Here is a 54878-nt window from a genome sequence, read left to right as displayed (position 1 = left end):
CGGTCGCGACGAAGGTGTTGAGCATGGCGAGCCCGGCGGTGCCGTTCGCCTCGAGGTTGGAGCCGGCGTTGAAGCCGAACCAGCCGACCCAGAGGAGCGCGGCGCCGATCAGCGTCATGGTCAGCGAGTGCGGCGCCATCAGTTCCTTGCCGAAGCCGACGCGCTTGCCGATCAGGATGCAGCCGACGAGGCCGGCGATGCCCGCATTGATATGGACGACGGTGCCGCCGGCGAAGTCGAGCGCGCCCCACTTGAAGAGCATGCCGGCATCGGCGTTGACGGCGTCGAGCGCCGCCTGAGCGGCTGCCTTGCCGTCCGCACCGGCCTCGGCGAGGGCCTTGGCGGCATTGCCGACCGCGTCAGGCCCGCCCCAGTACCAGACCATGTGGGCCATCGGGAAATAGATGAAGGTGACCCAGAGCACGGTGAAGAGCAGCAGGGCCGAGAACTTCATGCGCTCCGCGAAGGCGCCGACGATCAGCGCCGGCGTGATGCAGGCGAAGGTCATCTGGAAGCAGACATAGACGAATTCGGGGATGTAGACGCCGTTCGAGAAGGTGCCGGCCACGGTGGTGGCGTCGACGCCCCTGAGGAAAGCCTTGGAGAAGCCGCCGACGAAGTCGTTCAGGCCGCCGCCATTGGTGAAGGCGAGCGAGTAGCCATAGGTGACCCAGAGGATGCAGACGACGCTGACGATGGCGAAGACCTGCGTCAGGACCGAGAGCATGTTCTTCGAGCGGACGAGGCCGCCATAGAACAGGGCGAGGCCGGGAACGGTCATGAGCAGGACGAGGATCGTCGAGCTCATCATGAAGGCGACGTCGCCCTTGTTGGGGACGGGTGGGGTGGCGGGAGCCTGGGCCAGCGCAACGCTGGCCGTCAGCGCCGCCAGTGAGAGGCCAGCCAATCCGGCCCGCAGGGAAGTCCTGAAATTCATCGTCGAAAACTCCTGGAGGTCGGGGCTCAGAGGGCGTCGGTGTCGGTCTCGCCGGTGCGGATGCGCACGGCCTTCTCGATCGACGAGACGAAGATCTTGCCGTCGCCGATCTGGCCGGTGCGGGCGGCGGCGGTTATCGTCTCGATCACCCGGTCGACGAGCTCGTCGGAGACCGCGACCTCGATCTTGATCTTCGGCAGGAAGCTCACGGCGTACTCGGCGCCGCGGTAGATTTCCGTATGACCCTTCTGGCGGCCGTAGCCCTTCACCTCGGTCACGGTCAGGCCGTGCACGCCGACGGCGGTGAGTCCGTCGCGCACCTCCTCCAGCTTGAACGGCTTGATGATCGCCATCACGATTTTCATGTGCTGGGTTTCCCCGTCTGCGCCGCCCGGTCGTCAGCCCCGGCGATCTCGTTGCACTCTCGCGCCTGCGGGACCGCAGTTGCGTCGCAACATGCAATTCAAGGGACGTGCCAACCCGCTCCGGGCGGCGCGAAGGCGCATCCGGAGGTGGAATCGTGGTGGTCATAGGGAAATGGCAGGCGCCACTGCCTAAGATTTAGGCAAGAGACTGGATTCTGCGCAGCTGCCTGAAATCCGGTCAGCCGAGATCGGGCCGGGGCCGGACGAGCCCTTCCTGGGCGACCGAGGCGACGAGGCGGCCTTGCCGGTCGAAGACCAGACCGCGCGAGAAGCCGCGCGCGCCCGAAGTCGAGGGGCTGTCCTGCGAATAGAGCAGCCAGTCATCGGCCCGGAAAGGGCGATGGAACCACAACGCGTGATCTAGGCTCGCAGCCTGGATTTTCCGGTCGAAGACGGTCGCGCCATGGGCGATCAGGCTTGAATCGAGCAGCAGCAGGTCGGAAGCGTAAGCGAGCACGCTCTGGTGGAAGGCCGGCTCGTCCGGCAGCGGCTCGATCGCGCGGATCCAGACGTTGAATTTCGGCTCCAGGCTGCCGCCGCCGCGATAGCGTTCGAGCTCGACCGGGCGGATCTCGATCGGCCGCTTGCGCTGGTAGAAGGTCTGGAGCGGGTTGTGCTCGGGCGCGCTGAAGAGCTTCACCATCTCCTCGCGGTCCGGCAGCTCCTCCGGCATCGGCACCTTCGGCATCGGCATCTGGTGCTCGTAGCCGGCCTCCTCGACATGGAAGGAGGCCGACATGGCGAAGATCGCCTCGCCCTTCTGGATGGCCAGGACGCGTCGCGTGGTGAAGGAGCGGCCATCGCGCAGGCGATCGACCTCGTAGACGATCGGCACCTCGGGGTCGCCTGCCAGCAGGAAATAGGCGTGCAGCGAATGCGGCTGCCGGCCCTCGACCGTTTTGCAGGCGGCATAGAGCGATTGCGCGATCACCTGACCGCCGAAGACGCGCGGCCAGCTCGATTTGGGGCTGCGACCGCGGAACAGGTTGCGCTCGAGCTGCTCGAGGTCGAGAATCGCCGTCAGGGAGGCGCTGATCTGGGACATGGTCGGCGGTATCGCGGTCAGGTTGACGGAACGGCCGGCGGCCCGCACAGGGACAGCCGGTTTCGCCTGGCATCAGCACCGAGGCATCCCGTGGCGTCAAGTCGGCGCGGAGAGAAGGACGATATGGCTATCGAGCAGGGCAGCGGCGCCATGCGCATCGTCATCGCGGGCGGCGGCATTGCCGGGCTGGCGCTGGCGCTCGCGCTGAAGCAGGGGCTGGGCGCGGATTTCTCGGTGATCCTGGCCGATCCGGCACTGGCGGCCGCGCCGCGTGCCGACAACCGGGCCTATGCGGTCGCGGCGGGTGGCCGGGCGATGCTGAAGACGCTCGGCATCTGGGATGCGATTGCGCACACGGCCCAGCCGATGCTGGAGATGATCGTCTCGGACAGCCGGACCGAGGACGCCGTCCGCCCGGTCTTCCTGACCTTCGACGGTGAGGTCGAGCCCGGCGAGCCCTTCGCCCATATGGTCGAGAATGCGGCCCTGGTCGCAGCGCTGAAGGCGTCCTGCGAAGCTTCTGGCGTGGATTTGCGCAGCACGGGCGTGCGGCGTTTCACCGCCGATGATGCGGCGGTCGAGATCGTTTTCGCCGACGGCGCGCGCTGCGAGGCGGCGCTGCTGGTCGCGGCCGACGGTGCCCGCTCGAAACTGCGCGAGCAGGCCGGGATCGACTGGGTCGGCTGGGGCTATGGCCAGTCGGGCATCGTCGCGACGATCGGCCATGAGCGTCCGCATGGTGGCCGGGCGGTCGAGCATTTCCTGCCGTCGGGCCCCTTCGCCATCCTGCCGCTGGCCGATGGCGGGATGCTCGGGCACCGCTCCTCGATCGTCTGGACGGAGCGAACGGAGAATGTCGAGCCGCTGCTCTCGCTGGATACCCAGGACATGTTGGCGGAGATCGAGCGACGCTTCGGGCTCGAACTCGGCGAGATCGCGCTCGAAAGCAAGGTGAGCGCGCATCCGCTCGGCTTCGGCGTGGCTCGGCGCTTCGTCGGCGAGCGGCTGGCTTTGTTGGGCGATGCCGCGCATCTGATTCACCCCATCGCCGGACAGGGGCTCAATCTGGGCCTGAAGGACGTTGCGACGCTGGCCGAGGTGATCGTCGATGCGGCGCGGCTCGGGCTCGATCCCGGCTCGGCCGACGTCCTGGAGGATTACGAGAAGGCGCGGCGCTTCGACACGGTGGCGATGGGCGCGGTGACGGACGGGCTGAACCGCCTGTTCTCGAACGACGCGACGCCGCTCAGGCTGGCGCGCGATCTCGGGCTCGGCATCGTCGACCGGTTGCCGGGGCTGAAGCGCTTCTTCATCCGTGAGGCGGCAGGCGTGGCAGGCGCGCCGCCTCGGTTGCTGAGGGGTGAGGCGCTTTAAGGAGTTCCACGTCATGCTCGGGCTTGACCCGAGCATCTCTTGCAGGAAATGGCGCCTCTATCGGCATGAGATTCTTGGGTCGCCGCTGCGGGCCGCCCAAGAATGACACCCTGTCTCAATCCTCCAGCGGGCGCGCCTCTTCCGGCAGCATGATCGGAATGCCGTCGCGGATGGGATAGGCGAGCTTGGCGGCGCGGCTGATCAGCTCCTGCTTGGCGGCGTCGTATTCCAGCGTCGCCTTGGTCAGCGGGCAGACCAGGATTTCCAGAAGCTTGGGGTCGATGCGGGTGGTCGTGTCGGCTTCGCCGGTCATCGGTCTTTCCGTTTAACAAGTGCATCGGACCGAAAAGCGGATACCGCCTTCCGGTCCGATGTCATGACACTGAGCTTAGATCACTTCGCGCGTCGCGCGCTGGGCAATCTAGCGCTTGCGCGGCAGGTCGGCCAGCATGCCGGCCGCCACCATCAGCTTCGGCAAGGTCAGGCCGGAGCTTGCGATCGCATTGACCGTGCTGCGGGTGCGCTCCGCATCCTCGCCGCGCTCGGCGATCCAGCTCTCCAGCGTGCCCTGCCCCTTGGCGGAGGCCGCGACCTCCTGAGTCAGATTGGACTGGGCGTCGTCGAGGGTCTCGATCGCCCGTTCGCGGGCGAGGCGCTCGTAATCGTCCGTCGCCGGCACGGCGGCGGCCGCCGCCTTGAGGCTCGACAGGCCGAACAGCGCGTCGACGCCGAAATGGATGCGGGCGACCTCGCCGATCTTGCGCTTGCTGCGCTCGGCGATGTCGACGATGTCGGTCGCCTCGGCCAGCGCCGGCAGGCTGGCGATGCGCGTGGCCAGCGCCTCCGGCACACCTTCGGAGGTGAGCACGGCGATGCGCGCCAGCCGTGCCTGCGACGCGGCCTCGGGCAGCAGGGTGCCAAGCTCGCCGGCCAGCTCCTTCACGCCCTTGGCATAGCGCGCGATGGTCTGCTCGATCGTGCCGGGCTTGGCGACGCCGCGCCGCAGGAACCAGCCCATGCGGTTGGTGACGAGCTCCTGCGCGGCGCCATAGAGGCCGAGCTGGGTCTTGCCGGGGATCTTGGCGTCGAGCGCGTCGACCTCGCCGTTGAGGGCGATGAGATCGAAGGAATCGCGTGCGATCGCGTAAGCCGCGGCGATGGCAGGCGCGTCGGAGCGGGTCAGCGCCGCCAGAACCGGGACGAGAGCCGGCCCGCCGCGGTTGACGATCGCGTTGGCGAGCTGCGTCGCGACGATCTCGCGCCGCAGCTTGTGGCTGGCGATCGCGTCCGGATATGCCTCGCGCAGCGCCTTCGGGAAATAGCGGACGAGTTCGCTGGCGAGATAGGGATCGTCAGGCACCGAGGATTCGAGCAGCGCGTCGTGCAGCGAGAGCTTGGCATAGGCCAGGAGCACGGCGAGTTCCGGCCGGGTCAGGCCTTCGCTGCGCTTCTCGCGCTCGGCGAGCTGGGCGTCGCTCGGCAGGTACTCGACCGAGCGGTCGAGTTTTCCGTCCTGCTCCAGCGTCTGCATCAGGAAGCGCAGGCCCGGCGTCGCGGCCGAGCCTTGCGCTTCGGTCAGCGAGAGCGCCAGCGTCTGCAGGTAGTTGTTGCGCAGGACGAGATCGCCGACCTCGTCGGTCATCGCGGCGAGCAGTTCGTTGCGCTTGTCTTCCTTCAGGCGGCCGTCCTTCACCGGGCCGGCGAGCGCGATCTTGATGTTGACCTCGACGTCGGAGGTGTTGACGCCGGCCGAGTTGTCGATCGCGTCGGTGTTGAGCTTGACGCCCCTGCGCGCGGCCTCGATGCGGCCGCGCTGGGTGACGCCGAGATTGGCACCCTCGCCGATGACCCGCGCCCGGAGATCGTTGCCGGTGATGCGGATCGCGTCATTGGCGCGGTCGCCGACCTGCGCGTCGGTCTCGTCGGTGGCGCGGATATAGGTGCCGATGCCGCCGAACCAGAGCAGATCGACGCGGCTTTTGAGGATCGCCGTCATCAGCTCGGGAGGTGAGACCTCCTTCTTGTCGAGGTCCAGCAGCGCGCGCATCTCGGCCGACAGCGGGATGCTCTTGGCCTGGCGCGAGAACACGCCGCCGCCCTTCGAGATCAGGCTCTTGTCGTAATCGGCCCAGGAGGAGCGCGGCAGGGCGAAGAGGCGCTGGCGCTCGGCCAGCGACTTCGCCGTGTCCGGATCGGGATCGAGGAAGATGTCGCGATGGTCGAAGGCCGCGACGAGCTTGATCGCCGGCGAGAGCAGCATGCCGTTGCCGAAGACGTCGCCCGACATGTCGCCGACGCCGGCGACGGTGAAGGGCGTGGTCTGGATGTCGATATCGACTTCGCGGAAATGGCGCTTCACCGCTTCCCAGCCGCCGCGGGCCGTGATGCCCATGCCCTTGTGGTCGTAGCCCTGCGAGCCGCCCGAAGCGAAGGCGTCGCCGAGCCAATGATGCTTCTCCAGCGAGATCGCGTTGGCGGTGTCGGAGAAGGTCGCGGTGCCCTTGTCGGCAGCGACGACGAGATAGGGGTCGTCGCCGTCATGGCGCACCGTGTCCGGCGGCGGCACGATGGTTTCGCCGTTGAGGTTGTCGGTGAGCTCGAGCAGGTTGCGGATGAAGATGCGGTAGCTCTCGGTGCCCTCGGCGAGCCAGGCGGCGCGATCCGAGGCCGGCGGGAGCTGCTTCGGGAAGAAGCCGCCCTTGGCGCCGACCGGCACGATCACCGCGTTCTTGACCTGCTGCGCCTTGACGAGGCCGAGCACCTCGGTGCGGAAATCCTGCGGCCGGTCGGACCAGCGCAGGCCGCCGCGGGCGACCTTGCCGAAGCGCATATGCACGCCCTCGACGCGCGGCGAATAGACGAAGATCTCGTAGAGCGGGCGCGGCAGCGGCAACCCGTCGACCCGGGCGCAGTCGAACTTGAAGGTGATGGTCTGGCGCGGCTGTCCGTCCGGGCCGATCTGGAAGAAGTTTGTGCGCAAGGCGGCATCGACCAGGTTGACGAGGCGGCGCAGGATGCGGTCGTCGTCGAGGCTGGTGACGGCGTCGAGGGCCTGCTCGATCTCGGCATGTTTCTGGGCCATGCGCTGCTCGCGCTCGCCGGCTGGCACGCGCGGGTCGAACTTGGCCGTGAAATAGGCGAGGAGGCTCGACGCTATGTCGGGATGGCGGGTCAGCGCGTCGGCGATATAGCCCTGGGCATAGGGGGCGCCGGCCTGACGCAGATAGCGGCCGAAGGCACGCAGCAAGGCGGCCTCACGCCAGCCGAGGCCGGCGACCAGCACGAGCTGGTCGAACCGGTCGGATTCCGCGAAACCACGGAACTGCGCCATCAATGCCGCTTCGATGGTCGGATCGAGATGCTCGATATCGATCTCGCCGTCGTCGGCGCGCTCCAGCGTCATATCATGGAGCCAGATCCGGACCGCGTCGCCATTGCCTTGCGGCATGACGTTGTAGGTCCGCTCGTTGACGACGCGGAAGCCCATGTTCTCCAGCACCGGGACGCGGGCCGAGAGCGAGATCGGCGCGCCGCGCGAGAAGACCTTGAGGTTGGCGCGCTTGGCGTCGTCGCCCTCGCGCCGGTAGAGATTGACGGCGCGGCCGCGCTCCGGCGTGAGCTGTTGGAGCATCTCGATATCGACGAGTGCGTCGGCGGCCGAGAAGCGCTCGCGATAGGCAGCGCCGAAGGCCTCGGCATAACGTTCGGCCAGCGCGCGGGCGGCGGGGCCGGCCTTCTCCTGGTCGAGCACGTCCTTGAGACCGTCACCCCAGGTGCGGACGATGGCGCTGATGCCGGCTTCCAGCGTCGAGCGCTCGACGCGCGGGGTTTTGCCCTCGTCGCGGCCGATGATGTAGTGGGTGCGCGAGAGCGGCCCCTCGGGATAGGCGGGATAGGCGGCCGAGAGGCGCCCGCCAAAGATCCGCGCCAGGAAATCGCCGACGCGCAGGCGCACCGTGGTGTCGTAGCGGTCCTTCGGGATGAAGACGAGGATCGAGACGAAGCGGTCGAACTCGTCGACGCGGGCGAGCGCGCGGATGCGCGGCCGCTCGGTGAGCTGGAGGATGTCGAGCGCGAACTGCTCCAGCGTCGCGACATCGATCTGGAAGAGCTCGTCGCGCGGATAGGCGTCGAGCACGTTCATCAGCGCTCGGCCGGAATAGCTTGCCGGATCGAAGCCGATATTCTTGGCGACGCGCGCGACCTTGAGGCGCAGATACGGAATCGCGCGGGCCGAGCCGGTATAGGCGTTGGAGGTCAGCAGGCCGACGATGCGCAATTCGCCGTCGAGCCGGCCGTCCGGCGTGAACAGCTTGACGCCGACATAGTCGAGATGGACGCGCCGGTGGACGCGGCTCTTGACGTTGGCCTTGGTGATGATGAGCGCCTGGGGCTTGGCCAGGAAGGAGCGCAGCTCCGGCGTGACCGTGACCAGCTCGCGGCCCTTGCGCAGGACCTTGACCGTGGGATCGCGCAGGATGCCGAGGCCCGAGCCCTCGATCGGATCGGCCGCGACGTCACCGCCCGGGAAGCGATAGGCGCGGATGCCGAGCAGGGTGAAGTTGTCACCGGCGATCCATTCGAGGAATTGCAGCGCCTCGTTGATCTCGTCCTCCGGCAGCGGCGGCGGATTGGCGCGATAGGCCTGGATCACCTCGGTGATGCGGCCGCGCATCGCGGCCCAGTCGTCGACGGCGAGCGCGACATCGGCATAGACGTGGTCGAGCCCGGCGCGCAGCTTCTCGCGGGCTTCCGGCGTATCGATGCGCGGGACGTGGATATGGAGCAGGCTCTCGCGGCGCGTGCCCTCGGGGGCGCGGCCAGCGGCTTCGCCGGCGAGCGAGGTGAACTTGCCCTTGGCGTCGCGGGCGACGGCCAGGATCGGGTGGGCGACGAGGCGCGGCTCATGGCCCTGCTCCTGCAATTCGGCGAGCGTCGAATCGAGCAGGAACGGCTTGTTGTCGTTGACGACCTCGAGGACGGTGAGCTGGTTCTTGCGCTCGCCCTCGCCGTATTCCTCGTCGCGGAAGCGTAGGTTGATCGTGTCGGGCTTGCGCGGCTGGGCGAGCTGCTCGAAGGCGGCAGCGGCGGTGCGGGCGAGCATCTCGGCCGGAAGGGCCTCGAGATCCTCGGCGACGGAGCGACCAAAAAGCAGGCGGGGGAATTCGGCGGGCATCGAACTCTTCAGTCCGGTGGCTGCGGCCTCGATCGCTGCGATTGCGCCCGCAGTCGCGTTCGTCACCCGTTTGCCCATGTCCCAACCCCAGTTGTTTTGCCGCAGCGATGACATAGGCTGCGGAGCCTTTCAACTTGCCGTGCCTGAAAAAGCGGCAAACTGACGCTGCCCCCGACTCGATAGGACACACCATGGCAACAAAGCATGACAAACCCAAGGTGGGAGAAGAGCCGGCGCGTCAGGATTCGCCGCCGGCCGTGATGGCGCTGGACCTGAAACCGGGTTCGCTCTCGGCCGAAAACCAGGCCTATTTCGCGAAATGCCAGGAGAAGCTCGGCTTCGTGCCGAATGTGCTCTCCTCCTATGCCCATGACGACGCCAAGCTCACGGCCTTCGCCGCCTTCTACAACGACCTGATGCTGGCGCCGTCCGGCCTGTCGAAGCTGGAGCGGGAGATGATCGCGGTCGCGGTCTCCAGCGTGAACCGTTGCTATTACTGCCTCACCGCCCATGGCGCGGCCGTGCGTCAGCTTTCCGGCGATCCCGTACTGGGCGAGCTGATGGTGATGAATTACCGGGCGGCGGACTTGGCGGTGCGGCACCGCGCCATGCTGGATTTCTCGGTCAAGCTGACGGAGACGCCGCATCTGATCGGCGAGGACGACCGGGAAGCCCTGCGCAAGGCCGGATTCGGGGAGCGCGATATCTGGGATATCGGCGCCGTCGCCTCCTTCTACAACATGTCGAACCGGATGGCCTCGGCCGTCGATATGCGGCCTAATGCCGAATATCACGGGCAGGCGCGGTAGAATCAGCTGATGCCCGGCATCTCCGGATGCCGGCCGCTGCCTGAAGCGATGCCCCAAAAGAAAAACGGCCGGCGCAATGCCAGCCGCTAGTTGGCCTCGACTCGGTGGCCCGGCTCCGCCCGAACTCCGGGGGGCTGGGGGGCTGACAAACCGGCGATCAGCGAAACCGGGCCGTCGAGGCAACGAGGGGAGTTGAACGTCGCAACTTGGCGCTCGCTTGGCGCGTTCGCGGCGAAAATGGGGCATTCGCTGAGAACGCCGACCCAGAGTGCGAGAGCGGTCTCTTGCCAGCACAGGACCGCGGGCGCATCATCCGGGCATGATTTGGTGAGGCCCCGACCAGGGAGGCGCCATGAGCGAGAGCGAAACGCCACAATCGCAGACCGCGAGCGCGGTTGTGAACTTCCCCGCGCCCGCGCGACAGATTCCCGTGACCTTCGACCGGCGCGAACTCAGCGAGTTGCTCAATCTCTATGGCCGGATGGTCGCGGCCGGCGAATGGCGCGACTACGCCATCGATTTCCTGAAGGACAAGGCGCAGTTCTCGGTGTTCCGGCGCTCGTCGGAGATGCCGCTTTACCGGATCGTCAAGGACCCGGCGCTGGCGCGACGGCAGGGCGCCTATTCGGTCGTCGCGGCGACCGGGCTGATCCTGAAGCGCGGCTCGGAGCTCTCGCGCGTGCTCAAGGTGCTCGACAACAAGCTCAGCGTGGTGAGCTGAGGCGTCACGGACCGGACAGTTGTTCGAGCCCTCATCCTGAGGAGCGCCGAAGGCGCGTCTCGAAGGATGCTTCAGGAGGTTCTGGGGACAGCTGGACCATCCTTCTAGACGCCGCTGACGCAGCTCCTCAGCATGAGGCTGTTAAGGTCAGAATTCCGGCGGCGTGCGGCCGCCCTCGCCCAGCTCCTTCTGCATCAGCATCTGGTCGAGCCAGCGGCCGTGCTTGAAGCCGACCTTTTCGGCGACGCCGATCAGGCGGAAGCCGGCGCGCTCATGCAGGCGGCGCGAGCCGACCGAGGCGCCGGTGCCGTCGCCGATCACTGCGATCATCTGGCGGAAGCCGCGCTCGGTGCAGGCCTGCATCAGGGCGTCGAGCAGCAGGCTGCCGATTCCCAACCCCTGCGCCGTGGGCGCGAGATAGATCGAGTTCTCGACGGTGGCGCGATAGGCCGGGCGCGGCCGATAGGCGCCGGCATAGGCATAGCCGAGGATGGCGCCGCTCCTTTCGGCGACGAGATAGGGATAGCCGCCGGCCAGGATCGCCTCGAAGCGTCGTTGCATCTCGGCCTCGTTTGGCGGCTCCAGCTCCCAGGAGGCGGTGCCGTGCAGCACCGCATGGGCGTAGATCGCGGTGATGGCAGAGATGTCGGCGGGAAGGCCGGGGCGGATCGAAGGCGTCGTCATGCCCAAAGCATGAGCAATGCCCGTGCCAAAAGGAAAGGTCCGCCCAAAGAAAAAGCCCCGGCCGTGGGGCCGGGGCTTCAACTCTTCGATTTTGCATCGGCTTTGTCCGAAAACCGCGTTCCACTTTTCGGGCCGATGCTCTCGCTCCCCGTTCAGGAGCCCGTCGTTCTCACTCGCGGTTGCCGATCAGCGAGAGCAGGAACTGGAACATGTTGATGAAGTTCAGGTAGAGCGACAGCGCGCCGTTCACCGAGAGCTTCGCAGCTTCCTCCGGGCCGAGCTCGGAGTAGAGATACATCTCCTTCAGGCGCTGGGTATCCCAGGCGGTCAGGCCGGCAAAGATGCCGACGCCGACCAGCGAGATGACGAAGCCCAGAGCGCCCGAACCCAGGAAGATGTTCACGATCGAGGCCAGCATCAGGCCGATCAGGCCCATGACCAGGAACGAGCCCATGCCGGAGAGCGACTTCGAGGTGGTGTAGCCATAGAGGCTGAGGCCACCGAAGGCCGCCGCGGTGATGAAGAAGACCTGCACCACCGACGCGCCGGTGTAGCGGATCAGGATCGTCGAAAGCGAGACGCCCATCACCGCCGCGAAGGCGAAGAACATCGTCCGGGCGGACGAGGCCGACATCTTGTCGGCGCGGAACGAGAAAAAGAAGATGAAGGCCAGCGGCGCCAGCGCGACCACCCACATCAGCGGCGTGCCATAGAGCAGCTGGCCGAAGGAGGTCAGGTAGGTGTTGCCGATCTTGGCGGCGGCATTGGCCTGATCGGTCACGGCCATCTTGTTGACGCCGAGCGCGAACAGCGCCGAGATCGCAAGGCCGATCACCATGTTGTTGTAGACGCCGAGCATGAACGAGCGCAGGCCCTGATCCATCTCGACGGCGCTGGTCTGCTGTGCGCGGCCGGCACCCCAGACTGGAGCATTGCGGTCGAAGTTGCTCATTAAGAGAGTTTCCCCTGACGTAGTTTCGGACGACGGAGAGCGCGCAAGCGCCAGCCGTCCTCGCGCACGAAAAGTCGCGATGACGGGAATATGGGCGGCTTTGCCGGTTCTTACAAGAGCCCGCCATGGTTAAGGCCGGACCCGGTATAGAAGTTCGGCGCTGCACATAGGCAGAATTACAGGATCTTAATGTCTATCGAGAGTCGTTCTCAGATAGTCATCATAAATTCCTGAGATGAGAAGCCGGCGCTTTCGTCAGTATTTTTATCGTACCGACGAGCCCGAACAGGACGGTAACCCCGACGGCGGCAGTTGCAGCCAGTATAGCTCCTCTGGGATCACTGACGAACTCGATCCGCATCACTTGCGTGACGATGCCCCAGCCCGCCGCTGTACCCGCAAGAACGCCGAAGACGGCCGCGACGAAGCCGATGGCGGCGTATTCAAGGGCGTACGACGAAAGTATGAAGCGGCGGGTCGCGCCCAGCGTCTTCAGGATCATCGCGTCATAGAGCCGCGCCCGCTGGCCGGCCGCGAGCGCGCCGCCGAGCACGAGCAGGCTCGCCGCGATGGCGAGGCCGGAGGCGCCGCGGATCGCCATGGCGAGCTGGGCGACGATGGTGTTGACCGCTTCGAGCGCGTCCTTGACCCGCACCGCCGTCACCGCCGGGAAGTCGAGCGCGAGGCGTCGCATCAGCACGGCGTCGGTCGCGCCCTTGCCGTCCGGGCTCGCCGCGATGGTGGCGAGATTGGTGTGCGGCGCGCCGGCGAAGGTGTTGGGCGAGAACACCATGACGAAATTGATGCCGAAGGAGCGCCAGTCGACCGTGCGGAAATTGGCGACGCGGGCCGTGATATTGCGGCCGAGCACGTTGACGGTGAGCCTGTCGCCGATCTTCAGGCCGATCCCGGCGGCGTTCTGCGCGTCGAAGGAGACGAGCGGTTCGCCGCGATAATCGGCCGGCCACCATTCGCCGGCCGCGACGCGCGAGCCCTCGGGAAGTGCGGCCGCATAGGTGATGCCGCGATCGCCGTCGAGCACCCAGGCGGATTGCTCGCTCGCCTTGATGTCCTCGGCGCGGGTCTGGTTCACCGAGACGATGCGGCCGCGCATCATCGGCACGCGCTCAGTTCTGGCGCCCGGGCGCTCGGCCGCGAGGAAGGCGTCGAAGCGCTCGGAATCGCGGCTGGGCACGTCGAGGAAGAAGAAGCTCGGCGCCTTGTCGGGCAGGGCTCCGGTGAGCTGCCGGGTCAGGCTGACATCGATGAAGGACAGCGCCGAGAGCAGGGCGACGCCGAGGCCCAGCGAGAGCACGAGCGCCGGCGTCAGCGCGCCCGGCCGGTGGCTGTTGGCGAGCGCCATGCGCAGCGCCGGCCGGCGCGGGCGCGGGATGCGGCGGGCCAGGGCCATCAAGCCGAGCGAGACGGCGCGCAGCAGCAGGAAGACGCCGAACATCACGCCGATATAGATCAGCGCGATCCGGCGATCGTAGGCGAAGCCGATGGCGACGCCGGCAAGGCCGGCGAGCGCCAGCACGCAAAGCACGAGATAGATCGCACGAGGGCGGCGCGGATCGGGCTCGACCTTGTCGCGGAACAGGGCGGAGACGGGGATGTCATGGGCGCGCCCAAGCGGGATGATCGCGAAGACGAATGCCGTCAGCAGCCCGTAGAGCGCGGCGATGGCGAGTTCGCTCGGGGCCAGCGTCGGCTCGAACGGCACGGGCAGGATGCTCTGGACGATCGCGCCGAGACCGAAGGGGGCGGCTGCACCGAGCACGAGGCCGATGGCCGTGCCGATCGCGGCGACGAGCATGACCTCGGTCAGGTGGATCGCGACGACGCGCCCGCCGGTGGCGCCGACCGCCTTCATCGTCGCGAAATCGAGCTTCTTGGCCTCGACGAAGCGACGCACGGCATTAGCGACGCCGACGCCGCCGACCAGCAGGGCGGTGAGGCCGACGAGCGTCAGGAATTGGGTGAAGCGCTCGAGATTGCGCTGGAAGCTCGGCGCCGCATTGGCGCGGGAGCGGATTTCCCAGCCGGCGTCGCGCTGCTGTGCGCCGGCATCGGTGATCAGCTTCTCAAGATCGGCATCGCTCGTTGCGGTCTGCGGCAGCTGGAGGCGGTAGGTCCAGCGAATTAGGCTGCCGGGCTGGATCAGGCCGGTCGCCCTCAGCGCGTCCTGCGACATGAGGAGGCGCGGCCCGAAGCCGACGCCGGCCGCGATCTTGTCAGGCTCGGAGATCAGATTGGCGCGCAGCTGGATTTTGGCGCCGCCGACCGTGACGATGTCGCCGGGCTTGAGGTCGAGCCGGCCGAACAGGACGGAGTCAGCGACCGCACCATAGGCGCCATCGCGCTGGTCGAGCAGGCCGGGCAACGGGGCCTGCGGGTCGGTCTCGACCGTGCCGATGCTCGGATAGGCGGCATCGACCGCCTTGATCTCGACCAAGGCCGCGCCCTTCTCGCCGGCATTGGCCATGCCGCGCATGGTCGCGATGCTGGAGACGGTGCCGCGCGCGGTCAGGAAGGCGAGTTCCGCCGGCGCGGCCTCGCGATGGATCAGGCTGAAGGCGGCGTCGCCGCCGAGGATGCGGCGGCCTTCGCGGGCGAGGCCCTCGGTCAGGCCGCGCGAGGCTGAGGCGACGGCGGCGATGGTCATCACGCCGAGCGCGAGGCAGGCGATGAAGATGCCGAAGCCGCGCAGGCCCGCGCGCAGGTCGCGGATCGCGAGGCGCAGGACGAGCCCGATGCTCGGGGTTCGGTAGGCCGGGCTTTGGGACGGCTTGACGGGTGCGTGCATCGTCAGGCGACCGCCGTCTCGGGCTCGGCCTCGATCACGCCGGAGCGTAGCCGGACCGTGCGTTCGCAAAGCGCCGCGAGCGAAAGGTCGTGGGTGACGAGCACCAGCGTGGCGCCGCGCTCGCGCTTGAGGGCGAAGATCAGGTCGACGATCGAGCGGCCAGTCGATTCGTCGAGATTGCCGGTGGGCTCGTCGGCGACGAGGATGGCCGGGTCCGGCGCCACGGCACGCGCGATGGCGACGCGCTGCTGCTCGCCGCCCGAGAGCTGGGCCGGATAATGGTCCATGCGATGGCCCAGGCCGACATTGCGCAGTTCAGCCTCGGCGCGGGTGAAGGCGTCGGGGTGGCCGGCGAGTTCCAGCGGCAGGGCGACGTTCTCGCGCGCCGTCATGGTCGGGACGAGGTGGAAGGACTGGAAGACGATGCCGATATGCCGGCCGCGGAAGATCGCGAGCCCGTCCTCGTCGAGGGCGCCGAGATCCTGCCCGGCGACCTTGACGAGGCCTGAATCGGGGCGTTCCAGCCCGGCCATGGTCATCAGCAAGGTCGACTTGCCGGAGCCGGAGGGGCCGACGAGGCCGGTCGCCTCGCCGTCGGCCAGCGACACCGAGACGCCCTTGAGGATATGGACGCGGGCGGCGCCACGCCCCAAACTCAGGTGGACATCCTGCAACTCGATTGCCGAAGCGGCCTTCTCGCTCATCACACCATGATCCCGACTTATGTTTCCATCGCCAACCCCGCTCGCACCGAATCGCGCCCCGAGCGGGGCGGAACCACGGCGCGGCGCGGTCTGCGGCCATATGGGCGCGGCTTCACGCTTGTCCAATCGGCTGCGACGTTTTTCGTCGCTCTCACGCTGTTTCTCCTGGGTTCCCTCGTCATGGCCAATGCCCAGCCCTCCAACACCAATCCCGACGCTGCGAAGCCGCTGAAGCTCGTGGCCTTCGGCGATTCGTTGTCGGCGGGCTACAATCTGCCGAGCAGTGCCGCCTTCCCGGCCGTGCTGGAGCAGGCCTTGCGCCAGAAGGGCCTCGCTGTCGAAATCGTGAACGCCGGCGTCTCCGGCGACACGACGCAGGGTGGGCTCGAGCGGCTCGACTGGTCGGTGCCTGAGGGGACCGACGGCGTCATCCTCGAACTCGGCGCCAACGATGCTCTGCGCGGCGTCGACCCGTCCGTGACCCGGAAAAACCTCGAGGCGATCGTCGCCCGCCTGAACGAGCGGAAAATCCCGGTGCTGCTGGCGGGCATGTATGCGCCGCGCAATCTCGGCGAAGATTATGCGAAACGCTTCGATGCGATCTATCCCGAGCTTGCGAAGAAGCATGGGCTGGTGCTTTACCCGTTCTTCTTGGAAGGCATCGCGGGTGACCGCGCCCTGAACCAGGCGGATGGGCTCCATCCCACGGCCGAGGGCGTCGCCGTCATCGTCCGGACCATCCTGCCGACGGTCGAGCGCTTCATCGCCACCTTGCCGCCCAGGTCCTGATCCGCCTGCGGGTTCTCCGCTTGCGTATCCCCGATTCTTGCATTGCCGCCTGCCGGCCCCCGCTTCCGGAGTTGCTTCGCCATGGAATACCGCCGCCTCGGACGTACCGATCTCAAGGTCTCGGTGATCTGCCTGGGAACCATGACCTGGGGAGAGCAGAATACGGAAGCCGAAGGCCATGCCCAGATGGACTATGCCATCGAGCAGGGCGTCAATTTCTTCGACACCGCCGAGCTTTACGCGATCCCGCCGAAGCCGGAGACGCAAGGGTCGACCGAGCGGATCATCGGTAGCTGGTTCAAGGCGCGGAAGAACCGCGACAAGGTCATCCTGGCGTCGAAGGTCTGCGGGCGCGGCGGCAATACCTGGTTCCGCGACGACAAGAGCCCGACGCGGGTGACGCGCAAGCAGATCTTCGAAGCCGTCGACAAGAGCCTGCAGCGGCTGCAGACGGACTATATCGACCTCTACCAGCTGCATTTCCCCGAGCGGCCGATGCCCTGGGGTTCGAATCCGACGCGGTTTGTTAGGGATGCCTATGCGTCGGCGGCCGACGAGACGGGCATTGCCGAGCAGCTCGACGCTTTCGCCGAGGTGATCAAGGCCGGCAAGATCCGCCATCTCGGCCTCTCCAACGAGAGCGCCTGGGGCACGATGCGCTTCGTCGGGGATTCGGAGGCGCGTGGCACGCCGCGGGTGCAGTCGATCCAGAACGCCTACAACCTGCTGAACCGTACCTTCGAGACGGCGTTGGCCGAGGTCGCGCTTCACGAGGATGTCGGGCTGCTCGCCTATTCGCCGCTGGCGCAGGGCTATCTCACCGGCAAGTATCTCGACGGCGCCCGTCCGGCGGGTGCGCGCACGACCCTGTTCGATCGCGGCCAGCGCTACCAGACGGAAGGCGCCGAGGCGGCGATCAAGCGCTATGTCGCGCTCGCCCGCGAATCCGGGCTCGATCCGGCACAGATGGCGCTCGCCTTCGTGAACAGCCGCTCCTTCGTCACCGCCAATATCATCGGCGCGACCACGATGGAGCAGCTCAAGACCGATATCGCCTCGATCGACGTGAAGCTTTCGGCGGAGGTGGAGGCGAAGATCGACGCGATCCATCAACTTGTCGGCAATCCCTGCCCCTGAGCAGGCGCGCGTCATTCTCGGGCGAAGCAAGGCTTCGACCCGAGAATCTCTGCCGGAAGAAGGCGCCTTTCCTTCCAGAGATGCCCGGGTCAAGCCCGGGCATGACGAGCCAGCGGTCGGCGCGCTTCACGCAAAAACAATTCCCCTAAGCCGGCTTCCTGCTCTACCGTCTCGCCAGAGTCACAATCGCTTGGCAGGGATTCGCTCATGCCGAGGCTGTTCATCGCTCTGGAAATCCCCGCCGAGGTCGCGACCGGGCTGACATTGCATCGCGGCGGATTGTCGGGTGCGCGCTGGATCGAGCCGGCCGACTATCACATCACCCTGCGCTTCCTGGGCGATGTCGACCGCCGCATGGCCAACGATATCGACTACATGCTCTCCGACCTCACGGCCTATCCGTTCGAGGTCACGCTCGATGCGCTCGGGAGCTTCGGCGGCGACAAGCCGCGCGCGCTGTTCGCACGGGCGCAACCCAGCAAGGCCCTGACCGATCTCCAGGCCGATCTCGAACGGCAGATGCGGCGGCTCGGCCTGCCGGCGGAGGCGCGCAAATTCGTGCCGCATGTCACGCTGGCGCGCTTGCGGGACACAACCCCTGTCGAGCTCGCGCATTTCCTCAGCCAGCACCCGATCGTCCGTCCGTTCACCTTCGCCGCCCGCCGGGTTGCGCTGATGTCCTCGCGTGATTCGACCGGGGGTGGACCCTATGTGCTGGAGGCGGCCTATCCGCTCGGCCCTTCCTACCCGAATCGCCTGTCACGGGAGATGCGCCGATGACGCGGCCGAAGCGGCTTTCGCCCGAGGCACAGGCCGAAGCGCTGGCGACCCTGACCGGCTGGAAGCTCGTGCAGGGGCGCGAGGCCATCGCCAAGCGTTTCGTCTTCCGCGATTTCAGCGAGGCCTTCGGCTGGATGACCCGCGTCGCGCTATTGGCCGAGGCGATGAACCATCATCCGGAATGGTCGAATGTCTATCGCACCGTGGACATCACGCTCGCGACCCATGACGCGGGCGGCCTGACCGAGCTTGACGTCAAGTTGGCCAAGGCGATCGACGCGCTCGCCAGCTGAAGCGGCTCATCCCTCAGGTTTCCACCCGCAAGCCCTGAGCGCCGCCAGCATATGTGGGGGTGGCGGTGCCTCGACGCGGACCGGATCACGCTTCTTGTAGAGCGGGATCGTGATCGCACGGGCATGGAGCTGGAGGCCCGGTCCGCCTTCGCGCGGGGCATCGCCATAGATCTCGTCGCCGAGCATCGGCCAGCCCGAGGCCTGGCAATGGACGCGCAACTGATGCGTCCGCCCGGTCAGCGGCTCCAGTGACATCCAGGCGAGCGGGCCATGCTTGCTCTCGCCCCGCCCGAGGACGCGATAGCGGGTCTGCGAGGGCAGGCCGGCCGGATCGACCTTCATCCACCAGCCGCGCTCGGGCGAGCGCTTGGCCAAGGGCAAGTCGATCAATCCTTCGTCTTCCGCAGGGCTGCCCTGCACGATCGCCCAATAGGTCTTGTCGATGCGACCGTCACGAAACATCTGGTTGAGCTCGGCCATGGCGCGGGGATGCCGGCCGAGCACGAGGCAGCCGGAGGTATCCTTGTCGAGCCGGTGGGCGGCTTCCGGCTTGCGCGGCAGGCCGAAGCGCAGCGCATCGAGATAATCGGTCAGGACCGGGATGATGCGACGCTTGGCCTGCGGGCCGCGATGCGAAGGCAGTCCGGCGGGCTTGTCGATGACGAGCATCATGGCGTCGCGATAGAGCAGCGGCACCGGCAGTTCGGCGTCGTTATGCCCGTCAGGGTGCGAATTTTCTGGTCGGTCCGGCGTTGCCATGGCATTGCGCTAGCGAAGCCGGCCCGGCGGCGCAACCAAAGATGCCCGCCGAACCGAAGACAGGACGACGATGAGCGAAACCGAACCGAAAAAGCGCGGCTTCTTTTCGAGGCTGTTCGGACGCGACGAGGAACCGGCCAAGCCGGCTCCCGCCCCGGAGGCGGTGACCGAGCGGGGTGTCGAGCCCGTCGAGGAGCTGAAGCCGGAGGTCGAAGAGGCTGCTCCTGCGGCTGTCGAAGCGGATGCGCTGGTCGTCGAGGCGCCGGTTCCGGGGCCCGTCGCGCCGTCCGTTCCGGTCGAAGAGGTCGCGCCTCCGGCCGAGCCGGAGCCGGAACCCGAGGTTGTTGCCGTTGCGCCGTCGGCGCCCGCTTCTGCTCCTGAACCAATTGCCGCCCCGGCGCCGCAGCCGAAGCGGAGCTGGTGGCGGCGCCTGACCGAGGGGCTGTCGCGGACATCCTCGGCGCTGACGACGGGGATCACCGACCTCTTCACCAAGCGCAAGCTCGATGCCGGCACGCTCGAAGACCTGGAAGATATCCTGATCCAGGCCGATCTCGGCCTCGCGACCTCCGCCAAGATCGCGAAAGCGGTTGGCGACGGCCGCTACGACAAGCAGATCGACCCGGCCGAAGTGAAGGCGATCCTGGCGCGCGAGGTCGAGACGATCCTTGTGCCAGTCGCCCAGCCGCTCGCGATCGACGTCACGAAAAAGCCGTTCGTGCTCCTGATGGTCGGGGTCAATGGCTCCGGCAAGACCACGACGATTGGCAAGCTCGCGGCGAAATTCCGCGCTGAGGGCAAATCCGTGATGCTCGCGGCCGGCGATACTTTCCGCGCCGCGGCGATCGAGCAGCTCAGGGTCTGGGGCGAACGCACCGGGGCCGAGGTCGTCTATGGCCAGCAGGGCGCCGATGCGGCGGGCCTTGCCTTCGAGGCGCTGCAGAAAGCCAAGGCGAACAATACCGACGTGCTGCTGGTCGACACGGCCGGCCGGTTGCAGAACAAGCAGGGATTGATGGACGAACTCGCCAAGGTCGTGCGCGTCATTCGCAAGCAGGACCCGAGCGCGCCGCATGCGGCCCTGCTCGTGCTCGACGCGACCGTCGGCCAGAACGCGATTTCGCAGGTCGAAGCCTTCCGCGAGACGGCGGGCGTGACCGGGCTCGTCATGACCAAGCTCGACGGCACGGCGCGCGGCGGCATCCTGGTGGCGCTGGCGGCGCAGTTCGGCCTGCCCGTGCATTTCATCGGCGTCGGCGAGAGCGTCGAGGATCTGGAGCCGTTCTCGGCGCGTGATTTCGCGCGGGCCGTGGCGGGATTGGGAGAGGCGGCGTGAGCGAGACGGTGCAGCAACCGGCCGAGGCGGCAGGCAAGGGCAAGGCGGTCAATCCGCTGCTCAAGCTCGCGCTGGAATTCGGGCCGCTGGCGATCTTCTTCTTCGCCAATTCCTATGGCGACCGGCTGTTCGGCGTGGCCGAGGACCGGCGCATCTTCGTCGCGACCGGCATCTTCATCGCGGCATCGCTGATCGCGCTCGCGCTGTCGCGGGCGCTGTTGGGCTATCTGCCGCGGATGGCGATCGTGAATGCCATCGTCGTTACGGTGTTCGGCGGGCTGACGCTGGCGCTGGACGATGCCTTCTTCATCAAGGTCAAGCCGACCATCGTGAACGCGCTGTTCGGCTCGGTGCTGCTCGGCGGGCTGTTCTTTGGGCGCTCGCTGCTTTCGCTGGTGCTGGAGACGGTGCTGCAGCTCGATGCCGAGGGCTGGCGCAAGCTGACCTTCCGCTGGGGCCTGTTCTTCTTCGTGCTGGCGGCGATCAACGAGGTGGTCTGGCGCACGCAGACCCAGGATTTCTGGGTCGCCTTCAAAGTCTGGGGCGTGATGCCGCTGACCATGGCCTTCGCCTTGGCGCAGACGCCGTTGATCCTGAAGCACGAGATCAAGCCGGCGAAGACGGACGAGTAAGCTCCGGTAACCTCCACGCTGTCATCCCGGGCGGAGCGAAGCGTAGACCCGGGATCCATTCCAGAGCGCTTCCGGTAGAGGTTCAGGCATGGATCCCGGATCGGCGCCGCTGACGCGGCTTGTCCGGGATGCCGGCGGTGGTTTTGAATTACTCTTGCCATTTGGCAATATTATCTCCATTTTATGCCAAATGGAGAGCAATGCCATGACCGGCCTGCTGCGCATCGAGACGGCCCAGCGCGATTTCGTCCCTGATCCGATCACGGATGATGAGGCCGCCGCGATGTTCCGCGCCGCGGTGAACCTGTTCCGGCTCTGGCGGATCACCGACGAGGAAGCGGCGGTGCTGATCGACCTGCCGGTCAGGAGCTATCGGCGCTGGAAAGCCGGCGATATCGGCCGGATCTCGCGCGACGGCAAGGCCCGGCTCTCGAACCTGATGGGCATTCACAAGGCGCTGCGCCTGATCTTCACCGAGCCGCAGCGCGGTTATGACTGGATCAAGCGGCCCAATGCCGATTTCGGCGGCAAATCGGCTGTTGATGTCATGCTCGGCGGCGAATTGACCGACCTGATGCGGGTGCGGCGCCTGCTCGATGCCGAGCGGGGCGCCTGGTGATCGATCCGGCGAGCCTGCCGGTCGCGGAGATCGAATGGCGCGGCGCGGTTCGGATCATCCGCAGCATCTTCCCGCCGATCGATCTGTTCGAGGATATCGCCGACCCCGCCGATTGGCCTTTGCTGATCGCGGCCGAGCAGAAGACCAATCCGCGCCTGATGGAGACGATCGGCAATCTCGATCTGGTGCCGGCGGAGCGGCGCGTCTCAGGGCCGGGCGCGAGCTGGCTGATGGCGCCCTTCACCCATGTCAGCCCGGACCGACCGAGCCGTTTCAGCGATGGCAGTTTTGGCGTGCTCTATGTGGGGGATCGCTTCGAGGTGGCGCTCCTGGAGACGATCCACCACCACGCCCGCTTCATGCTGGCCACCGCTCAGCCGCCGGGCTGGACCTCGCAATTCCGCGAGATCGTGCTGGAGGTCGACGCGGAGCTTCACGATATCAGGCCGCTCGGGGCCGAAGCTGCGCCGGTGCTCGACCCCGCCGACTACACGGCGAGCCAGGCGCTCGGCATCGGCTTGCGGGCGCTCGGTTCGGCCGGCGTCGCCTATCCAAGCGTGCGCTGCCCCGGTGGCGAGTGCGCCGGGCTGTTCTATCCCGATGGCGCGAGGCATCCCGTTCAGGGCCGGCATCTCGACTATCACTGGAACGGCACGCGGGTGGACCTCTACCGGGACCGCAGCGCCGGCGAGGTCTATCGCATCGTCTGAAGCCTATTTCGGCGCGAGGCGGATGGCGCCATCCAGGCGGATCGCAGTGCCGTTCAACATGTCGTTCTCGATGATGCTGCGGGCGAGCGCTGCATATTCCGCCGGGCGGCCGAGGCGCGAAGGGTGTGGTACCGAGACCGCCAGCGAGGCTTTGGCATCGTCGGGCAGGCCGGCGAACATCGGGGTTTCGAACAGGCCAGGCATGATCGTGACGATACGGATGCCGACGCTGGCGAGATCGCGCGCGATCGGCAGGGTCATGCCGACGACGCCGGCCTTGGAGGCGGCATAGGCGGCCTGGCCGATCTGGCCGTCCTCCGCCGCGACCGAGGCCGTGCAGATGATGACGCCGCGGCTGCCATCCTCGGTGATCGGATCGAGCCCGGCGAGTGCGACCGCCGATTTGGCGATGACGCGGAAGGTGCCGTTCAGGTTGATCGCGACAGCCTTCTCGAAGGTGGCGAGGTCATGGGCGACGAGCTCGCCGGTGTCGCGCTTCTTCGAGACGACGCGGCGACCGGGCGCGATGCCGGCGCAGTTGACGATGATGCGGGCGACGCCATGGGCGGCGCGGGCCTTGGCCAGCGCTTCATCGACGGAACCCTCGCTCGTGACGTCGCAGAGGGCGAAGACGCCGCCGATCTCTTTCGCGATCGCCTCGCCGCGCTCGGCGTTGAGGTCGAGCAGTGCGACCTTTACGCCCTGGCCCGCCAGCATGCGCGCGGTCGCCTCGCCGAGGCCGGAGGCGCCGCCGGTGACGATGGCGGCAAAGGAGGAATCGAGTTTCATGGCGCGTTTCCCGTCAATCTTGTTCTGACAGCCGGTTTAGAGGGCGTTTCGCACTGTTCCAAGCGGGTTTTCGGAACCGCCTCTTGTGCAGGATTGCGCCGGGGCCATCTTTCGACATGGCGCGCCGATTATGGTTGCGCGATCATCGGCGTCATCGAACGTCAAGGAGTAAGACAGGGATGAGCGAGGGGTTCAGCGCAAGCTTCAGCCGTGAGGAGATGGAGGCGATCCGCAAGAGCCTGCGCGACGAGGCGAAGTTCGGGTCCGATTTCATGGCCCGGCTCAAGCGTGTCGCGAAGCGTATTCCGTTTGCCGAGGATTTGCTGGCGGCGTGGTTCTGCGCGCGCGATCCGGCGACGCCGCGGCGCGTGCGGATGACGCTGCTCGCCGCGCTCGGCTATTTCGTGCTGCCGATCGATGCCATTCCCGACATCATGCCGCTGCTCGGTTTCACCGACGACGCGGCAGTGATCGCTGCGGCGATCGCAGCCGTTGCCGGCTCGATCACGATCGAACATCGCGAGCGGGCCAGGAAGGCGATGGCGGAGCTGTAAGCGTCCGTCAGAGCGTCAGGACGATCTTGCCCTTGGCCTTGCGGTCGGCAATCAGCGCATAGGCTTCGGTCCAGCGTTCGAGCGGGATCGTGGCGTGGACATGGGCGCGGATATGGCCGCCCGCCGCCCAGTCCAGCAGGCGTTCCATATTGCGGCGATGGCCGGCCGGATCTCGCGCGACGAACTGGCCCCAGAACACGCCGCGCAGGTCGCAACCCTTGAGCAGGAGCAGGTTGAGCGGGATTTTCGGAATCTCGCCGCCGGCAAAGCCGACCACGAGATAGCGTCCTTCCCAGGCCATCGAGCGCAAGGCCGGCTCGGCCAGTTCGCCACCGACCGTGTCGTAGAGCACGTCGACGCCGCGGCCCTCGGTGAGCTTCTTCAGTCCGGCGCGGATATCGTCGCGGGCATAATCGATCTCCTCCTGCGCGCCGTGCTCGCGGGCGAGCGCCAGTTTGTCGGGCGAGGAGGCGCAGGCGATGACATGGGCGCCGAGCAGGGCGCCGATCTCGACCGCCGCGAGTCCCGCCCCGCCGGAGGCGCCGAGGACGGCGAGCGTCTCGCCCGCTTTCAGTCCGGCGCGCTGGATCAGCCCGTGCATGGCGGTGCCATAGGTCACGAAGAGACCGGCCGCTTGCGCATCGTCGAGCCGCTCGGGAATGCGGATCACCTGATCGGCGGAAACCGCGACCTTTTCACGCGCCGCACCGTAACCCAGCCAGGCCGCGACGCGTTCGCCGATCTGCCAGCCGGTGACGCCCTCGCCGATGGCGGCGATGGTGCCCGCGCATTCGGCCGAGGGCGAAAAGGGGAAGGCAGGCTTGGTCTGGTAACGGCCCTGAATGATCAGCGTGTCGAAGAAGTTGAGGGCGGCGGCCTTCACCGTGATGACGACCTCGCCGGGGCCGGGTTCCGGATCGGGCAGGTCGCGGATCGCCAGTTCCTCGGCCGGGCCGTGATGGTCGCAGAGCAGGGCTTTCATCGTTGATCCGCCTTCGTCGTCGCTGGATCTGATTCTGGCATGGCCGGAGACGGCGCGGAACCGCCCCGCCGCCATTCGTATTTTCGCCAGGATCGTGACACTCTATGCCGCCGTCCCCGCGTGAGCGCGCCTGATCAACAGGTGGTAAACGCGGTATTAAGTTTTTTAGTGACTGATGGCGGTCCATGATCAGCTCGTTCCTCCGCACCTCCCGCGCCGCTGCCCTCCGTTCTGCTCTTGCTGCCACCCTCGCGGCGGGCGGCATCGCTGTGCTGTTGCTGCCGACAGGCGCAGCCGCCCAGCAGCGCGCCAAGCCCGCTCCGGCCGCAGCCGCTGCTGCCGCCAGTCCCGGCCAGGGCCAGGCCATGCTGCTGGAGACGGCCGGCAAGTGGCAGGCCTTCTCATCCCAGCAGGGCCGCTCCAAGGTCTGCTACGCCCTGTCCAAGGCCGAGACCCGCATTCCCACCAATCTCAAGGATGTCGAAGGCCTGCTCTTCGTCTCCAGCCGGCCGGGCGAGGGCGTGCGCAACGAGATCAGCTTCGTGATGAATTTCGACCTCAAGGAAGGGGTCGAGCATCAGGCGATCATCGGCAACGAGCGCTTCGCGCTGGTCGCCAAGGGCCAGAACATGTGGCTGAAGAACCCGGCCGAGGAGCCGCGCATGCTCGACGCGCTGCGCCGTGGCTCCGGGCTTGAGATCAAGGGCACGTCGAAGCGCGGCAACCCGACCAGCGACAAGTACTCGCTCGCCGGCATCAGCCAGATCGTCAAGCGGGCCGAGGACGCCTGCAAGTAAGGCGCGGATAGCGATATCGAGGTCGAGCCCGAAGGCTCGTCATGCCCGAGCTTGACCCGGGCATCTCATGCCGGAAGTAGCTCTCTGCGCCTACGTATCCGGAGATTCTCGGGTCTGCGCTTCGCTCCGCCCGAGAATGACGACGGGGCTCGATTTCCGATTTCCGCCGAATTGTGCTAGGGAGCCGCGAAATCCCGCGCCTTCCCTGATGGGCGACGACAGAGCTCCGATGACCGCATCCGTTCCCGCTACCGCCGCTCCGGCGGCTGAACCCGTTTTGCGACGCCTCTCGCTGGTCGGGCGCACACGCGCCGGCCTGCTTGAGGCCCTGGCCGAGATCGGCGTGCCCGAGAAGGAACGGCGCATGCGCGTCGGCCAGCTCTGGAACTGGATCTATCATTACGGCGTGCGCGATTTCGACGCGATGACGACGATCGGCAAGGGGCTGCGCGGAGAGCTCGCCGAACAGTTCTCGCTCGACCTGCCGAGCGTCACGGCCGAGCAGGTCTCGACCGACGGTACCCGCAAATGGCTGATGCGCATGCCCTCGACCGGCCCGCATGATCGCGGCGCCGAGATCGAATGCGTCTATATCCCCGAGGTCGATCGCGGCACGCTCTGCGTCTCCAGCCAGGTCGGCTGCACGCTGACCTGCACCTTCTGCCATACCGGCACGCAGCGCCTGGTGCGCAACCTCACAACCGAGGAGATCGTCGCGCAGGTGATGGTGGCGCGCGACCGGCTCGGCGATTTCCCGAACCGCAAGGCGCCCGACGGCGCCTTCGTGCCGAACGATGGCGGACGCTTCGTCTCGAACATCGTCTTCATGGGCATGGGCGAGCCGCTTTACAATTTCGACGGCGTGCGCGACGCGATCGGCGTGATCACCGACGACCAGGGCCTGTCGCTCGGGCGCCGGCGCATCACCGTTTCGACCTCGGGCGTGGTGCCGCAGATCGGCCCGCTCGGCGAGGAGATGGGCACGATGCTGGCGATCTCGCTGCATGCCGTGCGCGACAACCTGCGCAACGAGCTGGTGCCGCTCAACAAGAAATACCCGATCAAGGACCTGCTCGAGGCCTGCCGGAACTATCCGGGCCTGTCGAACGCGAAGCGCATCACCTTCGAATACGTCATGCTGAAGGGCGTGAACGATTCCGATGCCGAGGCGCGCGAACTCGTCCGCCTGCTCAAGGGCATCCCGGCCAAGATCAACCTGATCCCGTTCAATCCCTGGCCCGGCACGAAATACGAGTGCTCGGACTGGGACCGGATCGAGCGCTTCTCCGAGATCGTCTTCCGCGCCGGCTATGCCTCCCCGGTGCGCACCCCGCGTGGCCGCGACATCCTCGCCGCCTGCGGCCAGCTCAAGAGCGAGACGGAGAAGCTCTCCGCCCGCGCCCGATTGATGCTGGACGAGGCGCAGGCCGACGCTCCCGCGGTTGCGGCGGAGTAAGCCTTGCTGCGCTGGATTCTGCTGATCCCGTTCGCCTGCCTCGTTGCGATGGGCGCGGGCGTGGCCTTCCTCGCCATGGCGAGCGTCGCCTCGCCGGCCGTGGCCATGCTGATCGGCGGCGGCATCGAGCGATTGATCGATATCCTGTTCGGCCTCGCTGAGAGCGGGGTCGATCCGGCGCCGGCCGCTCAGGCCGCCTTCGCCCTGATCGGCAAGCTCGGGATGGCGATCATCGTGGCGCCGGTGGTGCTGGTCGCGGTCGGCAGCGAACTCTTCCGCCTGCGCAGCGGCCTGCTCCAGAGCGGCTTCACCGGTTTGCTGGCCGCGCTGCTGCCGCTCGCGATGCTCCGGCTGTCGCGCGCGCCGAGCACGGCCGAGATCCAGATCATCTCCGGCCTCTTCCTGGTCGGCGCGGCGACGGGCTTCGTCTACTGGCTGATCGCCGGACGCGGCGCTGGTGGCGAGCGCCCGGCGCAGGCTTAACGCCTTTCAATCGCCGATCGCGACGCCTTCACGGCGGCCATCGGCACCGCCCAGGAAGCCTTCCGACGTCTTGACGATGGCCTGCGTGCCCGAGGTCATTTCCAGCAGGCGGACCTCGTGGCCCTTGGCCTCCAGCGCGGCCTTCCAAGCTTCGGCTTCCGTGCCCTTCTCAAGCTCGGTCGGGCCGTTGCGGCTACCGAAATTGCCGAAATCGACGGCCTGTTGCGGGTCCATCTTCCAGTCGAGCAAGGCGACCAGCGTCTTGCCGACATAACCGATGATCTGGCTTCCGCCGGGCGAGCCGACCACGGCGTAGAGCCGGCCGAAGGCATCGAAGACCAGCGTCGGGGCCATCGAGGAGCGCGGGCGCTTGCCGGGCTCGACGCGGTTGGCGACGGGCTTGCCGTCCTCCTCGGGTGCGAAGTTGAAATCGGTCAATTCGTTGTTGAGCAGGAAGCCGCCCTTGGTCATCAGGCGCGAGCCGAAACCGTCCTCGATCGTCGTGGTCATGGCGACGGCGTTGCCGTCGGCGTCGACGACGGAGATATGGCTGGTGCCATTCTCGATGCCGTCGGAGGGGGCGAGGAGCTGCGCCCGCCGATGCGGCGGGTCGCCGGGCTTGGCGCGGCCCATCGAGCGCTCGGGGCTGACCAGCCCGGCGCGCGAGCGGATATAGTCCCGGTCGATCAGGCCGCGTACGGGCACGCTGATAAAGGCGGGATCGGCGAGATAAAGCGCGCGGTCGGCGAAGGCGAGACGGCCGGCCTCGGTAAACCAGTGGGCGGCGTCGGCGCCCGGCCCCATGCGGCGCAGGTCCTGGCCTTCGAGAATGCCGAGCATCTGCTGGAGCGCGACGGCGCCCGAGCTCGGCGGGCCCATGCCGCAGAGGCGCCAGATCCGATAGGGGCCGCAGACGGCCTCGCGCTCCTCGACCTTGTAGGCGGCGAGATCGGCGAGCGTGATGTCGCCGGGATTGGTCGGGTGGCTGGTGACCGTCGCGACGATGTCCTCGGCGATCGCGCCCTTGTAGAAGGCTTCCGTGCCCTGGGATGCGACGGCGCGCAGCGTCGCGGCGAAGGCCGGGTTCTTCAGGACGGTGCCGACCGCCTTTGGCTTGCCATCCGGCTCGTAGAAATAGGCGGCGGCCAGCGCGTTCCTCGGCAGATCCTTCTCGCCTGCGAGCAGGCCGTTGAGGCGCGGCGATATCGCGAAGCCTTCCTCCGCCAGCTTCAGGGCCGGTGCGACGACATCGGGCCAGGGCAGCTTGCCCCAGCGGCGATGGGCGTCTTCCAGCAATTTCAGCGTGCCGGGCACGCCGACCGAGCGGCCGCCGACCACGGCCTCCTTGAACGGCATCGGCTTGCCGTCCTTCATGAAGCGGTCGGGCTTGGCGGCGGCCGGCGCGGTCTCACGGCCGTCGAGCGTCGTCACCTTGCGGCCGGCCTCGTCCCAATGGACGAAGAAGGCGCCGCCGCCGATGCCGGAGCTCTGCGGCTCGACCAGATTGAGGACGAGCTGGATGGCGATGGCGGCGTCGGTGGCGCTGCCGCCGGCACGCAGGATGTCGCGCCCGGCCGTCGCGGCCAGCGGATTGGCGGCTGCGGCCATGAAGCGCTGGGCCGTTCCCAGCGACTTGATCGTCCGCCCGGTCGCGGCCTCGGGAGCCGGCGCTTGCGGTTGGGCGACGGCGATCTGGGTGGCGAGCAGGGCTGCGGGAACCGAGAGAAAGAGAGACAGGCGCATGGGCGAAGCTCCGGTGAGAAGCGCAGGATAGGCTATTCGTCGCGGCCTGACAGCTTGGATGGGCGGGCGCTGGCGGGTAAGGTCCGAATCGCTTGTTCTGACGTTGCCAAAAGGGGTTTTCGGCATGTCGATTGTGACTCATCTCCGCCGGCCGCTCACCTGGCTTGTCCTTGGCATGCTCGGAATCGTGTTGGCCGGTTGCGGTTACAACAACGTGCCGACGCTGGAGGAAAAGGCGAAAGCCGCCTGGTCCGAGGTGCAGAATCAGTATCAGCGCCGGGCCGACCTGATCCCGAATCTCGTCGAGACCGTGAAGGGCTATGCCGCGCAGGAGCGTGAGGTGCTGACCGCCGTGGTCGAGGCCCGCGCCAAGGCGAGCCAGGTCAAGGTCGATGCCTCGACCATCAACGACCCCGCGAAGTTCAAGGAATTCCAGGACGCGCAGAACCAACTTACCGGCGCGCTCGGCCGGCTGCTCGTCACGGTCGAGCGCTATCCGGAGCTGAAGTCCAACCAGAACTTCCTTGCCCTGCAGTCGCAGCTCGAGGGCACCGAGAACCGCGTCGCGGTCGCCCGGCGCGACTACATCCAGGCCGTGCAGGCCTTCAATACCGAGATCCGCACCTTCCCGGGCGTGATCTGGGCGAAGCTGTTCTGGGGCGCCAAGCCGATGGAGACCTTCACGGCGACTGCGGGTGCCGAGCGGCCGCCGGCGGTGAAATTCTGAGGTCGATCGGCTGAATCCGGTGGCAGTGACCAGCCCGTCATGCTCGGGCTTGACCCGAGCATCTCCTGCCAGAGATTCTCGGGTCTGCGCGGAGTTTATCCTTGGGCCGACCAAAGGTCGGACCCGAGGGCTTCGCCCGAGAATGACGCTCTGGCACGCGGCGGTATTGCTGCTCCTGCTGCTTTGGAGCAGCTTTGCGCTCGCGGCCGAACCGACCTACCCGGCCCTGACCGGCCGGGTCGTCGATGGCGCCAACCTGCTCGCGCCCGATATCCGGCAGAAGCTCGAGGACAAGCTCAAGGCGCATGAGGACAAGACCTCCGATCAGGTCGTGGTCGCGACCGTGCCCTCGCTGCAGGACGTCACGATCGAGGATTTCGCCAACGGGCTCTTCCGGCACTGGAAGCTCGGCGAAAAGGCCAAGAACAACGGCGCCCTGCTGATCGTCGCGCCAAAGGAGCGCAAGGTCCGCATCGAGGTCGGCTACGGCCTCGAAGGCGCGCTGACCGATGCGCTCTCCAAGGTCATCATCACCACGGCGATCGCGCCGAAGTTCAAGACCGGCGATTTCGCGGGGGGCATCGAGGCCGGTGTCGATGCCATCCTGACGATCCTCGCGGGCGATGCCGAGGAATGGCAACGCCGCGCCGAGGTGCGTTCGGACGAGAGCACGCTGGGCGAGGATATCGCCGTCATCATCGCGATGATCTTCATCTTCCTGTTCATCGTCGCCTTCCTGCGTGGCCTGAGCCAGCAGGGCGGCGCGCGCCGGCATCGCCTGCGCAACGGGCAATGGGTGACACTGCCGCAGAGCACGGGCTGGAGCACCGGTTCCGGGTCCGGTTCGGGCTGGAGCGGCGGCGGGGGTGGCTGGAGCTCGGGCGGCGGCGGATTTTCCGGTGGCGGCGGCTCCTCCGGCGGTGGCGGAGCTTCGGGAGACTGGTGATGGATGCAGCCGACAGGGACGCGATCGCGGAAGCCGTGCGCCGGGCCGAGAGCCTGACCGCGGGCGAGATCGTCGTGGTGATCGACCGGGCGGCGTCGAGCTATCGGAACGTCCCCGCGATGCTGGCGCTGACGCTGGCGCTGTTCGTGCCCTGGCCGCTGCTGTGGCTGACGGTGATGAGCGCGCCGCGCATCTTCCTGATCCAGCTGATCTGCGCTGCCGGCCTGCTGGCGAGCCTGCTCTGGTATGGCCGCGGCGGACGCTTCGTACCCGGCTTCGTCAAGCGCGGGCGTGCGCATGATGTGGCGCTGCGGGAATTCACGGCGCGCGGGCTGACCCGGACAAAGGGGCGCACCGGCGTGCTGCTCTATATCGCGCTGCAGGAGCGCTATGCCGAAATCCTTGCCGATACCGGCATCGACGGGCTGGTCGAGAAGGATACCTGGCGCGGCATCATCGAGCCGCTGCTGGCCGCCGCGCGCGAAGATCGCCTGACGGAAGGGTTGATCACCGCCGTGAGCTCGGTCGGGACGGTGCTGGCCCAGCACGTGCCGCCGGTGCCCGGCGATGTCGACGAGCTCTCGAACAAGGTGATCCTGCTATAGGCAGCGGCGCTTCCGATTCAGCGCTTCGCCAGTCCCTTGGCGGCGCCGAGGACCGCGCCGGGCATCATGTGGCCGTATTTGTTGGCGCGTTCGGCCTGGACGATCACGACATAGCCATCGGCCTCCGGCGCCTGCGTGGCGGAGAGCGGCGCGGTGACGGTCGCCTCCTTGCCGGTCCAGTCGCCCACACGCACCATGCCGCGCACGACATTGGCGTAGGTGAGCGTCCGGCCCTGGTTTTCGCCGCGCGTGATCGGTACCGCCGCCTGATGCGTGGTCGGCAGCACCCAGATGCCGGCGGTGGTCTCGCTCTCGCTGCCTGTCGGGGCGACCTTGATCTGGAGAGCGCCGTTCTCTTCCTTCAAAGCGATGCGAGCGGCGAATCCGGTGGTCGCGAACTGGTTCACCGCCTTTTCGATTTCGGGGCGTTCAGAGCCGATCGCATGGGCGGCGCCGTTGATCACGACCTGCGGGGTGTAGACCTGCCCGTCGCCGCGGGCCTTGGCATAGAGCTTCTGGCGCTTGGCGAAGGAATCCTTGCCGAGCGTGTCCTTCCAGCCGAGATAGTCCCAATAGGTCACCGGCAGGGTCAGGGCGATGAGCTCGGGGTCCTTGGCGAGCTCGACGACCAACGCATCGGCCGGCGGGCAGGAGGAGCAGCCCTGGCTGGTGAAGAGCTCGATCACCGCCTTGGGCGGCTTCGCCGGCGCCTGCGCGTGCGCGGTCGCCATGCCCAAGGCAAAGGCGGCAACGGTCGCTGCGAGATGGCGCGGGCGAGGAAACATGATCTGGACTCTGCGGACGACTTCTTTTCCTGAGGTTACCAAAGCCTGCAATCGGCTTGCGAGGGAAATCACGTTGCCTTGAAAACGGGCACGGTCGCGCTGGCGTGATCGAAGGCTTCGCGCGCTGCGGCCGAGATCATGTTGGGCCGCCAGCGGCGATGCATCCAGAGCCATTGCTCGGGATATTCGCGCACCCAGCCTTCCACCACGGCCGTCATCATCGCCATCGCGCCCTGCACATCGATCTCGCCATTGGCGTCGCGCGGCAGGTCGAGCGGCGGCGTCAGCTCCAGCCTAAAGCGGTGGTTCGGCAGGCGGATGACGCGCACGCCATGGACCGGGCATTCGAAGCGCTTGGCGAACTTGCCCATGATCGGGTTGGTCAGCGCGGGGCGGCCGAAGAAGGGCACGACGACGCCGCGGGTGAAATGCTGGTCGATTAGCATGCCGAGATGGCCGCCATTTTCCAGCACGCCCTGCATGGCGAAGGCCGCGCCCTGTTTCGCGGCCGCGAGCCCGCCCATCGCGCCGGAGCGAATCTCGTGGACGACGGCGGCGATCGCAGGGTCGTTGGGGGCGCGGAAGACGGCCGTGGTCTCCAAGTCGTAAGCCTGCGCGCAGATCGCCGGCAATTCCCAATTGGCGAGATGGGTCGAGAAGATCAGGCCGGGCTTCTCGTCGTCCTTGAGCGCAATGAAATGCTCGATGCCTTTGACCTCGACGCGCGAGGGCTTGTCGGGGTTGTGGTAGTCGTAGTCGAACAGCGCCTTGAGGTTGGCGTATTCGCCGGCGACGCGGCCGAGATTCTCCCAGGCGCCGCGCGCGATGCGCTTGACCTCGGCCTCGTCCTTCTCGGGGAAGGCGGCGCGGATATTGGCGAGCGCGACGCGGTTGACCGGGATCAGCGGGCTCGCGCTGCGCAGGAGCCAGCCGCCGAGATCGCTGGCGCGCTCGGGGCCGAGCATGCGCAGGAACGCGAACAGCGTCCGGATCACACCGATCATCGCCGCCGCGCCGATGCGCGCGGCGATTGCCTTCAATCGTCTCAAGGTCGGTCCTGCCTGAAACGCCCGTGCCGAGAGCAAGACCGGGCCTAAACGGGCGATCTGGGGCAGGAACGCGTCCGCGTCAAGTCTTTGACGGGAAACAGGTCCCCGTCAGAAGGCGATGACGACCTTGCCGAACACCTTCCGGCCCTCGATCCGGGCGAGGCCCTTCTCGAATTCGGCGAGTGGGAAGACCGAGTCGATCACCGGCTTCATGCCGCCGGCCATCTTCTCCAGCGATTGCGCGATGTTCTCGATGCGGCAGCCGAAGGAGCCGGCGATGCGGTACTGCTGCTGGAAGAGCTGCATCAGGTTGATCGTCGCCGAGGGGCCGGAGGTCGCACCGCAGGTGACGAGCCGGCCGCCGCGCTTCAGGCAGAGCAGCGAGCCGTTCCAGGTGTCGGCGCCAACATGCTCGAACACGACATCGACGCCCTTGCGGCCGGTGAGCTTGCGCACGACGCCCTCGAAGCGGTCCTCGCGGTAGTTGATGACGTGGTCGGCGCCCAGCGCCTTGGCCTTGGCGCCCTTCTCGTCGTCGCCGACGGTCGTGTAGACCGTGCAGCCGATCGCCTTGGCCATCAAGATCGCAGCCGTGCCGATGCCGGAGCCGCCGGCATGGACGAGCACCGATTCGCCGGGCTCCAGCTTCGCGTTGTCGAAGAGCATGTGCTGGACCGTGCCGAATCCGATCGGCGCGCAGGCGGCGTCCTCGAAGGAAACGCCCTTCGGCGCCTTGATGGTGAGGCGCGCCGGGCGGTTCAGCAATTCGCGGGCGAAGCCGTCGATATGGAAGCCCATGATGCCGGCGACGTTCTCGCAGAGATTGTCGCGGCCCTCGCGGCAGGCCTTGCACTGGCCGCAGGTATCGGCGCCATAGGCGGTGACGGTGTCGCCCGGCGCGAAGCCGGTTACGCCCTCGCCGACGCAGACGATTTCGCCGGCGGCCTCGACGCCGGCCGCTTGAGGCATCTTGCGCTTGGCGAAGGCCATGCCGCGGAAGCCCCAGAGGTCGAGATAGTTCAGGCCGACCGCCTTGATGCGGATCTGCACCTCGCCCGGAGCAGGCGGCGGCGGCGGCTCGATCTCTTCCAGGCGCAGGTCGCGGTCGCCGTGGAGCTGGAGGGAACGCATGAAAATCGACCTTTCAGAACAAACGGATCAGCGGTGAATGCCGAGCTGGGCCGTCAAACCGCCATCGATCGGCAGCACGGTGCCGCTGATATACGCGGCGGGCTCGCTCATCAGGAAGGCGGCGAGGCCGGCGACCTCTTCCGGCTTGGCGAAGCGGCCGGCCGGGATCTGCGCTTGCATCTTGTCGCGATAGGCGGCGTAGGGCGCCATCATGTCGGTATCGACGAAGCCCGGCGCGATCACGTTGACGGTGACGCCGCGCTTGCCGGTCTCGACAGCGAGCGTCTTGGCATAGGAGATCAGCGCGCCCTTGGACGCCGCATAGGCGGCATTGCCGGGATTGCCGCGCAAAGCCGCGACCGAGCCGATCGCGACGATGCGGCCGGAACGTGCACGGATCATGGCGCGCATCAGGCTCTTCGCGAGCCGGGTGAAGGCCCAGAAATTGACCTGCATCGCCGCCTCGGCCTTGTCCTGCATCATCATCGCGGCCAGCGAATCATAGGGCTGGCCGGCATTGTGGACGAGGCCGAAATAGCTTTCGCCCTCGCGCGCCTCGCAGAAGGCGTCGAGCGCGTCCTTGTCGGCAAGGTCGAGCGGCAGCGCGGTAATAGCGCGGCCGGGATGGCTCGTGGCGATCTCCTGCGCCAGCGCCTTCGCCTGCTCGGCGGAGGAGCGGAAGGTGAAGTCGACATCGTGGCCGGCGGCGGCGAGCGCGCGCACGATCGCGGCGCCGACGCCCTTGGCGCCGCCGGTGACGAGAATCTTGGTCATGCGGCCTCCGGAGGCGCCGTCAGCACGAGGCAGGTGTTCTGGCCGCCGAAACCGAAGGAATTGGAGATCACCGTCCTGACCTTCGCCTCGCGGGCCGTGTTCGGCACGACATCGAGCGCGATGGCCGGATCGGGGTTCACGTAGTTGATCGTCGGCGGGATCGTGCCGTTGGCGATGGTCATGAAGGAGATCACCGCCTCGACCGCGCCGGCCGCCGTCAAGGTGTGGCCGATCATCGACTTGTTCGAGGAGATCGGCAGGCTCGCCATGCGTTCGCCGAAGACAGCGGCGCAGCTCATCGCCTCCATCTTGTCGTTCTCGGGCGTCGAGGTGCCATGGGCGTTGATGTAGTCGACGTCGTCGGGCGTCAGGCCGGCATCGGCGAGCGCGTCCTGCATGGCGAGGATGGCGGGCTTACCGTCCGGGCTCGAACGCGTCCGGTGGAAGCCGTCGCCACGCTCGCCGCAGCCAGCGACGATGCCCAGGATCGTCGCGCCGCGCGCCAGCGCGTGGTCGTAATCCTCAAGGACCAGGGCGCCCGCGCCTTCGCCCATGACGAAGCCGTCACGGTTCTTCGAGAAGGGCTTGGCGGCGCTTTCCGGCGGATCATTCTGGGTCGAGAGGGCCGAGAGCAGCGAGAACCGGATCAGCGCCTCGGCATGGATCGAGCCGTCGGTGCCGATGCAGAGGGCGGCTTGCGTATCGCCGCGACGGATCGCCTCGACGCCCATCTGGATCGCGGTCGCACCGGAGGAGCAGGCGGTCGAGAGCGAGATCGGCGAGCCCTTGGTGCCGAAACGGTCGGCGATATGGTCGGCGACGCCACCGAAGACGAAGAGCTCGTGCATCGCCCGGAACTTGCCTGTGGCGGCGGCGCGCAGCAGACCGTCATAATCGACCTCGCCGGAGACGGCCTGGGCCATCTCCTGCTTCTGGGGCCATTCCATCTCGACGGGCGGTACCGCCATGAAGAGTTCGCCGGGGAAATCGCCGTCGGTGCCGATGCCGCTCTGGCCGACGGCTTCCTCCGCCGCGAGCGTCGCGAGCTTCTCGGAGAGCTGGGGGGCAGTGAACGGTCCGTCGAACAGGAAATCGACGGTGCCGCCGATGCTGGTCTTCAGGCCCTCGGTCGGGAAACGATCGATGCGGTGGATGCCGGATTTGCCAGATGTCAGGGCCTGCCAGTTGGTCTCCTTGCCCTGGCCGAGCGAGGTGACGACGCCGAGGCCGGTAACGGCGACGAGCGGACGGCCCTTGGCGTCGCGATGCGTGGTCATGGCTTTACCCTCACGCTTGAACGAGATGCGCGGCGCCTTCGCCACGCCAGTGGCCGGCGCCTGTGACGATCGCTTCCTTCGCCTGCCCGGCTGACAGGGCGATTGCCGCGAGTGCCACGGAAACCGGGAAAGCCGCCTCGACGCCATGGCCGACGAGATCGCCGGCCGCGATGCGCTTGGCGGAAGGAGCCGCGGCTGCGATGGCCGCCGCTTCCTCTCCGGTGATGCCGGCGCAGCCGGTCGCGGCGGAGATCGCGAGCGCCTCTGTGGCGACCGGGCCGAAGCCACCGAGCAGCGTGGTCAGGGCCGACTGGACCGTGCCAGCCTCGCGGCGGCTGCGGGCGGCGCCTGTGTGCTTAAGCTTCGCATAGGCCTTGGCGCCACGGGCGGCGGCGCGCTCGGCCGATTCCAGCACGAGGAAGGCACCGGCGCTGCCGGTGATCAGGCCCGGGGCGTGCTCGCGCGCGAAGACCGGCTTGAAATCGTCGCGGTGCAGATAGCCGCCGAGCTCGAAGAGCAGCAGCATGTCGCGGCGCTCGGCATTATAGGCGCCGCCGACGAGCATCAGGTCGGACTGGCCCGAGGCGATGCGGGCATGGGCGGTGCGGATCGCATCGACGCCGGCCTGCTCCTCGCCCATGAAGGTGCGCGACGGGCCGGTGACGCCGTGGACGATGGCGATGTTGCCGGCGAGCAGGTTGGAGAGCTGGGCCAGGAAGAGCGTCGGCCTGAGATCGCCCATCAGGCGCTCGTTGAGGAAGGCGCCGGTGTCGTTGGCGCCGCGCAGGCCTTCGAGAATGGCCGCATCGACGGCATGGTCGCGCTCGCCGCCCCCTGCGGCCACGATGACCTGCAGGGCGCTCTTCGCCTCGGCATCGTCTTTCAGGCCGGCGGAATCGAGGGCAAGCCCCGCGGTGTAGACGCCCAGCCGCTGCCAGGGCTCCATCTGACGCTGGTCGGATTTCTTCGGGATCTGCCTGTCGAGCTCCAGCGCCGCCAGCGGATGGAGCGGATAGGGCTTGAAGCCTTGGGTATCGACGACCGGCGGCCCGCCTGCGGCAAGCGCAGCGGCATGGGTCTCGACGCCTTCGCCGAGGCTGGAGGCGATGCCGATGCCGGTGATGACCACGTCGCGGCGGTTCATGGGGCAGGCTCCGGCTTCAGGCCGATGGCTTCGATGCGGCCTTGCATCAGCGCGCGCATATCGGCGGGGAATGGCATCAGGCGGAAGCGCAGTTCGGCATCGCAGATCGGCTTGCCTTCGCTGGTCAGCTTCACCTTGGTCGCGGCATAGCCGGAACCTTCGATCACCAGCTCGGCGCTGGCTTCCAGTTCGGTGCGGGGCTCGACGAAGGTGCGGAAGCGCGCCTTGTCGACCGTCATCAGGAACGGCATCTGCGAGAGCCCGTTGAGGCCGAGCAGGAGATAGCCCGAGGCCTGCGCCATGGTCTCGGTCAGGAGCACGCCGGGCACCAGCGGGTGGCCGGGGAAGTGGCCCTCAAAGACCGGGCTCTCGGCGGGAACGGTGGAGCGCGTCACGATGCGCTTCTGCGACGGATCGAAGGTCACGACCCTGTCGATCATGTCGAAATATTCGAGGCGCATGCGATCCTTGGCTCTATGGGCGCCAGAACGGCGCAAGGCCGCGACACGGATCGGTCGATCCGCGCAACGGCCCCTATGCTCTATCGGGAGCCGCGCGCCGGCTCAAGTCCGGCGGCGGCGGAAGGCTGTTACGCCTTCTTGGCAGCGACGAGATCGTCGATGCGCTTGCAGAGGTTCTCGAGCACGAAATACTGCTCGGCCGGGGCCTTGCCCTCGTTGACTTCCTGCGTCCACTGCTCAAGCGGCAGCTTGATGCCGAAGGCCTTGTCGATCGCGAAGGCGATGTCGAGGAAGGCCAGGGAATCGATGCCGAGATCTTCGATCGCGTGGCTCTGCGGGGTGATCTTCTCCCGCGGAATATCGCAGGTTTCGGAAATGATGCCGGCGACCGTCTCGAACGTGGCGGACATGCTGCGGGTGCTCCCGTCTGTTGTCGGTGATGGCGGACGACATCCGAGCGCGGGAACTCGCCCTGCGCCTGCCCCTAGTCGCCACCGAGGATGACTGAACCGCCCCCTTACACTGCGGCGGGCGCGAGGACAACCGGGAGGCGCCCCCAATGCGTCATGGCCGGCTTGCGCCGGCCATGAGCTGTCTTGTCGCTACTGTCCGGCTCAGGCGGCGAGGCCGCGCAGCACGTAATGCAGGATGCCGGCATTCTTGAAGTAGTCGATCTCGTCCAGCGTATCGATGCGGCAGAGGATCGGCACCTTCTTCACCGAGCCGTCGGCATAGGTGATCTCGGCTTCCATCATCTGGCGCGGCTTGACGTTGGCCAGACCATGGATGGTGACGCTCTCGTCGCCCTTCAGGTCGAGCGAGGCCCAGCTCGTGCCCTCCTGCAGGGTGAAGGGAACGACGCCCATGCCGACCAGGTTCGAGCGGTGGATGCGCTCGAAGCTCTGGGCGATCACGGCCTTGACGCCGAGGAGGTTCGTGCCCTTCGCCGCCCAGTCGCGCGAGGAGCCGTTGCCGTACTCGACGCCGGCGAAGATCACCAGCGGCACCTTCTCCGCCTGGTACTTCATCGCCGCGTCGTAGATCGGCAGCTCTTCCTTGCTGGGATAGTGGATCGTGTAGCCACCCTCGCGGCCGTTCGGGCCGAGCATGTGGTTGCGGATGCGGATATTGGCGAAAGTGCCCCGCATCATCACCTCATGGTTGCCGCGGCGCGTGCCGTACTGGTTGAAGTCGGCCACCGCGACACCGTGCTCGGTCAGGTAGGAACCAGCCGGAGAGGCCGCCTTGATCGAGCCGGCCGGGGAGATGTGGTCGGTCGTGATCTTGTCGCCGAACAGGCCGAGGATGCGCGCGCCCTTGATGTCGCCGATCGCGGCAGGCTGCTTGCCCATGCCCTGGAAATAGGGCGGGTTCTGCACATAGGTCGATGCGTCGTCCCAGGCATAGGTTTCCGAGGTCGGGGCGTTGACCGCCTGCCAATGCGCGTCGCCCTTGAAGACGTCGGCATATTTCGCCTCGAAGATGGCGCGGGTGACGTTCTGCTGGATGAAGCTCTGGATCTCCTTGTTGGAGGGCCAGATATCCTTCAGGTAGACGTCCTTGCCGTCCGAGCCCTGGCCGATCGGCTGCGTGGTCAGGTCCATCTGGATGGAGCCGGCGAGCGCATAGGCGACGACGAGCGGCGGCGATGCCAGGTAGTTCGCCTGCACGTCCGGCGAGACGCGGCCTTCGAAATTGCGGTTGCCGGAGATGACGGCGCCCGCGATCAGGCCCTTCTCGTTGATCGTCTTCGAGATCGGCGCCGGCAGCGGGCCGGAATTGCCGATGCAGGTCGTGCAGCCGAAGCCGACCAGGTTGAAGCCGAGCTTGTCGAGATCGGTCTGGAGACCGGACTTGGCGAGATATTCGGCGACGACCTGCGAGCCGGGCGCCAGCGAGGTCTTCACCCAGGGCTTGACCTTGAGGCCCTTGGCGACCGCGTTGCGGGCGAGCAGACCCGCCGCCATCAGCACCGAGGGGTTCGAGGTGTTGGTGCAGGAGGTGATCGCCGCGATGACGACGTCGCCATGGCCGAGGTCGAAATCCTCGCCCTCGACCTCGACGCGGCGCGAGAGCTCGGCGCCCTTCTTGTAGTCGGTGTCCATGGCGGCGGCGAAGCCGGCCTTGACGGCGGAGAGGTCGACGCGGCCTTCCGGACGCTTCGGGCCGGCCATCGAGGGCTGGACCGACGAGAGATCGAGCTCGAGCGTGTCGGTGAAGACCGGATCGGGCGTCTCGGGGGTGGCGAAGATGCCCTGCGCCTTGCTGTACGCCTCGACCAGCGCGATGCGGTCGGCCGCGCGGCCGGTGGTGGTCAGATAATCCAGCGTCTCGGTATCGACCGGGAAGAAGCCGCAGGTCGCACCGTATTCCGGACCCATGTTGGCGATGGTCGCGCGGTCGGCCAGCGTCAGGTTGTAGAGGCCGGGGCCGAAGAACTCGACGAACTTGCCGACGACGCCCTTCTTGCGCAGCATCTGGGTGACAGTGAGCACGAGGTCGGTCGCGGTGATGCCTTCCTTGAGCGAGCCGGTCAGCTTGAAGCCGATCACTTCCGGCAGCAGCATCGACTGCGGCTGGCCGAGCATGGCGGCCTCGGCCTCGATGCCGCCGACGCCCCAGCCGAGGACGGCGAGGCCGTTGACCATGGTGGTGTGCGAGTCGGTGCCGACGACCGTGTCGGGATAGGCGACCTCGACCTCGACGCCGTCGATGGTCTCCTTGCGGGTCCAGACGGTCTGGGCGAGGTACTCAAGATTGACCTGGTGGCAGATGCCGGTGCCGGGCGGGACGACGCGGAAATTGTCGAAGGCGCCCTGGCCCCACTTGAGGAACTTGTAGCGCTCGGCATTGCGCTCGTATTCGAGCTCGACGTTCTGGGCGAGCGCCTTGGGCGTGCCGAACTCGTCGACGATGACCGAGTGGTCGATGACGAGATCGACGGGCACGAGCGGGTTGATTTTCTGCGGGTCGCCGCCGAGCGCCTTCACGCCGTCGCGCATCGCGGCGAGGTCGACGACGGCCGGAACGCCGGTGAAGTCCTGCATCAGCACGCGCGCCGGGCGGAAGCCGATCTCCTTGCCGGCGGTGCCCTTGTCGTCGAGCCAGGCGACGAAGCCTTCAATGTCGGCCTTGGTGACGGAGCGTCCGTCCTCGAACTGCAAGAGGTTCTCGAGCAGCACCTTCATCGAGAAGGGCAGCTTCGAGATGCCCGGCAGGCCGTTCTTCTCGGCATCGGGCAGGGAGTAATAGGTGTAGGTCTTGCCGCCGGCGGTGAGCGTCTTGCGGGCTTTGAATGAGTCGAGCGAGGCCATTCGGGCTTGATCCTGATCAAGGGGTTGCGGTCGCGACCGGAGCGCCCTTGCGGACACCGCCGTTCGAAGGCCTAATGCGCATGACGCGCGCGCCGCCTCGGGAGTGCCCGAGCCCCGCGCCGGATCGGCGTGCGGCGTAGCCGCGGGTTCTATAGAGCAATTCCAAGAAGCGCGCTAGATGAACGAAATGAGCTCGGACGTATCTGCGGCAGCGCTGCCTTGAAGCAAGTTCCATTCCTGCCGACGCGCCTCCACGCCGAGAATCTCGCCTGCCGACGCAGCGGCAGGCTGATTTTCGAGGGCTTGAGCTTCACGCTGCAACCGGGCCAGGCGATTGCTCTGACTGGCCGTAACGGCGCTGGCAAGTCGAGCCTGATCGCGATGCTCTGCGGGAGGTTGAGGCCGGACAGCGGCAGCATCCGGCTGGAAGGGACGGAGGACGAGGCCGATCTCGCGGAGATCTCGCATCTCGTTGGCCACCGCGACGGGCTGAAGACGGCGCTGACGGCCCGCGAGAATCTCGTCTTTGCAAGGGATGTGCTGGGCGACGCCGCCTTCACCCCGGACGAAGCGCTGGCCGTCGTCGGGCTCGGCCACGCGGCGGAATTGCCGGCCGGCTATCTGTCGGCGGGGCAGCGGCGGCGCGTCGCGCTGGCGCGGCTTCTGGTGTCACGGCGGCCGTATTGGCTGCTCGACGAGCCGCTCTCGGCACTTGACGCAGCCTCGCAAGCGATGGTTGCCGGATTGATGCGCGATCACTTGGCGCAGGGCGGCGCGATTCTCGCCGCGACCCATGGCCCGCTGGGGATCGAGGGCACGCGCGAAGTCAGGATCGGCCCGTGAGACGCGCCTTCTGGGCCATCCTGAAGCGTGACCTCGCCGTCGCGAGCCGGGCCGGCGGTGGCGGCGAGCTGGCGCTCGTCTTCTTCCTGACGCTCGTCGTGCTCGTACCCTTCGCGCTCGGTCCCGATCTCAACCTGCTGTCGCGGATCGGTCCGGCGATCCTTTGGCTCGGCGCGCTGCTTTCGGTGCTGATCGGGCTCGATCGCCTCTTTCAGAGCGACGAGGAGGATGGTTCGCTCGATCTGATCAGGGCCTCGGCCTTGCCGCTGGAGCTCGCCGTGCTGGCCAAGGGGCTGGTGCATTGGCTCACCACGGGCTTGCCGCTGGCTTTGGTCTCGCCATTGCTCGGCCTGCTGGTGGCATTGCCGGGTGAGGGTGTTTTGCCGCTGGTCGCAACGCTTCTGGTCGGTACGCCGGCCCTGAGCTTTATCGGGGCGGCTGGTGCGGCTTTGGCCGCTAGTCTTCGGCGTGGCGGTCTGATCGTGCCGGTGCTGGTTGCGCCCTTGACGGTGCCGGTGCTGATCTTCGGCGTGTCGGCTGCCAATGCCGCTGTCGGCGGCACCGTGCCCTTCCTGACGCCGTTCCTGATCCTCTGTGCGATTTCGCTGGGCGCGATCGTGGTAGGCACCGTGGCTGCCGCCGCAGCCCTGAGATCGGCCGACTAGGCGGTTCAGTCGCGCTGGGGCGCCTGCGGCGCGAATTCGACCGGGTAGCCGCATTGGGTCGCGAATTTGGCGACGGATACCGCGATATCCTCAAGCGCGACGTTCCGCTCGACGAAAGCGCGGCGGATTTCCTCGGCGGTCGAATTGCGCGCCCTGGAAAACTGGCGATTCGACAAGCGCATGCCGAGCCGCGCGGCGGCCGTGCGCGAGCTGTTGCGACGTGGGCTGGCTGCCGAAGGCTTCGATCTGGCCGGCGAAGGCGTTCAATCCAAGCAGTTCGGCATCGTCGACAAGGGCGGGGCGGAGGCTTCCTCGGACGAGGAAGCCTAGCCGAAGCGTGATTGTCGCATCCCCCAGGCATCCATTGCTTGGAACCCGTCGAGATTGCTAAAGCTGCGCCATGGCGCTCAAGCCCCCGCACCTGACATCGCCGGCATCATGGCCAGCCTGATCGATCTCGCCAATCCGACGCGCTTCATGCGTTTCTCGGCCGTGCTGCTGCCGTGGCTTTCGGTGATCGCGGCGCTGCTGATCGTCGTGGGCTTGTATCTCGCCTGGTTCAAGGCACCTGCCGATTATCAGCAGGGCGAGACCATCCGGATCATGTTCATCCATGTGCCGGCCGCCTGGCTCGCGATGATGTTCTATTCGATGATGGCGCTTTCGGCGCTTGGCACGTTGGTCTGGCGCCATCCGCTCGCCGATGTCGCGCAGAAGGCGGCGGCGCCGATCGGAGCCTGCTTCGCGCTGATCTGCCTCGTCACCGGCGCGCTCTGGGGCAAGCCGATGTGGGGCACCTATTGGGTCTGGGACGCGCGGCTGACATCGATGCTCGTGCTGCTGCTGATCTATCTCGGCCTGATCGCGCTCTGGCGGGTGCTCGACGATCCCTCGCGCGCGGCGCGGGCCGTCGCCATCCTGACGCTGGTCGGCTTCGTCAACGTGCCGATCATCAAGTTCTCGGTCGATTGGTGGAACACTTTGCACCAGCCGGCTTCTGTGCTGCGCATCGGCGGGCCGACGATCCATCCCTCGATGCTCTGGCCGCTCTTGATCCTGGCCGTCGGCTTCACGCTGATGGCGCTATCGCTGCACATGGTTGCGATGCGTGCCGAGATCATGCGCCGGCGCGTGCGGACGCTGACGATCCTCGAAGCCGAGCGGCTCGACCGGCTGGCGGCGCAAGGCGTACCGGCATGAATGGGCTTCTCGACGGAATCGGGCCGCATGCCGGCTTCATCCTGGCATCCTATGGTGCGGCTGCGCTCATCCTCGCCGGGCTGACACTGGCGATCCTGCGCGACCACGCTGCCCAGAAGCGGGCGCTCGACGCGCTGGAGCGCCGTGGCGCCGGCCGCCGTTCGGGCCGGGAGGCGGCATGAGCCAGGTCGAGACCGCGCCGCGGCGGCGTTCGCCGCTGGTCTTCCTCGCGCCATTGATCATGTTCGGCCTGCTCGCCATCGTCTTCGGCATCGGGCTGTTCAGCGGCGACAAGAGCAAGGTGCCCTCCGCGCTGATCGGGCGCGTCGCGCCGGCGATCACGCTCGCGCCGCTGGAAGGGCTGCAGAGGGACGGCAAGCCCGTGCCGGCTTTCGGCAATGCCGATCTCACTGGCGGGAAGGCGACGCTGGTCAATGTCTGGGCGAGCTGGTGCGCGCCCTGCCGGGTCGAGCACCCCGTGCTGATGGGCTTGGCCGAGACCGATGCGGTCAAGCAGGGCAAGGTCGCGCTGGTCGGGATGAACTACAAGGACGAGGCCGAGAATGCGCGCCGCTTCCTCGGTGCGCTCGGCAATCCGTTCTCGGCGGTCGGTGTGGATCCCGCCGGGCGCGGGGCGATCGAATGGGGCGTCTACGGCGTGCCCGAGACCTTCGTCATCGGGCCGGACGGGCACATCCTCGACAAGCATGTCGGCCCGCTCGACCAGAATGCCGCGAGCAAGCTGCTGCAGCGGGCGCTGAAGGCACGGTGACCGGTGCGTCATGCTCGGGCTTGACCCGAGCATCTCATGCCGAAAAGGGCGGTCTATTCTGCGGGAGATTCTCGGGTCTGCGCTTCGCTTCGCCCGAGAATGACGTGCCTGTGCTTGCTCGCCGCTTTTTTAGGCCGCGCGCTTGGAGCCGACGAGGCTGTCGAACAGGCCGCGCCCGTCGGTGCCGCCGACCAGCGAATCGATCAGGTTCTCCGGGTGCGGCATCAGGCCGAGCACGTTGAAACCGGGCGAATAGATGCCGGCGATGTTGTTGAGCGAGCCGTTCGGGTTCGCCGCCGGGGTCACGTTGCCCTCAGCATCAGCATAGCGGAAGGCGACGAGGCCTTCGCCTTCGAGGCGGGCGAGCGTCTCGGCATCGGCGATGTAGTTGCCCTCGCCATGGGCGATGCAGACATCGATCGCCTGACCCTTGGCATAGGCGCTCGTATAGGGCGTGTCGTTACGCTCGACCTTGAGGTGCTGGCGCTTGCAGACGAATTTCAGATGGGCGTTGCGCACGAGGATGCCGGGCAGCAGCCCCGCCTCGCAGGCGATCTGGAAGCCGTTGCAGATGCCCAGCACATAACCGCCGCGGGCGGCATGGGCGCGGGTGGCGTCCATGATATGGGCGCGGCCGGCGATGGCGCCGGTGCGCAGATAGTCGCCATAGGAAAAGCCGCCGGGCAGCACGACGAGATCGGTCCCGGCCGGCAGCTCGCTGTCGCCGTGCCAGATATGGGTGACCTCGGCGCCGGCCTGCTTCAGCGCCTTGGCGACGTCGCCCTCACGGTTGGAGCCGGGAAAGGTGATGACGGCGGCTTTCATCGCTCAGGCTCCGATCTCGACGCGGTAGTTCTCGATCACGGTGTTGGCGAGGAGCTTGTCGCAGGCGGCCTTGAGGGCAGCCTCGGCGGCGGCCTTGTCCGAGCCCGAGAGCTCGATATCGAAGACCTTGCCCTGGCGGACGGAATCGACACCGTCGATGCCGAGCGACTTCAGCGCGCCTTCGATCGCCTTGCCCTGCGGATCGAGCACGCCGTTCTTCAGGGTGACGGTGACGCGGGCTTTCATGGGGTTCTCCGGACGCGGATTGTTACGGGTGCCTTAACGGCGAATCGAAGCGGGCTCAACCGTTTCCCGCCGTTTCACGTGAATCAGCGGCTGCGCCAGGCGGCTTCGGCATCGCGGCGGGCAGCCTCGGCGGTCTCGCTGACGGCGAGTGCAAGCACGAGCCGGTCGGCCTCGCGGCCATAGAAGATCGCGGTGACGGCCTGACGGCCGGCGGTATCGAGCGAGCGGATCGTGACGAGAACGCCCTTGGCATCAGTCGAATCGATGCGGGCGACGTCGGTCGCACTGCGGGCTTCCGGTTTCGCGTCGGGCTTCCTCTTCAGCCTGCGCTGCGCCTTGCGGCGCTCGGCCGCTTTCGCTGCCGCCATCCGGGCGAAGGCCTGCCCGAGGCTCGCCGGGCTTTCGGAAAGAGCCTTTTCCATGTCGCGGGCCTGCTCGCCTTCGAGGGCGATCACGGCAGCGAAGCCCTGACGCGTGCAGCTTTCGCGCGGGCAGAACACCATGGAGCGGGCTTCGAGCCCGTCATTCAGCACCCAGGAGCCGATCGGCAGGGGCTGCCAGCCCTGGGAAGCCGGCAGGTCGGCGATGCCTGCTCCGAAATGATGCGAGCAGGCGCCGAGCAGGAGGCTGCCAACCAGAAGCACGGCCGCGACATGAAAACGGGAGCGCATGCGCTCCCGTTTCGTCGGCGATAATGGCGCCGCGATGGCTTTCAAGGCCAGTTTGCCAATTCTACTGCGGCGGTCGACTGACAGCATTTTTTGCGCTTCCAGTGCTCACGTACAAATGTACGCTCCGCTCCGGTTCTCAAAAATGCCGCCATTCGACACCCCGCAGCGAATTGTCAAACGGCCTTGTCACTGCACCAGGCGCGGGCCGGACGGGCCGGGGTTCTCGTTCTCGCCGAGAATACCGAGGCGGCGGGCGACTTCGGAATAGGCCTCGATCAGGCCGCCCATGTCGCGGCGGAAGCGGTCCTTGTCCATCTTGTCCTTGGACTTGATGTCCCAGAGACGGCAGGAATCCGGGCTGATCTCGTCGGCGACGACGATGCGCATCATCTCGCCTTCCCAGAGGCGGCCGGTCTCCATCTTGAAATCGACGAGGCGGATGCCGGCGCCCAGGAAGAGGCCGGAGAGGAAGTCGTTGACGCGGATGGCGAGCGCCATGATGTCGTCGATCTCCTGCGGCGTCGCCCAGCCGAAGGCGGTGATGTGCTCTTCCGAGACCATCGGGTCGTTCAGCGCGTCGTTCTTGTAGTAGAACTCGATGATCGAGCGCGGCAGCTGCGTGCCTTCCTCGAGGCCGAGGCGGGTGGCGAGCGAGCCGGCGGCGATGTTGCGCACGACGACCTCGAGCGGGATGATCTCGACCTCGCGGATGAGCTGCTCACGCATGTTCAGCCGGCGGATGAAATGCGTGGGTACGCCGATATCGTTGAGATTCGAGAAGATGTGCTCGGAGATGCGGTTGTTGAGCACGCCCTTGCCGTCGATCACTTCATGCTTCTTGGCATTGAAGGCGGTGGCGTCGTCCTTGAAGTGCTGGATCAGCGTACCGGGCTCGGGTCCTTCATAGAGGACCTTCGCCTTGCCTTCGTAAATGCGACGGCGGCGATTCATGGGTATGTACCGTGGCTTGAGGAAATCCAAAGGTCGGCCCTTCTCTGGACGCGATGGTCTCGCGGCGGGATCTGGCCCCTGATCTGTTCTTGTCCAGCGTCGTCGGCCTGTCGGACTCGTCGGGTACGAATCCAGCGGCGGCAGCGGCGCCGGTTGCGTGCGGGAACACCGGCGGTGCTCTCGCGCCTGCTATATGGAGTGTCTACGCCGTAAACGCAACAAATCGCCGTTTGGAGGCTTCCAGACGCTTAAAGACCGCTGAAGACCCTGATCGAGGCTGGCTCTCGCCTCGCGAGCAACCTATATGGTTGAGCGACATATTCCCCAGACAAGGACATGGACGCCGCATGACGACCTTCGACCAGCGCAAGGACGCCTACGAGAACAAGTTCGCCCATGACGAGGAGCTGCGCTTCAAGGCGACCGCCCGGCGCAACAAGCTGCTCGGGCTCTGGGCTGCCGAGAAGCTCGGCAAGAGCGGCGCCGACGCCGAGGCCTATGCCAAGTCGGTCGTCGTGGCCGATTTCGAGGAGGCCGGCGACGAGGACGTAGTGCGCAAGGTCAAGAACGACTTCGCGCTGGCCAGCGTCACCGTCGCTGATACCGAGATCCGCACCGTGATGACCGAGCTGTTGATCAAGGCGGCCGACGACATCCAGGCCGGGCGCTAAGCTCCCAGGCCGGTTGCATCCCGGCTGACGCAGGACGTCTTTGAAACGGGCGCATGGGCGCCCGTTTGCTTTTCCGGCCTGAGACTGTTCAACCTGCATCGACCGCCGCAACGCCCGAAATGCGGCCAGACACGGATGAACGCATCATGGCCAAGCCCACCGTCCTCGCTTCCCTCGCCGATCGTTTCGCCCGGGGTGACAGCGTCGTTTCGGCCTGGTGCGGTTTGCCGGACCCGTCGATCGCGGCGATCCTGGCGCAAGAGGATTTCGACGCGATCACGCTCGACATGCAGCACGGGCCGATCACGCTTGGCGAGGTCATCCGCGCGATCCCGCTGATCAATGCCGCCGGCAAGCCGGCGATCGCGCGCATTCCGGTCGGCGAGTTCCAGAATGTCTCGAAGCTGTTCGACAGCGGTGTCTCCGGCGTGATCGCGCCGATGATCAACACGATGGAGGATGCCCGTCGCTTCGCGGCCTATGCCAAATATCCGCCGATGGGCGAGCGGAGCTGGGGTAGCTATGGCGGCCTTGGGGCCTCCGGCCTTGACCAGAACAGCTATCTCAAGACCGCCAACAGCTTCTCGATGACCTTCGCGATGATCGAGACACGCGAGGCGATGGCGATCGTCGACGACATTCTGGCGCTGGACGGGATCGACGCGCTGTTCGTCGGGCCGTCCGACCTGTCGATCGCGCTCTCCGGTGGAGCGAAGGTCGATGCCACCGCGCGCGAGGTCGATGAGGCGCTGAAGCATGTCGTCGCGCGGGCGTCGGCGGCCAACAAGCCGGTTGCGCTCTATGCGGCGACGGCAGAGCGCGCCAAGCAGGGCCTCGCCATGGGGGCGCGCATGGTGACGGTGATGAGCGATTCAGGGATGCTGAAGGCGGCCGCGCAGACGGCGCTCCAGATCACGCGGGGCTGAAAGGCCGCTCCGCGCCTTTCGGGCCGGTATCTCAGGCGTTGATGCCCTCGCGGCGTTTCAGCAGGGCATAATCGGCCCAGAGCAACCGCGCCGCGACGCCGCGCCAGGGCCGCCAGGCCTCCGCCATCGCCTGAAGCTCGGCCGGCTTCGGGCGGGCCGTGAGGCCGAAGGCGTGGCGGGCGGCTTCCTGGATGGCGAGATCGCCGGCGGCGAAGCCGTCGCGGTGGCCGAGGCAGAACAGCAGATAGACATCCGCCGTCCAGGGGCCGATGCCCGAGATCGCGGTCATCCGGGCATGGACCTCCTCGGGGGAGGCGTGTTCGAGCGCCTCGAAGGCGAAGCGCCGCTCGACGAGGGCGCTTGCCAGCGCGAGCAGCGTGCGCTGCTTCGGCCGCGACAGGCCGGACAGGCGCATGTCGTCATCCGTCGCGGCGAGCACGCGCTCGGGCGTCAGCGGGACGAAGACGCTGGCGAACCGGTTCCAGACGGCGCGCGCGCTCGCGACCGATAATTGCTGGGAGACGATGATCGCGGCGAGGCCGGGAAAGCCGCCCTCGCGCAGCCGCAAGGGCGGCAGGCCGGTGCGCGCGACGATGGGCTGCCAGTCCGGGTGCAGGGCGATAAGGGCGGCCATGCCTTCCTCGAGATCGGCGTTGGATGTGATTCTCTCGATCATGATCCGGGTATCGATGGCAGAGGCGACGGCTTTCGTCAGCAGGGAGCCGCTTGGCGCGGGCGGATGCAAGGCCTAGAGCAATTCCGTAATTCTCAGAATCGCGGAATTGCTCTAGGCCTTTGTTTTAACGCATTTTCTTCACGCGAACCGGTGTCCACTTCGCTCGAAAATGCTTTAGACAGGAGCAATGCCGCCCTCTCCACCCGTTTTCCGCTTTGCCCCAAGCCCGAACGGGCGCCTCCATCTCGGCCATGCGCTGTCGGCCCTGACCAATGAGGCGCTGGCGCGTCGGTTCGGCGGCCGCTTGCTGCTGCGGATCGAGGATATCGACCTGACCCGCTGCCGGCCGGAATTCGTGGAGGGGATCGAAGAGGATCTTGCCTGGCTCGGTATCCGGTTTGAGCCGGGCCACCGCAGGCAATCGGCGCATTTCGACGATTATGCTGGGGCGTTGGCTGCCTTACGCCAGCGCGGGCTGGTCTATACCTGCTTCTGCTCACGGCAGGAGATTCGCAGCGCTGTGGCCGCGCGGGAAGCCGCGACCGGCCAGCCTTGGCCGGTCGATCCAGATGGCGCGCCGCTTTATCCCGGCCTCTGTAAGGGGCTCGACCCGGATGAAGCAGCGCTGCGTATCGCGACAGGAGAGCCGCATGTGCTGCGGCTCGATATGGCGGCGGCGCTCGCGGTGGCAGGGCGCTCACTGGGTTACACAGTCTTCGACGAGGGGGATATTCGACACTCCGTCCCGGTCGCGCCTGAGCGTTGGGGCGATGTCGTGCTCGCCCGCAAGGATGTGCCGACGAGCTATCACCTTGCCGTCACCGTCGACGATGCCTTGCAGGGCGTGACCCATGTCGTGCGCGGCCGCGACCTTGAGGCGGCGACGGACGTCCATGTCCTCTTGCAGAACCTGCTCGGCCTGCCGACGCCGCTCTATCATTTCCACCACCTGCTGCTCGATGATGACGGGCAGAAGCTGGCCAAGAGCCGAGATTCGCGGAGTTTGGCGGATTTGCGCGCCGACGGGATCAGCGCGGGAGAGATCCGCCGGCAGCTCGGCTTCGCTTGAGGGCTCAGCCGACGCCGAGGAAGGTCAGCCAGGCAGCGGTGGTGAAGAGCGAGAGCAGGGTCGAGAGCGTGATCGCGCTCGACGCATCGGCCACGCCCTGCCGGTAGCGTTCGGCGAAGAGATAGGCGTTGATCCCGCAGGGGCAGGCGGCGAACAGCACGGCGACGCCGGACCAGTGCGCCGGCATCTCGAAGACCCGCGTCGCCAGCCAGTAGACCAGCAGGGGATGCAGCCCGAGCTTCAACCCGCTGAGGACCGCCGGCAAGGCGAGGCCGGATTCGAGGCCGTAGCGGCGCATGGCGATGCCCAGGCTGATCAAAGCGCAAGGCACGGCAGCCCCCGCCAGCAGATCGACCAGCGTCCAGGCCGGTTCGGGAATATACCCGATGAAGGGACGCACCGCCGAACCGAGCAGGATGCCGATGATGATCGGATGGGTGAACAGGCGCTTGATCAGTTGCGGGATCGAGGCCGAGCGGCCTTCGGCCAGCAGCGTCGCGACCGTCATCGTGACCGGAAGATGGATCGCGAGCAGCAGGCCGAGCGGCACGGCGCCGGCATCGCCATAGGCCTTGAGGATCATGGGTACGCCGACGAAGACGGTGTTCGACTGGGCGGCGGCGAAGCCGGAGACGACGAGCTCCGGCCCCTTCCGCGCGAAGAACCTGGCGGCGATGACCATGGCCAGCGCCCAGACCACGGCGAGGCCGGCGAAATAGGCGATCCAGTAGCCCCAGGGCTGGGTGACCGGGATATCGGCCTTCGCGAGCGTGCGGAACAGCAGGCAGGGCACGGCGAGGACGAAGACGAAATCCGACAGGCCCTCGCCGGTTGCCTCGCGCAGGAGCTTGCTCCAGCGGGCGCAGTAACCGAGGCCGATCAGCCCGAAGACGGGCAGGACGACGAGGAGGGAAGCGAGCATGGCTTCGGAACTCGCGCGAAAGAGGAACGCCTGCCTCCGCGGTGTCCGCTTGCGGGCGTGCTGTCAAGCAGCCAAGGCGGGGCGGAGGTTGTAACGCCTTGCCGTCATGCGCTCAGCGCAGTTGCGCGAGCGTCCCGCCAGCCTTCTCGATCAGGCCGCGGATCTCGTCACGCTGGCGCCTGAACTCGGTGAGCGTCGTGCCCTGGAGCTCGCGCCCGCGTGGCACGCGGATCTTCATCGGATTGACGAAATTGCCGTTGACCAGGACCTCGTAGTGCAGATGCGGGCCGGTGGAGAGGCCGGTCGAGCCGAGATAGCCGATAACCTGGCCCTGCCGGACCTTGGCGCCGGGCACGATGCCGTTGGCGAAGTTCGACTGGTGCGAATAGGTGGTGACGTAGCCGTTGGCGTGCTGGATCTCGGTGTGCTTGCCGTAGCCGGAGGACCAGCCGGCCTTGAGCACGGTGCCGTTGCCGGCCGCGAGGATCGGCGTGCCGATCCGGTTCGACCAGTCGACGCCGGTATGCATCTTCGAATAGCGCATGATCGGGTGGTAGCGCATGCCGAAGCCCGAGCGCAGCTCGCCATCGGCGATCGGCTTGCGCAGCAGGAACTTCTTCAGCGACTTGCCCTCGTCGTCGAAATACTCGATCAGCCCGTCATCGGGGGCCTGGTAGCGGAAGACCCGGCGGGTCTCGCCATTGACGGTGAGGCTCGCCGACAGGATCTCGGCGCGCTCGCCCTCGTCCTCCTCGGTGAAGATCACCTCCAGATTGTCGCCGCCATGGACGCGCTGCTGGAAATCGAGATCGTAGGAGAAAATGCGGACGAGCTCGTCGACCAGCGGGCGCGGCAGGTCGTGCCGGGCGCCGGTCTCGTAAAGGCTCTCATAGAGCCGGGCGCCGCCCGAACCCTCGTCGTCATCGTCCCCGTCCTCGGTGTTGCGCCGCTGCGGTTTCTGCGGGCCGGCCGCATCCTGGCGCGGCAGGTCGACCGGCACGAAGGCGCCCTTGTCGTTCATCGCGATGATGCCGTCGGGCTGGCCATTGCTGAGCAGCGAGACGCGCATGATCTGACGGGGATCGCCTGAGCGCGGGCCCGGTGCATAGAGCACCTGCAGGACCTGGCCGTCGGGCAGGGCGGAGGTTCGCACCTTGCCGCCGAAAGCCGCGATCATCGTGCGGACCTGCTCGGGCGCCACGCCGGCGCCGCGCATGACCTGCTCGAAATTCTCGCCGCGCTTGGCCATCAGCAGCTTGTCCTCGACGAGAGGCTCGCGCGAGGCCGGGATCGGGGTCTTCGGGGCGTTGGTGACGTTCTCGGGCACGACGCGGACCTCGATGCCCGAGAAGCGGGTATCGGTCGCCGGCGCATAGGCCAGAATGTCGTTGCCCGGTGCGGCGGTGCCGGTCAGCGTGCGGCTCAGCATCAATTGCGGTGGGATCGGCAAGGCGCGCTGGCGGCCGGAATTGGCCATGTTGGCGCGCTCTTCCTCGATCTGGGCGATCACCTCGGCATCGCTGAGCTGCGGCTTGCCGGAGGGCAAGGTCAGGTCGCCGAGATCGCGCTTGACGATGGTGACGTCGGCATCCGGCATGTCCTGGGCCGGCTCGGCATAGCGCTCCTCGGGCTGCCCGCCCTCGGCGAAGAGGCGCAGCGGGTTGAAGGGCGGAATATTGGAGGCATAGACGCCGGTCGTCAGCGACAGGTTGGACGCCAGGCGGACGAAAGGCCGGACGCGGATGACCTCGCGGTTGCCGGTGCGCTGCGACATCGGCGCGCGCAGGGTGTGGCGCGCCGACATGACCGGCTGATCGGCGACGAGCTTGTCGGCCTTGCGCGCCCCGCCGCCGTCGCCTGCGGCCGAGGCGGAACGAACGGCGACCGTCTCCGGTTGTTCCGGATAGCTGGTATCGCCGCGCATCGCGACGAGGATCGCGGCGCCGAGCAGGGCGGCGCCGCAGGAACCGACAAGCGCGCAAGCGAAGAGCCAACGCAGCGAGACGCCGCGCCGATCCAAAGGCTGCTGGCGGGAATCGCCCGGCTGGATCGGCGGCTCGATCCCGAGATCGACCAGAAGAGCCGCTGCCTCGGGGGCGAGTGGCTCGGCCGGCTGTGCGAACTCGGGATGGGCGTTCATGTCGTGGCGGTTGCTTCTTGCGGGCTGTCTCGAAATCTCGATGGCGACCCCCGCTGCAGCGACGGCGCCTTGAACGCATCCTGACGAAAGCGCGCCAGGACCATGCCCGTGCCGGAAGCCGGAATCAATCCGTTCAGCCGTGGACGATCTCCTGTGCTGGGAGATTGCGGCTGTTTTGGGAAGTCGCGTTCGCAGGAGCGCTCACACATGCGCGCGCGTTTTCCCTATCAAACAACGCTACATGCCGGGAATTGGCGGGCTTCCTCCGCAGAAGGGGCCGACCGCGGATGGGGAATCCAGCCCGGCCCCGGCCATGCCGATCTTCGCCGACGAACTTTTTTGCGGCGCAACAGGGCTGTGAGAGCCAGCCGTCTTCTGCGGTCGAGAGGATGTGAGCCGGCGAGTGGTCAGAAAAGCCGCAAAATGCGCCGTTTCGGCCGGGTTTCGGGGCTTCCGGCAAAAGAAATGCGTTCCGTCAAAAAAACTTCATCGAGCGTGTTGACTTCCAATCCGGGCCTGGCCTATAAACCGCCCATCGAGACGGCGCCGCCGCTGAGCGGCGCCTCTTCTGCGCTTCCTTAGGACGCTGGGGCTTA

General features: G+C 67.0%; 56 protein-coding genes (1 of these 56 running past the window's edge). 27 read left to right on the top strand and 29 right to left on the bottom strand.

The features are described from left to right. The 3 genes from AC3WMA_RS27015 to tesB all read right to left on the bottom strand — a co-directional run. A protein-coding gene (locus AC3WMA_RS27015; RefSeq protein ID WP_492288338.1) for an ammonium transporter crosses the window boundary here: on the bottom strand, positions 1-937 show its 5' portion. The gene continues 539 nt to the left of window position 1, outside the view; 937 of the gene's 1476 nt are visible here — the first part of the coding sequence; it begins with the start codon at positions 935-937; the stop codon falls past the left edge of the window. A gap of 26 nt (positions 938-963) precedes the next feature. Next, positions 964-1302, bottom strand: a complete 339-nt coding sequence (locus AC3WMA_RS27010; RefSeq protein ID WP_199085746.1) for a P-II family nitrogen regulator — start codon at positions 1300-1302, stop codon at positions 964-966. A 238-nt stretch (positions 1303-1540) separates the two neighbouring features. After that, positions 1541-2407: an acyl-CoA thioesterase II gene (gene tesB, locus AC3WMA_RS27005; protein ID WP_492288337.1), complete on the bottom strand. Its 867-nt coding sequence runs from the start codon at positions 2405-2407 to the stop codon at positions 1541-1543. A gap of 123 nt (positions 2408-2530) precedes the next feature. Here tesB and AC3WMA_RS27000 point away from each other — a divergent pair, with 123 nt between their 5' ends. Continuing rightward, positions 2531-3781, top strand: a complete 1251-nt coding sequence (locus tag AC3WMA_RS27000) for a ubiquinone biosynthesis hydroxylase (protein ID WP_492288336.1) — start codon at positions 2531-2533, stop codon at positions 3779-3781. A gap of 115 nt (positions 3782-3896) precedes the next feature. Here AC3WMA_RS27000 and AC3WMA_RS26995 read toward each other — a convergent pair whose 3' ends face one another. Continuing rightward, complete coding sequence (locus tag AC3WMA_RS26995) at positions 3897-4094, bottom strand: Trm112 family protein (RefSeq protein WP_336814632.1); 198 nt, start codon at positions 4092-4094, stop codon at positions 3897-3899. A gap of 108 nt (positions 4095-4202) precedes the next feature. Continuing rightward, positions 4203-9035: an NAD-glutamate dehydrogenase gene (locus AC3WMA_RS26990; RefSeq protein WP_492288335.1), complete on the bottom strand. Its 4833-nt coding sequence runs from the start codon at positions 9033-9035 to the stop codon at positions 4203-4205. Positions 9036-9217: 182 nt separating this feature from the next. On the opposite strand from AC3WMA_RS26990, the gene AC3WMA_RS26985 reads away from it, so the two are divergent. Further along, positions 9218-9766: a peroxidase-related enzyme gene (locus AC3WMA_RS26985; protein WP_492288343.1), complete on the top strand. Its 549-nt coding sequence runs from the start codon at positions 9218-9220 to the stop codon at positions 9764-9766. Positions 9767-10118: 352 nt separating this feature from the next. Continuing rightward, the gene (locus tag AC3WMA_RS26980) at positions 10119-10487 is read left to right on the top strand and encodes a DUF2794 domain-containing protein (protein WP_492288334.1); all 369 of its coding nucleotides are present in this window, start codon (positions 10119-10121) and stop codon (positions 10485-10487) included. Between the two features lie 147 nt (positions 10488-10634). Here the strand turns inward: AC3WMA_RS26980 and AC3WMA_RS26975 are convergent, their stop codons facing one another. The 4 genes from AC3WMA_RS26975 to AC3WMA_RS26960 form a co-directional block, all read right to left on the bottom strand. After that, positions 10635-11171 (bottom strand): GNAT family N-acetyltransferase, encoded by a 537-nt coding sequence (locus AC3WMA_RS26975; protein WP_492288333.1) that lies wholly within the window; start codon positions 11169-11171, stop codon positions 10635-10637. 169 nt (positions 11172-11340) lie between these two features. Further along, on the bottom strand, positions 11341-12123 hold the full coding sequence (locus AC3WMA_RS26970) for a Bax inhibitor-1/YccA family protein (RefSeq protein WP_492288332.1): 783 nt from the start codon (positions 12121-12123) through the stop codon (positions 11341-11343). Positions 12124-12343: 220 nt separating this feature from the next. Further along, positions 12344-14929, bottom strand: coding sequence for an ABC transporter permease (locus tag AC3WMA_RS26965; protein WP_492288331.1), 2586 nt, complete (start codon positions 14927-14929; stop codon positions 12344-12346). Positions 14930-14931: 2 nt separating this feature from the next. Continuing rightward, the gene (locus AC3WMA_RS26960; RefSeq protein ID WP_336814626.1) at positions 14932-15633 is read right to left on the bottom strand and encodes an ABC transporter ATP-binding protein; all 702 of its coding nucleotides are present in this window, start codon (positions 15631-15633) and stop codon (positions 14932-14934) included. A 180-nt stretch (positions 15634-15813) separates the two neighbouring features. Here AC3WMA_RS26960 and AC3WMA_RS26955 point away from each other — a divergent pair, with 180 nt between their 5' ends. From AC3WMA_RS26955 to AC3WMA_RS26940, 4 genes are all read left to right on the top strand, one after another. Beyond that, the gene (locus AC3WMA_RS26955) at positions 15814-16422 is read left to right on the top strand and encodes an arylesterase (protein ID WP_492288330.1); all 609 of its coding nucleotides are present in this window, start codon (positions 15814-15816) and stop codon (positions 16420-16422) included. An 81-nt stretch (positions 16423-16503) separates the two neighbouring features. Continuing rightward, the gene (locus AC3WMA_RS26950; RefSeq protein ID WP_492288329.1) at positions 16504-17559 is read left to right on the top strand and encodes an aldo/keto reductase; all 1056 of its coding nucleotides are present in this window, start codon (positions 16504-16506) and stop codon (positions 17557-17559) included. A gap of 207 nt (positions 17560-17766) precedes the next feature. Beyond that, positions 17767-18339 (top strand): RNA 2',3'-cyclic phosphodiesterase, encoded by a 573-nt coding sequence (gene thpR, locus AC3WMA_RS26945; protein WP_492288328.1) that lies wholly within the window; start codon positions 17767-17769, stop codon positions 18337-18339. Further along, the gene (locus AC3WMA_RS26940; protein WP_492288327.1) at positions 18336-18632 is read left to right on the top strand and encodes a 4a-hydroxytetrahydrobiopterin dehydratase; all 297 of its coding nucleotides are present in this window, start codon (positions 18336-18338) and stop codon (positions 18630-18632) included. Before thpR ends, AC3WMA_RS26940 begins: the two co-directional genes overlap by 4 nt. 6 nt (positions 18633-18638) lie before the next feature. Here AC3WMA_RS26940 and AC3WMA_RS26935 read toward each other — a convergent pair whose 3' ends face one another. Next, positions 18639-19391, bottom strand: coding sequence for an RluA family pseudouridine synthase (locus AC3WMA_RS26935; RefSeq protein WP_492288326.1), 753 nt, complete (start codon positions 19389-19391; stop codon positions 18639-18641). Positions 19392-19461: 70 nt separating this feature from the next. Here AC3WMA_RS26935 and ftsY point away from each other — a divergent pair, with 70 nt between their 5' ends. The 4 genes from ftsY to AC3WMA_RS26915 all read left to right on the top strand — a co-directional run bounded on the left by ftsY (position 19462) and on the right by AC3WMA_RS26915 (position 22688). Next, complete coding sequence (gene ftsY, locus AC3WMA_RS26930) at positions 19462-20727, top strand: signal recognition particle-docking protein FtsY (protein ID WP_492288325.1); 1266 nt, start codon at positions 19462-19464, stop codon at positions 20725-20727. Continuing rightward, on the top strand, positions 20724-21359 hold the full coding sequence (locus AC3WMA_RS26925) for a septation protein A (protein WP_492288324.1): 636 nt from the start codon (positions 20724-20726) through the stop codon (positions 21357-21359). The genes ftsY and AC3WMA_RS26925 overlap by 4 nt, the downstream gene beginning before the upstream one ends. Positions 21360-21564: 205 nt before the next feature. Beyond that, positions 21565-21978 carry an MbcA/ParS/Xre antitoxin family protein gene (locus AC3WMA_RS26920; protein ID WP_492288323.1) on the top strand — a complete coding sequence of 138 codons (414 nt, stop codon included), beginning with the start codon at positions 21565-21567 and terminating at the stop codon, positions 21976-21978. Further along, the gene (locus AC3WMA_RS26915; protein ID WP_492288322.1) at positions 21975-22688 is read left to right on the top strand and encodes an RES family NAD+ phosphorylase; all 714 of its coding nucleotides are present in this window, start codon (positions 21975-21977) and stop codon (positions 22686-22688) included. Before AC3WMA_RS26920 ends, AC3WMA_RS26915 begins: the two co-directional genes overlap by 4 nt. 3 nt (positions 22689-22691) lie before the next feature. Here the strand turns inward: AC3WMA_RS26915 and AC3WMA_RS26910 are convergent, their stop codons facing one another. Next, positions 22692-23477 carry an SDR family NAD(P)-dependent oxidoreductase gene (locus AC3WMA_RS26910; protein ID WP_492288321.1) on the bottom strand — a complete coding sequence of 262 codons (786 nt, stop codon included), beginning with the start codon at positions 23475-23477 and terminating at the stop codon, positions 22692-22694. Positions 23478-23695: 218 nt separating this feature from the next. Here AC3WMA_RS26910 and AC3WMA_RS26905 point away from each other — a divergent pair, with 218 nt between their 5' ends. Further along, positions 23696-24031: a YkvA family protein gene (locus AC3WMA_RS26905; protein WP_492288320.1), complete on the top strand. Its 336-nt coding sequence runs from the start codon at positions 23696-23698 to the stop codon at positions 24029-24031. Between the two features lie 7 nt (positions 24032-24038). On the opposite strand, the gene AC3WMA_RS26900 is transcribed toward AC3WMA_RS26905, so the two are convergent. Next, positions 24039-25013, bottom strand: a complete 975-nt coding sequence (locus AC3WMA_RS26900; RefSeq protein WP_492288319.1) for an NADPH:quinone oxidoreductase family protein — start codon at positions 25011-25013, stop codon at positions 24039-24041. Between the two features lie 185 nt (positions 25014-25198). On the opposite strand from AC3WMA_RS26900, the gene AC3WMA_RS26895 reads away from it, so the two are divergent. From AC3WMA_RS26895 to AC3WMA_RS26885, 3 genes are all read left to right on the top strand, one after another. Beyond that, entirely contained in the window at positions 25199-25810 is a 612-nt protein-coding gene (locus AC3WMA_RS26895; protein ID WP_492288318.1) for an invasion associated locus B family protein, read from the top strand. A 229-nt stretch (positions 25811-26039) separates the two neighbouring features. After that, on the top strand, positions 26040-27266 hold the full coding sequence (gene rlmN, locus AC3WMA_RS26890) for a dual-specificity RNA methyltransferase RlmN (RefSeq protein WP_492288317.1): 1227 nt from the start codon (positions 26040-26042) through the stop codon (positions 27264-27266). A 3-nt stretch (positions 27267-27269) separates the two neighbouring features. After that, entirely contained in the window at positions 27270-27749 is a 480-nt protein-coding gene (locus AC3WMA_RS26885) for a hypothetical protein (protein ID WP_492288316.1), read from the top strand. Positions 27750-27755: 6 nt separating this feature from the next. On the opposite strand, the gene ggt is transcribed toward AC3WMA_RS26885, so the two are convergent. Next, on the bottom strand, positions 27756-29492 hold the full coding sequence (gene ggt / locus AC3WMA_RS26880) for a gamma-glutamyltransferase (protein ID WP_492288315.1): 1737 nt from the start codon (positions 29490-29492) through the stop codon (positions 27756-27758). Positions 29493-29667: 175 nt separating this feature from the next. On the opposite strand from ggt, the gene AC3WMA_RS26875 reads away from it, so the two are divergent. From AC3WMA_RS26875 to AC3WMA_RS26865, 3 genes are all read left to right on the top strand, one after another. Next, positions 29668-30219, top strand: coding sequence for a LemA family protein (locus tag AC3WMA_RS26875; RefSeq protein ID WP_492288342.1), 552 nt, complete (start codon positions 29668-29670; stop codon positions 30217-30219). A gap of 142 nt (positions 30220-30361) precedes the next feature. Then, a complete protein-coding gene (locus AC3WMA_RS26870) occupies positions 30362-31165 on the top strand; it encodes a TPM domain-containing protein (RefSeq protein WP_492288314.1) in 804 nt (267 codons plus the stop codon). Next, on the top strand, positions 31165-31770 hold the full coding sequence (locus AC3WMA_RS26865) for a TPM domain-containing protein (RefSeq protein ID WP_492288313.1): 606 nt from the start codon (positions 31165-31167) through the stop codon (positions 31768-31770). Before AC3WMA_RS26870 ends, AC3WMA_RS26865 begins: the two co-directional genes overlap by 1 nt. Positions 31771-31787: 17 nt before the next feature. Here AC3WMA_RS26865 and AC3WMA_RS26860 read toward each other — a convergent pair whose 3' ends face one another. The 9 genes from AC3WMA_RS26860 to acnA form a co-directional block, all read right to left on the bottom strand. After that, positions 31788-32555 carry a DUF1223 domain-containing protein gene (locus tag AC3WMA_RS26860; protein ID WP_492288312.1) on the bottom strand — a complete coding sequence of 256 codons (768 nt, stop codon included), beginning with the start codon at positions 32553-32555 and terminating at the stop codon, positions 31788-31790. A gap of 68 nt (positions 32556-32623) precedes the next feature. Beyond that, positions 32624-33604 carry a lipid A biosynthesis lauroyl acyltransferase gene (locus tag AC3WMA_RS26855; RefSeq protein WP_492288311.1) on the bottom strand — a complete coding sequence of 327 codons (981 nt, stop codon included), beginning with the start codon at positions 33602-33604 and terminating at the stop codon, positions 32624-32626. 108 nt (positions 33605-33712) lie between these two features. Beyond that, a complete protein-coding gene (locus tag AC3WMA_RS26850) occupies positions 33713-34735 on the bottom strand; it encodes a zinc-binding dehydrogenase (RefSeq protein ID WP_492288310.1) in 1023 nt (340 codons plus the stop codon). Between the two features lie 27 nt (positions 34736-34762). Further along, on the bottom strand, positions 34763-35509 hold the full coding sequence (locus AC3WMA_RS26845) for an SDR family oxidoreductase (protein ID WP_492288309.1): 747 nt from the start codon (positions 35507-35509) through the stop codon (positions 34763-34765). Then, positions 35506-36786, bottom strand: a complete 1281-nt coding sequence (locus tag AC3WMA_RS26840; protein WP_492288308.1) for a beta-ketoacyl-ACP synthase — start codon at positions 36784-36786, stop codon at positions 35506-35508. The genes AC3WMA_RS26845 and AC3WMA_RS26840 overlap by 4 nt, the downstream gene beginning before the upstream one ends. 10 nt (positions 36787-36796) lie before the next feature. Further along, a complete protein-coding gene (locus tag AC3WMA_RS26835) occupies positions 36797-37930 on the bottom strand; it encodes a beta-ketoacyl-ACP synthase (RefSeq protein ID WP_492288307.1) in 1134 nt (377 codons plus the stop codon). Beyond that, positions 37927-38391: a 3-hydroxyacyl-ACP dehydratase FabZ family protein gene (locus AC3WMA_RS26830; protein ID WP_492288306.1), complete on the bottom strand. Its 465-nt coding sequence runs from the start codon at positions 38389-38391 to the stop codon at positions 37927-37929. The genes AC3WMA_RS26835 and AC3WMA_RS26830 overlap by 4 nt, the downstream gene beginning before the upstream one ends. A gap of 128 nt (positions 38392-38519) precedes the next feature. Beyond that, positions 38520-38801, bottom strand: a complete 282-nt coding sequence (locus AC3WMA_RS26825) for an acyl carrier protein (protein ID WP_047580420.1) — start codon at positions 38799-38801, stop codon at positions 38520-38522. Positions 38802-39005: 204 nt separating this feature from the next. Next, positions 39006-41705, bottom strand: a complete 2700-nt coding sequence (gene acnA / locus AC3WMA_RS26820; RefSeq protein WP_492288305.1) for an aconitate hydratase AcnA — start codon at positions 41703-41705, stop codon at positions 39006-39008. A gap of 219 nt (positions 41706-41924) precedes the next feature. Here acnA and ccmA point away from each other — a divergent pair, with 219 nt between their 5' ends. The 6 genes from ccmA (at position 41925) to AC3WMA_RS26790 (ending at position 45185) form a co-directional block, all read left to right on the top strand. Next, entirely contained in the window at positions 41925-42548 is a 624-nt protein-coding gene (ccmA, locus tag AC3WMA_RS26815) for a heme ABC exporter ATP-binding protein CcmA (RefSeq protein WP_492288304.1), read from the top strand. Continuing rightward, a complete protein-coding gene (gene ccmB, locus AC3WMA_RS26810; protein WP_492288303.1) occupies positions 42545-43213 on the top strand; it encodes a heme exporter protein CcmB in 669 nt (222 codons plus the stop codon). Before ccmA ends, ccmB begins: the two co-directional genes overlap by 4 nt. Positions 43214-43339: 126 nt before the next feature. Beyond that, a complete protein-coding gene (locus AC3WMA_RS26805; protein ID WP_492288341.1) occupies positions 43340-43543 on the top strand; it encodes a hypothetical protein in 204 nt (67 codons plus the stop codon). A gap of 108 nt (positions 43544-43651) precedes the next feature. Next, positions 43652-44413: a heme ABC transporter permease gene (locus AC3WMA_RS26800; RefSeq protein WP_492288302.1), complete on the top strand. Its 762-nt coding sequence runs from the start codon at positions 43652-43654 to the stop codon at positions 44411-44413. Further along, complete coding sequence (gene ccmD / locus AC3WMA_RS26795; RefSeq protein ID WP_492288301.1) at positions 44410-44595, top strand: heme exporter protein CcmD; 186 nt, start codon at positions 44410-44412, stop codon at positions 44593-44595. The genes AC3WMA_RS26800 and ccmD overlap by 4 nt, the downstream gene beginning before the upstream one ends. Then, entirely contained in the window at positions 44592-45185 is a 594-nt protein-coding gene (locus AC3WMA_RS26790) for a DsbE family thiol:disulfide interchange protein (RefSeq protein ID WP_492288300.1), read from the top strand. Before ccmD ends, AC3WMA_RS26790 begins: the two co-directional genes overlap by 4 nt. Before the next feature lie 129 nt (positions 45186-45314). Here AC3WMA_RS26790 and purQ read toward each other — a convergent pair whose 3' ends face one another. The 4 genes from purQ to purC form a co-directional block, all read right to left on the bottom strand. Then, entirely contained in the window at positions 45315-46010 is a 696-nt protein-coding gene (purQ, locus tag AC3WMA_RS26785) for a phosphoribosylformylglycinamidine synthase subunit PurQ (protein WP_492288299.1), read from the bottom strand. Between the two features lie 3 nt (positions 46011-46013). Continuing rightward, positions 46014-46256, bottom strand: a complete 243-nt coding sequence (gene purS / locus AC3WMA_RS26780; RefSeq protein WP_257735086.1) for a phosphoribosylformylglycinamidine synthase subunit PurS — start codon at positions 46254-46256, stop codon at positions 46014-46016. Between the two features lie 83 nt (positions 46257-46339). Beyond that, positions 46340-46927, bottom strand: coding sequence for a hypothetical protein (locus tag AC3WMA_RS26775; protein ID WP_492288298.1), 588 nt, complete (start codon positions 46925-46927; stop codon positions 46340-46342). Between the two features lie 186 nt (positions 46928-47113). Beyond that, a complete protein-coding gene (gene purC / locus AC3WMA_RS26770) occupies positions 47114-47908 on the bottom strand; it encodes a phosphoribosylaminoimidazolesuccinocarboxamide synthase (RefSeq protein WP_257735084.1) in 795 nt (264 codons plus the stop codon). A 317-nt stretch (positions 47909-48225) separates the two neighbouring features. On the opposite strand from purC, the gene AC3WMA_RS26765 reads away from it, so the two are divergent. Both AC3WMA_RS26765 and AC3WMA_RS26760 read left to right on the top strand, forming a co-directional pair. After that, entirely contained in the window at positions 48226-48549 is a 324-nt protein-coding gene (locus AC3WMA_RS26765) for a DUF1476 domain-containing protein (RefSeq protein WP_492288297.1), read from the top strand. A 146-nt stretch (positions 48550-48695) separates the two neighbouring features. Continuing rightward, on the top strand, positions 48696-49475 hold the full coding sequence (locus tag AC3WMA_RS26760; RefSeq protein WP_492288296.1) for an HpcH/HpaI aldolase family protein: 780 nt from the start codon (positions 48696-48698) through the stop codon (positions 49473-49475). 31 nt (positions 49476-49506) lie between these two features. On the opposite strand, the gene AC3WMA_RS26755 is transcribed toward AC3WMA_RS26760, so the two are convergent. Then, positions 49507-50151 carry a DNA-3-methyladenine glycosylase family protein gene (locus AC3WMA_RS26755; RefSeq protein ID WP_492288295.1) on the bottom strand — a complete coding sequence of 215 codons (645 nt, stop codon included), beginning with the start codon at positions 50149-50151 and terminating at the stop codon, positions 49507-49509. A gap of 187 nt (positions 50152-50338) precedes the next feature. On the opposite strand from AC3WMA_RS26755, the gene gluQRS reads away from it, so the two are divergent. Next, positions 50339-51220 (top strand): tRNA glutamyl-Q(34) synthetase GluQRS, encoded by an 882-nt coding sequence (gene gluQRS / locus AC3WMA_RS26750; RefSeq protein ID WP_492288294.1) that lies wholly within the window; start codon positions 50339-50341, stop codon positions 51218-51220. Between the two features lie 4 nt (positions 51221-51224). Here gluQRS and AC3WMA_RS26745 read toward each other — a convergent pair whose 3' ends face one another. Next, positions 51225-52142, bottom strand: a complete 918-nt coding sequence (locus AC3WMA_RS26745; RefSeq protein WP_492288293.1) for an AEC family transporter — start codon at positions 52140-52142, stop codon at positions 51225-51227. A gap of 112 nt (positions 52143-52254) precedes the next feature. Next, positions 52255-54282, bottom strand: a complete 2028-nt coding sequence (locus AC3WMA_RS26740) for a peptidoglycan DD-metalloendopeptidase family protein (protein ID WP_492288292.1) — start codon at positions 54280-54282, stop codon at positions 52255-52257. Positions 54283-54878 lie beyond the last annotated feature (596 nt).

It is taken from the genome of Allobosea sp. FW305-C-101, assembly GCF_058783685.1.
This window is presented reverse-complemented; position numbering and strand designations above follow the sequence as displayed.

Coding starts and splice junctions, on each gene's coding strand:
- AC3WMA_RS27010 (WP_199085746.1), bottom strand. CDS start 1,302: ATGAAAATCGTGATGGCGATCATCAAGCCGTTCAAGCTGGAGGAGGTG.
- tesB (WP_492288337.1), bottom strand. CDS start 2,407: ATGTCCCAGATCAGCGCCTCCCTGACGGCGATTCTCGACCTCGAGCAG.
- AC3WMA_RS27000 (WP_492288336.1), top strand. CDS start 2,531: ATGGCTATCGAGCAGGGCAGCGGCGCCATGCGCATCGTCATCGCGGGC.
- AC3WMA_RS26995 (WP_336814632.1), bottom strand. CDS start 4,094: ATGACCGGCGAAGCCGACACGACCACCCGCATCGACCCCAAGCTTCTG.
- AC3WMA_RS26990 (WP_492288335.1), bottom strand. CDS start 9,035: ATGGGCAAACGGGTGACGAACGCGACTGCGGGCGCAATCGCAGCGATC.
- AC3WMA_RS26985 (WP_492288343.1), top strand. CDS start 9,218: ATGGCGCTGGACCTGAAACCGGGTTCGCTCTCGGCCGAAAACCAGGCC.
- AC3WMA_RS26980 (WP_492288334.1), top strand. CDS start 10,119: ATGAGCGAGAGCGAAACGCCACAATCGCAGACCGCGAGCGCGGTTGTG.
- AC3WMA_RS26975 (WP_492288333.1), bottom strand. CDS start 11,171: ATGACGACGCCTTCGATCCGCCCCGGCCTTCCCGCCGACATCTCTGCC.
- AC3WMA_RS26970 (WP_492288332.1), bottom strand. CDS start 12,123: ATGAGCAACTTCGACCGCAATGCTCCAGTCTGGGGTGCCGGCCGCGCA.
- AC3WMA_RS26965 (WP_492288331.1), bottom strand. CDS start 14,929: ATGCACGCACCCGTCAAGCCGTCCCAAAGCCCGGCCTACCGAACCCCG.
- AC3WMA_RS26960 (WP_336814626.1), bottom strand. CDS start 15,633: ATGAGCGAGAAGGCCGCTTCGGCAATCGAGTTGCAGGATGTCCACCTG.
- AC3WMA_RS26955 (WP_492288330.1), top strand. CDS start 15,814: ATGGCCAATGCCCAGCCCTCCAACACCAATCCCGACGCTGCGAAGCCG.
- AC3WMA_RS26950 (WP_492288329.1), top strand. CDS start 16,504: ATGGAATACCGCCGCCTCGGACGTACCGATCTCAAGGTCTCGGTGATC.
- thpR (WP_492288328.1), top strand. CDS start 17,767: ATGCCGAGGCTGTTCATCGCTCTGGAAATCCCCGCCGAGGTCGCGACC.
- AC3WMA_RS26940 (WP_492288327.1), top strand. CDS start 18,336: ATGACGCGGCCGAAGCGGCTTTCGCCCGAGGCACAGGCCGAAGCGCTG.
- AC3WMA_RS26935 (WP_492288326.1), bottom strand. CDS start 19,391: ATGGCAACGCCGGACCGACCAGAAAATTCGCACCCTGACGGGCATAAC.
- ftsY (WP_492288325.1), top strand. CDS start 19,462: ATGAGCGAAACCGAACCGAAAAAGCGCGGCTTCTTTTCGAGGCTGTTC.
- AC3WMA_RS26920 (WP_492288323.1), top strand. CDS start 21,565: ATGACCGGCCTGCTGCGCATCGAGACGGCCCAGCGCGATTTCGTCCCT.
- AC3WMA_RS26910 (WP_492288321.1), bottom strand. CDS start 23,477: ATGAAACTCGATTCCTCCTTTGCCGCCATCGTCACCGGCGGCGCCTCC.
- AC3WMA_RS26905 (WP_492288320.1), top strand. CDS start 23,696: ATGGAGGCGATCCGCAAGAGCCTGCGCGACGAGGCGAAGTTCGGGTCC.
- AC3WMA_RS26900 (WP_492288319.1), bottom strand. CDS start 25,013: ATGAAAGCCCTGCTCTGCGACCATCACGGCCCGGCCGAGGAACTGGCG.
- AC3WMA_RS26895 (WP_492288318.1), top strand. CDS start 25,199: ATGATCAGCTCGTTCCTCCGCACCTCCCGCGCCGCTGCCCTCCGTTCT.
- rlmN (WP_492288317.1), top strand. CDS start 26,040: ATGACCGCATCCGTTCCCGCTACCGCCGCTCCGGCGGCTGAACCCGTT.
- ggt (WP_492288315.1), bottom strand. CDS start 29,492: ATGCGCCTGTCTCTCTTTCTCTCGGTTCCCGCAGCCCTGCTCGCCACC.
- AC3WMA_RS26875 (WP_492288342.1), top strand. CDS start 29,668: ATGCTCGGAATCGTGTTGGCCGGTTGCGGTTACAACAACGTGCCGACG.
- AC3WMA_RS26870 (WP_492288314.1), top strand. CDS start 30,362: ATGACGCTCTGGCACGCGGCGGTATTGCTGCTCCTGCTGCTTTGGAGC.
- AC3WMA_RS26865 (WP_492288313.1), top strand. CDS start 31,165: ATGGATGCAGCCGACAGGGACGCGATCGCGGAAGCCGTGCGCCGGGCC.
- AC3WMA_RS26860 (WP_492288312.1), bottom strand. CDS start 32,555: ATGTTTCCTCGCCCGCGCCATCTCGCAGCGACCGTTGCCGCCTTTGCC.
- AC3WMA_RS26850 (WP_492288310.1), bottom strand. CDS start 34,735: ATGCGTTCCCTCCAGCTCCACGGCGACCGCGACCTGCGCCTGGAAGAG.
- AC3WMA_RS26845 (WP_492288309.1), bottom strand. CDS start 35,509: ATGACCAAGATTCTCGTCACCGGCGGCGCCAAGGGCGTCGGCGCCGCG.
- AC3WMA_RS26840 (WP_492288308.1), bottom strand. CDS start 36,786: ATGACCACGCATCGCGACGCCAAGGGCCGTCCGCTCGTCGCCGTTACC.
- AC3WMA_RS26835 (WP_492288307.1), bottom strand. CDS start 37,930: ATGAACCGCCGCGACGTGGTCATCACCGGCATCGGCATCGCCTCCAGC.
- AC3WMA_RS26830 (WP_492288306.1), bottom strand. CDS start 38,391: ATGCGCCTCGAATATTTCGACATGATCGACAGGGTCGTGACCTTCGAT.
- AC3WMA_RS26825 (WP_047580420.1), bottom strand. CDS start 38,801: ATGTCCGCCACGTTCGAGACGGTCGCCGGCATCATTTCCGAAACCTGC.
- acnA (WP_492288305.1), bottom strand. CDS start 41,705: ATGGCCTCGCTCGACTCATTCAAAGCCCGCAAGACGCTCACCGCCGGC.
- AC3WMA_RS26800 (WP_492288302.1), top strand. CDS start 43,652: ATGGCCAGCCTGATCGATCTCGCCAATCCGACGCGCTTCATGCGTTTC.
- ccmD (WP_492288301.1), top strand. CDS start 44,410: ATGAATGGGCTTCTCGACGGAATCGGGCCGCATGCCGGCTTCATCCTG.
- AC3WMA_RS26790 (WP_492288300.1), top strand. CDS start 44,592: ATGAGCCAGGTCGAGACCGCGCCGCGGCGGCGTTCGCCGCTGGTCTTC.
- purQ (WP_492288299.1), bottom strand. CDS start 46,010: ATGAAAGCCGCCGTCATCACCTTTCCCGGCTCCAACCGTGAGGGCGAC.
- purS (WP_257735086.1), bottom strand. CDS start 46,256: ATGAAAGCCCGCGTCACCGTCACCCTGAAGAACGGCGTGCTCGATCCG.
- AC3WMA_RS26775 (WP_492288298.1), bottom strand. CDS start 46,927: ATGCGCTCCCGTTTTCATGTCGCGGCCGTGCTTCTGGTTGGCAGCCTC.
- AC3WMA_RS26765 (WP_492288297.1), top strand. CDS start 48,226: ATGACGACCTTCGACCAGCGCAAGGACGCCTACGAGAACAAGTTCGCC.
- AC3WMA_RS26760 (WP_492288296.1), top strand. CDS start 48,696: ATGGCCAAGCCCACCGTCCTCGCTTCCCTCGCCGATCGTTTCGCCCGG.
- AC3WMA_RS26755 (WP_492288295.1), bottom strand. CDS start 50,151: ATGATCGAGAGAATCACATCCAACGCCGATCTCGAGGAAGGCATGGCC.
- gluQRS (WP_492288294.1), top strand. CDS start 50,339: ATGCCGCCCTCTCCACCCGTTTTCCGCTTTGCCCCAAGCCCGAACGGG.
- AC3WMA_RS26745 (WP_492288293.1), bottom strand. CDS start 52,142: ATGCTCGCTTCCCTCCTCGTCGTCCTGCCCGTCTTCGGGCTGATCGGC.
- AC3WMA_RS26740 (WP_492288292.1), bottom strand. CDS start 54,282: ATGAACGCCCATCCCGAGTTCGCACAGCCGGCCGAGCCACTCGCCCCC.